General features: G+C 70.4%; 57 protein-coding genes (2 of these 57 only partly in view). 21 read left to right on the top strand and 36 right to left on the bottom strand.

Annotated elements, in window-relative coordinates; genetic code table 11:
- Positions 1-979: the 3' end of a CLIPPER-2 domain-containing protein gene (locus tag AB0N68_RS06020; RefSeq protein ID WP_280568255.1), read on the top strand. Its footprint begins 5,756 nt before the window's first position; only the last 979 of its 6,735 coding nucleotides appear in the window; its start codon lies off the left edge, out of view; it ends in the stop codon at positions 977-979.
- Positions 980-1,044: 65 nt separating this feature from the next.
- Positions 1,045-1,512, top strand: coding sequence for a YdgH/BhsA/McbA family protein (locus AB0N68_RS06015; RefSeq protein ID WP_187662810.1), 468 nt, complete (start codon positions 1,045-1,047; stop codon positions 1,510-1,512).
- 24 nt (positions 1,513-1,536) lie between these two features.
- On the opposite strand, the gene AB0N68_RS06010 is transcribed toward AB0N68_RS06015, so the two are convergent.
- Positions 1,537-2,397 carry a ribokinase gene (locus AB0N68_RS06010; protein WP_268777595.1) on the bottom strand — a complete coding sequence of 287 codons (861 nt, stop codon included), beginning with the start codon at positions 2,395-2,397 and terminating at the stop codon, positions 1,537-1,539.
- Between the two features lie 49 nt (positions 2,398-2,446).
- Here AB0N68_RS06010 and AB0N68_RS06005 point away from each other — a divergent pair, with 49 nt between their 5' ends.
- The gene (locus AB0N68_RS06005) at positions 2,447-3,379 is read left to right on the top strand and encodes a nucleoside hydrolase (RefSeq protein ID WP_259954165.1); all 933 of its coding nucleotides are present in this window, start codon (positions 2,447-2,449) and stop codon (positions 3,377-3,379) included.
- Between the two features lie 3 nt (positions 3,380-3,382).
- Here the strand turns inward: AB0N68_RS06005 and AB0N68_RS06000 are convergent, their stop codons facing one another.
- On the bottom strand, positions 3,383-4,384 hold the full coding sequence (locus tag AB0N68_RS06000; RefSeq protein WP_259954164.1) for a LacI family DNA-binding transcriptional regulator: 1,002 nt from the start codon (positions 4,382-4,384) through the stop codon (positions 3,383-3,385).
- Positions 4,385-4,515: 131 nt separating this feature from the next.
- On the opposite strand from AB0N68_RS06000, the gene uriT reads away from it, so the two are divergent.
- On the top strand, positions 4,516-5,925 hold the full coding sequence (gene uriT, locus AB0N68_RS05995; RefSeq protein ID WP_280568246.1) for a uridine transporter UriT: 1,410 nt from the start codon (positions 4,516-4,518) through the stop codon (positions 5,923-5,925).
- Between the two features lie 6 nt (positions 5,926-5,931).
- Here the strand turns inward: uriT and AB0N68_RS05990 are convergent, their stop codons facing one another.
- The 5 genes from AB0N68_RS05990 to AB0N68_RS05970 form a co-directional block, all read right to left on the bottom strand.
- Positions 5,932-7,068: a calcium:cation antiporter gene (locus AB0N68_RS05990; protein ID WP_280568243.1), complete on the bottom strand. Its 1,137-nt coding sequence runs from the start codon at positions 7,066-7,068 to the stop codon at positions 5,932-5,934.
- A gap of 120 nt (positions 7,069-7,188) precedes the next feature.
- Positions 7,189-7,992 carry an SDR family oxidoreductase gene (locus tag AB0N68_RS05985; RefSeq protein ID WP_268777591.1) on the bottom strand — a complete coding sequence of 268 codons (804 nt, stop codon included), beginning with the start codon at positions 7,990-7,992 and terminating at the stop codon, positions 7,189-7,191.
- Positions 7,989-8,462: a MarR family winged helix-turn-helix transcriptional regulator gene (locus AB0N68_RS05980; protein ID WP_280568240.1), complete on the bottom strand. Its 474-nt coding sequence runs from the start codon at positions 8,460-8,462 to the stop codon at positions 7,989-7,991. The genes AB0N68_RS05985 and AB0N68_RS05980 overlap by 4 nt, the downstream gene beginning before the upstream one ends.
- Positions 8,463-8,489: 27 nt before the next feature.
- Positions 8,490-8,804: a hypothetical protein gene (locus tag AB0N68_RS05975; protein ID WP_187662818.1), complete on the bottom strand. Its 315-nt coding sequence runs from the start codon at positions 8,802-8,804 to the stop codon at positions 8,490-8,492.
- On the bottom strand, positions 8,801-9,067 hold the full coding sequence (locus tag AB0N68_RS05970; RefSeq protein WP_187662819.1) for a hypothetical protein: 267 nt from the start codon (positions 9,065-9,067) through the stop codon (positions 8,801-8,803). The genes AB0N68_RS05975 and AB0N68_RS05970 overlap by 4 nt, the downstream gene beginning before the upstream one ends.
- A gap of 361 nt (positions 9,068-9,428) precedes the next feature.
- On the opposite strand from AB0N68_RS05970, the gene AB0N68_RS05965 reads away from it, so the two are divergent.
- On the top strand, positions 9,429-9,563 hold the full coding sequence (locus AB0N68_RS05965; RefSeq protein ID WP_255218720.1) for a hypothetical protein: 135 nt from the start codon (positions 9,429-9,431) through the stop codon (positions 9,561-9,563).
- 149 nt (positions 9,564-9,712) lie between these two features.
- Positions 9,713-10,024, top strand: a complete 312-nt coding sequence (locus AB0N68_RS05960) for a hypothetical protein (protein ID WP_187662820.1) — start codon at positions 9,713-9,715, stop codon at positions 10,022-10,024.
- Between the two features lie 8 nt (positions 10,025-10,032).
- On the opposite strand, the gene AB0N68_RS05955 is transcribed toward AB0N68_RS05960, so the two are convergent.
- From AB0N68_RS05955 to AB0N68_RS05940, 4 genes are all read right to left on the bottom strand, one after another.
- Positions 10,033-11,010, bottom strand: a complete 978-nt coding sequence (locus AB0N68_RS05955; RefSeq protein WP_280568232.1) for an SRPBCC family protein — start codon at positions 11,008-11,010, stop codon at positions 10,033-10,035.
- Positions 11,007-11,252, bottom strand: coding sequence for a hypothetical protein (locus tag AB0N68_RS05950; protein ID WP_187662822.1), 246 nt, complete (start codon positions 11,250-11,252; stop codon positions 11,007-11,009). The genes AB0N68_RS05955 and AB0N68_RS05950 overlap by 4 nt, the downstream gene beginning before the upstream one ends.
- 69 nt (positions 11,253-11,321) lie before the next feature.
- On the bottom strand, positions 11,322-12,506 hold the full coding sequence (locus tag AB0N68_RS05945; protein WP_268777599.1) for a zinc-dependent alcohol dehydrogenase: 1,185 nt from the start codon (positions 12,504-12,506) through the stop codon (positions 11,322-11,324).
- A gap of 103 nt (positions 12,507-12,609) precedes the next feature.
- Positions 12,610-13,938, bottom strand: coding sequence for a cytochrome P450 (locus tag AB0N68_RS05940; RefSeq protein WP_280568229.1), 1,329 nt, complete (start codon positions 13,936-13,938; stop codon positions 12,610-12,612).
- A gap of 149 nt (positions 13,939-14,087) precedes the next feature.
- On the opposite strand from AB0N68_RS05940, the gene AB0N68_RS05935 reads away from it, so the two are divergent.
- Positions 14,088-14,525 (top strand): SRPBCC family protein, encoded by a 438-nt coding sequence (locus AB0N68_RS05935; protein ID WP_187662824.1) that lies wholly within the window; start codon positions 14,088-14,090, stop codon positions 14,523-14,525.
- Positions 14,526-14,540: 15 nt separating this feature from the next.
- Here the strand turns inward: AB0N68_RS05935 and AB0N68_RS05930 are convergent, their stop codons facing one another.
- A complete protein-coding gene (locus AB0N68_RS05930) occupies positions 14,541-15,362 on the bottom strand; it encodes a shikimate 5-dehydrogenase (protein WP_187662825.1) in 822 nt (273 codons plus the stop codon).
- Positions 15,363-15,843: 481 nt separating this feature from the next.
- Here AB0N68_RS05930 and AB0N68_RS05925 point away from each other — a divergent pair, with 481 nt between their 5' ends.
- Entirely contained in the window at positions 15,844-16,050 is a 207-nt protein-coding gene (locus AB0N68_RS05925) for a cold-shock protein (protein WP_017203899.1), read from the top strand.
- A 91-nt stretch (positions 16,051-16,141) separates the two neighbouring features.
- Here AB0N68_RS05925 and AB0N68_RS05920 read toward each other — a convergent pair whose 3' ends face one another.
- Positions 16,142-16,807: an HAD hydrolase-like protein gene (locus tag AB0N68_RS05920; protein ID WP_280568226.1), complete on the bottom strand. Its 666-nt coding sequence runs from the start codon at positions 16,805-16,807 to the stop codon at positions 16,142-16,144.
- Positions 16,808-16,951: 144 nt separating this feature from the next.
- On the opposite strand from AB0N68_RS05920, the gene AB0N68_RS05915 reads away from it, so the two are divergent.
- Positions 16,952-17,188 (top strand): response regulator, encoded by a 237-nt coding sequence (locus AB0N68_RS05915; protein ID WP_280568225.1) that lies wholly within the window; start codon positions 16,952-16,954, stop codon positions 17,186-17,188.
- Between the two features lie 3 nt (positions 17,189-17,191).
- On the opposite strand, the gene nucS is transcribed toward AB0N68_RS05915, so the two are convergent.
- Positions 17,192-17,887: an endonuclease NucS gene (gene nucS, locus AB0N68_RS05910; RefSeq protein WP_187662827.1), complete on the bottom strand. Its 696-nt coding sequence runs from the start codon at positions 17,885-17,887 to the stop codon at positions 17,192-17,194.
- Positions 17,888-17,922: 35 nt separating this feature from the next.
- Positions 17,923-18,774 (bottom strand): GAP family protein, encoded by an 852-nt coding sequence (locus AB0N68_RS05905; protein WP_280568222.1) that lies wholly within the window; start codon positions 18,772-18,774, stop codon positions 17,923-17,925.
- Positions 18,775-18,889: 115 nt separating this feature from the next.
- Between AB0N68_RS05905 and AB0N68_RS05900 the strand changes: the two genes are divergently transcribed.
- On the top strand, positions 18,890-20,086 hold the full coding sequence (locus tag AB0N68_RS05900; RefSeq protein ID WP_259954144.1) for a sensor histidine kinase: 1,197 nt from the start codon (positions 18,890-18,892) through the stop codon (positions 20,084-20,086).
- On the top strand, positions 20,083-20,727 hold the full coding sequence (locus AB0N68_RS05895) for a response regulator (RefSeq protein ID WP_187662830.1): 645 nt from the start codon (positions 20,083-20,085) through the stop codon (positions 20,725-20,727). The genes AB0N68_RS05900 and AB0N68_RS05895 overlap by 4 nt, the downstream gene beginning before the upstream one ends.
- A gap of 2 nt (positions 20,728-20,729) precedes the next feature.
- On the opposite strand, the gene AB0N68_RS05890 is transcribed toward AB0N68_RS05895, so the two are convergent.
- The 4 genes from AB0N68_RS05890 to AB0N68_RS05875 all read right to left on the bottom strand — a co-directional run bounded on the left by AB0N68_RS05890 (position 20,730) and on the right by AB0N68_RS05875 (position 23,496).
- On the bottom strand, positions 20,730-20,858 hold the full coding sequence (locus tag AB0N68_RS05890) for a hypothetical protein (protein ID WP_269474808.1): 129 nt from the start codon (positions 20,856-20,858) through the stop codon (positions 20,730-20,732).
- A 58-nt stretch (positions 20,859-20,916) separates the two neighbouring features.
- Positions 20,917-21,276 (bottom strand): hypothetical protein, encoded by a 360-nt coding sequence (locus AB0N68_RS05885; RefSeq protein ID WP_280565835.1) that lies wholly within the window; start codon positions 21,274-21,276, stop codon positions 20,917-20,919.
- Positions 21,277-21,290: 14 nt separating this feature from the next.
- Positions 21,291-21,929: a hypothetical protein gene (locus AB0N68_RS05880; RefSeq protein ID WP_280565836.1), complete on the bottom strand. Its 639-nt coding sequence runs from the start codon at positions 21,927-21,929 to the stop codon at positions 21,291-21,293.
- A gap of 328 nt (positions 21,930-22,257) precedes the next feature.
- Positions 22,258-23,496, bottom strand: a complete 1,239-nt coding sequence (locus AB0N68_RS05875; RefSeq protein WP_259954142.1) for an MFS transporter — start codon at positions 23,494-23,496, stop codon at positions 22,258-22,260.
- A 60-nt stretch (positions 23,497-23,556) separates the two neighbouring features.
- On the opposite strand from AB0N68_RS05875, the gene AB0N68_RS05870 reads away from it, so the two are divergent.
- Positions 23,557-24,618, top strand: coding sequence for a LacI family DNA-binding transcriptional regulator (locus tag AB0N68_RS05870; RefSeq protein WP_259954141.1), 1,062 nt, complete (start codon positions 23,557-23,559; stop codon positions 24,616-24,618).
- Positions 24,619-24,631: 13 nt separating this feature from the next.
- On the opposite strand, the gene AB0N68_RS05865 is transcribed toward AB0N68_RS05870, so the two are convergent.
- Positions 24,632-26,134, bottom strand: a complete 1,503-nt coding sequence (locus AB0N68_RS05865) for a hypothetical protein (protein ID WP_292797093.1) — start codon at positions 26,132-26,134, stop codon at positions 24,632-24,634.
- Between the two features lie 120 nt (positions 26,135-26,254).
- Between AB0N68_RS05865 and AB0N68_RS05860 the strand changes: the two genes are divergently transcribed.
- From AB0N68_RS05860 to AB0N68_RS05830, 7 genes are all read left to right on the top strand, one after another.
- Complete coding sequence (locus tag AB0N68_RS05860; RefSeq protein ID WP_187662836.1) at positions 26,255-29,227, top strand: Na+/H+ antiporter subunit A; 2,973 nt, start codon at positions 26,255-26,257, stop codon at positions 29,225-29,227.
- Positions 29,227-29,817, top strand: a complete 591-nt coding sequence (locus AB0N68_RS05855) for a Na(+)/H(+) antiporter subunit C (protein WP_232089137.1) — start codon at positions 29,227-29,229, stop codon at positions 29,815-29,817. Before AB0N68_RS05860 ends, AB0N68_RS05855 begins: the two co-directional genes overlap by 1 nt.
- Positions 29,814-31,367, top strand: coding sequence for a Na+/H+ antiporter subunit D (locus AB0N68_RS05850; protein WP_259954137.1), 1,554 nt, complete (start codon positions 29,814-29,816; stop codon positions 31,365-31,367). The genes AB0N68_RS05855 and AB0N68_RS05850 overlap by 4 nt, the downstream gene beginning before the upstream one ends.
- Positions 31,364-31,957 (top strand): Na+/H+ antiporter subunit E, encoded by a 594-nt coding sequence (locus tag AB0N68_RS05845; RefSeq protein ID WP_292797088.1) that lies wholly within the window; start codon positions 31,364-31,366, stop codon positions 31,955-31,957. Before AB0N68_RS05850 ends, AB0N68_RS05845 begins: the two co-directional genes overlap by 4 nt.
- The gene (locus AB0N68_RS05840; protein ID WP_187662839.1) at positions 31,954-32,223 is read left to right on the top strand and encodes an MrpF/PhaF family protein; all 270 of its coding nucleotides are present in this window, start codon (positions 31,954-31,956) and stop codon (positions 32,221-32,223) included. The genes AB0N68_RS05845 and AB0N68_RS05840 overlap by 4 nt, the downstream gene beginning before the upstream one ends.
- Positions 32,220-32,609, top strand: a complete 390-nt coding sequence (gene mnhG / locus AB0N68_RS05835) for a monovalent cation/H(+) antiporter subunit G (RefSeq protein ID WP_071328007.1) — start codon at positions 32,220-32,222, stop codon at positions 32,607-32,609. Before AB0N68_RS05840 ends, mnhG begins: the two co-directional genes overlap by 4 nt.
- A gap of 398 nt (positions 32,610-33,007) precedes the next feature.
- Positions 33,008-33,502: a hypothetical protein gene (locus AB0N68_RS05830; protein ID WP_280565849.1), complete on the top strand. Its 495-nt coding sequence runs from the start codon at positions 33,008-33,010 to the stop codon at positions 33,500-33,502.
- A 330-nt stretch (positions 33,503-33,832) separates the two neighbouring features.
- On the opposite strand, the gene AB0N68_RS05825 is transcribed toward AB0N68_RS05830, so the two are convergent.
- From AB0N68_RS05825 to AB0N68_RS05805, 5 genes are all read right to left on the bottom strand, one after another.
- Positions 33,833-34,594: an alpha/beta fold hydrolase gene (locus tag AB0N68_RS05825; protein WP_259954130.1), complete on the bottom strand. Its 762-nt coding sequence runs from the start codon at positions 34,592-34,594 to the stop codon at positions 33,833-33,835.
- A 35-nt stretch (positions 34,595-34,629) separates the two neighbouring features.
- Positions 34,630-37,269 carry a penicillin acylase family protein gene (locus tag AB0N68_RS05820; RefSeq protein ID WP_396654791.1) on the bottom strand — a complete coding sequence of 880 codons (2,640 nt, stop codon included), beginning with the start codon at positions 37,267-37,269 and terminating at the stop codon, positions 34,630-34,632.
- A gap of 136 nt (positions 37,270-37,405) precedes the next feature.
- A complete protein-coding gene (locus AB0N68_RS05815) occupies positions 37,406-39,241 on the bottom strand; it encodes a YhgE/Pip family protein (RefSeq protein ID WP_187662843.1) in 1,836 nt (611 codons plus the stop codon).
- A complete protein-coding gene (locus AB0N68_RS05810; protein WP_280565854.1) occupies positions 39,238-40,035 on the bottom strand; it encodes a hypothetical protein in 798 nt (265 codons plus the stop codon). Before AB0N68_RS05810 ends, AB0N68_RS05815 begins: the two co-directional genes overlap by 4 nt.
- On the bottom strand, positions 40,032-40,658 hold the full coding sequence (locus AB0N68_RS05805; protein WP_187662845.1) for a TetR/AcrR family transcriptional regulator: 627 nt from the start codon (positions 40,656-40,658) through the stop codon (positions 40,032-40,034). The genes AB0N68_RS05810 and AB0N68_RS05805 overlap by 4 nt, the downstream gene beginning before the upstream one ends.
- Before the next feature lie 202 nt (positions 40,659-40,860).
- Between AB0N68_RS05805 and AB0N68_RS05800 the strand changes: the two genes are divergently transcribed.
- Positions 40,861-41,568 (top strand): GntR family transcriptional regulator, encoded by a 708-nt coding sequence (locus tag AB0N68_RS05800; RefSeq protein ID WP_280565857.1) that lies wholly within the window; start codon positions 40,861-40,863, stop codon positions 41,566-41,568.
- A 42-nt stretch (positions 41,569-41,610) separates the two neighbouring features.
- Here AB0N68_RS05800 and argG read toward each other — a convergent pair whose 3' ends face one another.
- Entirely contained in the window at positions 41,611-43,056 is a 1,446-nt protein-coding gene (argG, locus tag AB0N68_RS05795) for an argininosuccinate synthase (RefSeq protein WP_025105204.1), read from the bottom strand.
- Positions 43,057-43,171: 115 nt separating this feature from the next.
- On the opposite strand from argG, the gene AB0N68_RS05790 reads away from it, so the two are divergent.
- Positions 43,172-43,879 (top strand): ZIP family metal transporter, encoded by a 708-nt coding sequence (locus tag AB0N68_RS05790; protein ID WP_187662848.1) that lies wholly within the window; start codon positions 43,172-43,174, stop codon positions 43,877-43,879.
- Positions 43,880-43,897: 18 nt separating this feature from the next.
- On the opposite strand, the gene AB0N68_RS05785 is transcribed toward AB0N68_RS05790, so the two are convergent.
- The 10 genes from AB0N68_RS05785 to AB0N68_RS05740 all read right to left on the bottom strand — a co-directional run.
- Entirely contained in the window at positions 43,898-44,305 is a 408-nt protein-coding gene (locus tag AB0N68_RS05785) for a pyridoxamine 5'-phosphate oxidase family protein (RefSeq protein WP_187662849.1), read from the bottom strand.
- An 87-nt stretch (positions 44,306-44,392) separates the two neighbouring features.
- Positions 44,393-45,091: a phosphotransferase family protein gene (locus AB0N68_RS05780; RefSeq protein ID WP_280565860.1), complete on the bottom strand. Its 699-nt coding sequence runs from the start codon at positions 45,089-45,091 to the stop codon at positions 44,393-44,395.
- A gap of 24 nt (positions 45,092-45,115) precedes the next feature.
- On the bottom strand, positions 45,116-46,219 hold the full coding sequence (locus AB0N68_RS05775; protein ID WP_280565861.1) for a DUF4064 domain-containing protein: 1,104 nt from the start codon (positions 46,217-46,219) through the stop codon (positions 45,116-45,118).
- Positions 46,213-46,962 carry a hypothetical protein gene (locus AB0N68_RS05770; RefSeq protein ID WP_187664061.1) on the bottom strand — a complete coding sequence of 250 codons (750 nt, stop codon included), beginning with the start codon at positions 46,960-46,962 and terminating at the stop codon, positions 46,213-46,215. The genes AB0N68_RS05775 and AB0N68_RS05770 overlap by 7 nt, the downstream gene beginning before the upstream one ends.
- Before the next feature lie 131 nt (positions 46,963-47,093).
- Entirely contained in the window at positions 47,094-50,633 is a 3,540-nt protein-coding gene (locus AB0N68_RS05765; protein WP_280565862.1) for a PKD domain-containing protein, read from the bottom strand.
- Between the two features lie 216 nt (positions 50,634-50,849).
- Positions 50,850-51,902: a vWA domain-containing protein gene (locus AB0N68_RS05760; RefSeq protein WP_292797075.1), complete on the bottom strand. Its 1,053-nt coding sequence runs from the start codon at positions 51,900-51,902 to the stop codon at positions 50,850-50,852.
- Positions 51,899-52,885, bottom strand: a complete 987-nt coding sequence (locus AB0N68_RS05755; protein WP_280565864.1) for a VWA domain-containing protein — start codon at positions 52,883-52,885, stop codon at positions 51,899-51,901. The genes AB0N68_RS05760 and AB0N68_RS05755 overlap by 4 nt, the downstream gene beginning before the upstream one ends.
- Positions 52,876-53,364: a hypothetical protein gene (locus tag AB0N68_RS05750; RefSeq protein ID WP_280565866.1), complete on the bottom strand. Its 489-nt coding sequence runs from the start codon at positions 53,362-53,364 to the stop codon at positions 52,876-52,878. Before AB0N68_RS05750 ends, AB0N68_RS05755 begins: the two co-directional genes overlap by 10 nt.
- Positions 53,351-54,238: a DUF58 domain-containing protein gene (locus AB0N68_RS05745; RefSeq protein ID WP_280565867.1), complete on the bottom strand. Its 888-nt coding sequence runs from the start codon at positions 54,236-54,238 to the stop codon at positions 53,351-53,353. Before AB0N68_RS05745 ends, AB0N68_RS05750 begins: the two co-directional genes overlap by 14 nt.
- A 31-nt stretch (positions 54,239-54,269) precedes the next feature.
- Positions 54,270-54,897, bottom strand: the 3' portion of a protein-coding gene (locus AB0N68_RS05740; RefSeq protein WP_280565869.1) for an AAA family ATPase. The gene runs 452 nt beyond the window's last position; only the last 628 of its 1,080 coding nucleotides appear in the window; its start codon lies off the right edge, out of view; it ends in the stop codon at positions 54,270-54,272.

Below are 54,897 nucleotides of genomic sequence, written 5' to 3'. Positions count from 1 at the left end.
CGTCTGCACCGCGTCGTACGTGCTGACGCAGGCGGACATCGACGCCGGTCAGGTGACGAACTCCGCCACGGCGACCGGCGTCCCGCCCGGGGATCTGCAGCCTCCCGTGTCGCCGCCGTCGGAGACGCGCGTCCCGGCGCTTCCCGCCCCCGGCCTGAACATCGTGAAGTCCGCGACCCCGGCCGTGATGACCACCGTGGGGGAGACTCTGGAGTACTCCTTCGTCGTGACCAACACGGGCAACGTGACGCTGGCGGACGTGGTGGTGGACGACACGGACTTCTCCGGGCAGGGCGAGCTGTCGGCGGTCACATGCCCGGATGAAGCGGCCCGCATCATCCCGGGGCAGACGGTGACCTGCACGGCGACGTACACGACCACTCAGGCCGACGTGGACTCCGGACGGCTGACGAACACCGCGACCGCCACGGCGACACCGCCCACGGGCACGCCGCCGGTGTCACCGCCGTCGACCGTGGAGGTGCCGTTCGACGGGACCAACTCCCTCGCGATCGAGAAGCGGGCGACGACCGTCGACGTCAACGCCAACCGGATCATCGACCTCGGCGATCGCGTGGAGTGGACGATCATCGTCACCAACACCGGGGCACAGACGGTTTCCGACATCGCCGTGTCGGACCCGACGGCCGGTGCGGTCACCTGCCCGGCGACGAGCCTCGCCTCCGGGGAGCAGATGACATGCACAGTGCCCCCGCACACCATCGACGCCGCGGACGTGCGTCGCGGCGAGGTGCGAAACGTCGCGACGGTGACGGGGAACACGCCGGACGGGCCCATCGATCCGCCGACCTCGCAGACGATCACCCGAGTGGTCCCCACCCCGCCGACCGGTCTCGCGGTCACGGGCGGCACGCTGATGGCCGGAGGGCTGCTCCTCGGGGGAGTGATGGTCCTCGCCGGGCTGGGTCTCGGCCTCACCCGGGTGCGCCGGCGAGAGGAAGAGCAGGAGCAGCGCTGACCGAGAAGTGGTCCGTGGCGGGTGCGAATCACCCGCCACGGACGGTCGGGTCGAAGGAGGAGCCCATGATGTCCGCACGCCACCGCAGGATCGCCCGTCTCACGGCGCCGCTCCTGATCTCCGTGTTCCTGCTCAGCGCCTGCTCCGCGGCCGAGGAGGAGCCGACCCCTACCCCGACCGCCGCGGACGGAGCGCCGCAGATCCCCGGTGAAGAAGAAGGGGTCGTCGGAGCGACGAGCGTACCGGAGGACGTGCCGGACGCTCCGGAGGTGCGCGCCGGCACTCAGATCACGACCTGCACCACGGAGGACGACGGCGGGACGGCGGAAGGCGTGGTCGGCAATCCCACGGACGAGGATGCGACGTACGTCGTGACCGTGTTCTTCACCACCGACGCGGCCACGGTCGTCGGGTCCGGTCAGGCGACGGTGGAGGTCCCCGCCGGCGAGGAAGCCGACTGGTCTCTCACCGCGGACTTCGTGCCGCCGAGCGATCTTCGCTGCGCGCTGCGCGGGGCCGGCGCCGCGTCCTGAACCGACCGCCGTCGACGGGCGCCGCTAAGGCGCGGGGACGTAGCGCGCGAGCGGGTCGAAGGGAGGCTGCGAGGAGAGGTGCGCGACGGCGGCAGCGCCCACCGCGCAGGCCGTCTGCAGGGCCGACTGCGGCGGCAGTCCGCTCTGCAGGGCGAGCACGAGCGCGGCGCAGAAGGCGTCTCCCGCCCCCACGGTGTTGACGGCGCGGGTGGGCACGCCGTTCGCCCGTGCGATCTCCTCGCCGCCGCGGAACAGGGCAGCCCCCGCGGCGCCGTAGGTCACGGCGACGAGGGCGGCATCGGCCAGCTCCGGCATCAGCTCGCGCTCGGTCTCGTTCACGATGAACAGATCCACCCGCTGGAGCAGCGCGTCGGGAAGGGGGTGTGCGGGGGCGGCATTGACGGCGACGAACCCCTCGGCGCGGGCGACGACGCTCTCGACGACGGACATCGCGATCTCCAGTTGCAGCAGGACGGCCTCGTCCGGCCCGACGGCGACGCCCTCGAGGGAGACGAGCTCGTTCGCGCCGGGGCACACCGCGATCTGGTTCTCGGCGTCGGCACCCACGACGATGAGGGCCGTCCCGGTGGGCGCGGCGACCGTGCGCAGGTCCGCGGTGTCGACGCCGGCGTGGCCGAGCTCATCGCGCATCCAGGCGCCGTCGGCGTCGGCCCCGACGGCCCCCACCATCCGGACCCGGCCGCCCAGCTTGGCCGCCGCGACGGCCTGGTTGGCGCCCTTGCCGCCGAGATCGCGCGAGAGCCGGCCCCCGGCGACGGTCTCGCCGGCGGTCGGCAGCCGATCGACGAAGGCGGTGAGGTCGACATTGGCGCTCCCGACGACGACGAGGGAAGGGGCGAGGACAGCGTCCGGCTTGACGTTCATGAGAAAGAGTGTAAACGTTTACGCACACCCGATTGCAAAGGAGCACCCCATGCCCGTCCCCGTCCTCCTCGACTGCGACCCCGGCCACGACGACGTCTTCGCCATCTGGCTGGCGGCGGGAGACGAGCGCATCGACCTCCGCGGCGTCACGACCGTCGGCGGCAACGGCTACCTGGAACACACCACCAGGAACGCGCAGATCGCCCTCACGGTCGCGGGCGTGACCGGCGTGCCCGTGGCTGCGGGAGCCGACAAGCCGCTCCGCCGCGAGCTCACCCCCGGGGCCTGGATCCACGGGGACAACGCCCTCGGCGGACCCGTCCTCCCCGAGCCCACGGTCCCGCTCGACCCGCGGCACGCCGTCGACTTCCTCGCGGAGACCCTGAAGGCCTCCGCGGATCCGATCACGGTGATCCCCACGGGCCCGCTGACGAACATCGCCCTGCTCCTCCAGCAGCACCCGGAGGCGGCCCGCAACATCAAGGAGATCATCTGGATGGGCGGATCGACCGGACGCGGCAACGTCGGCGCCTATCCCGAGTTCAACGCCTGGGCCGACCCCGAGGCCGCGGCGGTCGTGTTCGCCTCCGGTCTGCCGCTCACCATGGTCGGCCTCAACATCTCCCACCAGGCGCTCATCACCGAAGAGGTCGTGCAGCGGATCGCGGCGGTCGGCAACCGCACGGCGGCGTTCGGCGTGGAACTGCTGCGCTTCTTCTCCGCGTCGTACGACAAGGCCGAGGGGATGCCGGAGGGACCGCTGCACGACCCCATCACCGTCGCCATCGCGATCGATCGCGCCGTCGCCACGGTGCAGCGCTGCCATGTCGACATCGAGACGGCCGGCGAGTTCACGGCAGGGGCGACGTGTGTCGACCTCCACGACATGCTCGGCAAGGAGCCGAACGCCGACGTCGCGCTGACCCTCGACGTGCCGGCCTTCTGGAACCTGGTGACGGATGCCGTCGCAGCACTCGCCTGAGGGTCACGCGCCCGGCGCGGGAGACGTCGACTCGGCCACGCGCAGGGTCGGGGCCACGCGGCGCAGGGCGTACGGGGCGTCTGGATCCTCCCTCCGCTGCACGAGAGCCTCCACCGCCTCCGCGGCGAGCTCGTCGAACGGCTGGACCACGGTCGTGAGCCGCGGCTCGCACACGTCCGCCAGCATGGTGCCGTCGAATCCCGTGATGAGGATGTCGTCGGGGACGCGCAGGCCGGCGCGCTTCAGCGCGGCGACGGCACCGGCGGCGACGAGGTCGTCGCCCGCGACGATGGCGTCCGGGAGCGGACCGCGCGCTCGCAGCTCCGTGACGGCGGACTCGCCGAAGGCGAGCAGGTATTCGCCGAACACGTTCTCCTCGACCGGCAGCGACCGCGCGCGGACGATCGCCTCGAACGCGGCGCGGCGCTCGCGGCCGACCGACGTGACGTCGTTGCCCGACACGAGGACGATGCGAGAGGCGCCGCGGGAGACCAGATGGTCGACGGCGAGCCCGATGCCATGATCGTTGTCCACCCCCACGAAGTCGGCATCCAGGTCCAGCACCCTCCGGTCCACCTGGACCAGGGGAAGGCGCTGAGCGGTATCGGCGACGGCGTCGAACGACAGCTCCGCATCGGACGGGACCACGAAGACCCCCTCGACGCGGCGCTCGACGAGCATGCGCAGACGGGCGCGCTCCCGGTCGACCTCGCCGTGCGAGTCCGCGATGACGAGGTCGAATCCCCGCCGCTGCAGATGGTCCTCGAGGCGATGGACGAGCTCACCGTAGAACGGGTTGCTGATCACCGGGACGACCACGCCGATGGTCGCGCCGGTGCCTTCGCGCAGACCGCGGCCGATGAGGTTGACCCGATAGCCGAGCTGCTCGGCCACCCGGGCCACATGCTCGGCGGTGGCTCCGGAGACGCGCTCCTTGCCGTTCAGCGCGCGGGACACCGTGGCGATCGACACCCCGGCCGCGGCTGCCACATCATGCAGCGTCACCGACGGCTTCCTCATCCGCACCTCGACTCCCGTCGGGCGCCGACACCGGCGCCTCGACTCCCAAGATAAGCCGCGCGTAAAGGATTACGCATTCCGGCGCCCCCGCACCGACACGAAGAAGTGAGAACGATATGCACACCACCGCCCTCCGGCCCCGGACGGCCGTCGCCCCCCTGATGGTCGCCCTCCTCGCGGCGTGCCTCGCGTTCCAGCTGAACGCGAGCATGCTCAGCCCGGCCCTGGTCACGATGGAGCGCGAGCTCGACGCGACGGCATCGGAGATCGCGGCGACCCAGACGGTGTTCTTCACCGCCGCCGCCCTCTTCACCCTGTTCCTCCCGCGGCTGGGCGACCTCATCGGACGGCGCCGGGTGCTCGTCGGCATGCTCGTGGTGATGGCCGTCGGCTGCGTGGTCGCGGCGCTCGCGACGAACGTCCCGATGCTCTTCGTCGGCCGCCTCATCCAGGGCGTCTCCGGTCCCGTCGTACCGCTGTGCCTGATCATGCTGCGCGCGGCCGTCGCGGACCCGAAGATGTACGGCACGCTGCTCGGCGTCGTCACGGCCGTCAACGGCGGGATCGCGGGCGGCGACGCGCTGCTCGGCGGCTACCTCGCCACGAATCACGGTTTCGCCTCGATCTTCTGGACCATGGCCGGTGTCGCGGTGGCTGCGGCGCTCGTCGTGCGCCTGCTCGCCCCGGAGACGATGGCGGAGGACCGTCCGCGCATGGACTGGTGGGGGTCCCTGCTCCTGGTCGTCTCCGTCGGGTCGATGCTCGTCGCCCTGAACGAGCTCGGGAAGCTCGCCGAGGCGGACGTGCTCCTGGTGATCGTGCTGGCTGTCGTGGCCGTGGTGTCGTTCCTCGCCTTCTGGAAGCTGGAGGGCGCGCTGCGGGACCCGCTGGTCTCGCCCGCTCAGCTGAAGCAGCGCTCCACCTGGGCGCTCTCCGCGACCTCGTTGCTGACGCTCTCCGGCATCTTCGCGGTGATGAACGGCGTGGTCCCCGCTCTGGCGCAGGACACCGGCATGGGTCTGTCCATGAGCGCCGAGGAGGTGTCGTTCTGGATCCTGATGCCGTACGCGCTCGCCGGCCTGCTGATGGGACCGCTGACCGGACGGCTCGCGGCGACCGTGGGCTACCGCGCGATGCTCCGGGTGGGACTGATCGGCACGATCGTCGTGCTCGTGCTGATGGTGGCCAACGTCGGGACGTCCTCCCGGGTCACCCTGCTGCTGCTCTCGGTCGCGGCCGGCGTCACGTACGCCGGCATCGGCAACATCATGCTGAACGGCCTCGGCGTCGTGCTGTCGCCGAAGGAGCGGCCGGGATCGCTCCCCGGGTTGAACACCGGCGCGATCAACCTCGGGGCGGGACTGAGCTTCGTCGTGATCTACGCGGCCCAGGCCTCGTTCGGCGGCAGCGGGGATGCGGCGGGCGGCTACGTCGCCGCGCTCCTCACCGGCGCCGTCGTGCTCGCAGGCGCGCTGACCTTCTCCCTCTTCATCCCGAAGCCCGTCCACGCCGAGCTGACCCGCTGAGGCGGCTCAGCTGAAGAGGATGAGCACGTAGACGGCGAAGGTCGCCAGGTGCGCGGCCCCGTGCATCGCGGTGACCCGCTTCGCCGCGAACGTCGTCACCGACAGCAGCAGGGTGACGGCGAGCATGAGGAGGTTGGCCGGCGACTCGGCGAGCACCACCTGCTGCCCGGTGAGCATGCCGATCAGGAGGACCGCCGGAATGGTCAGGCCGACCGTCGACACGAGCGCCCCGTGGCAGAGGTTGTTCACGCGCTGGGCCTCGCCGTTCAGGGCCGCGCGGATCGAGGTGATCGACTCCGGGAGGAACACGATGCCGGCGATCAGCAGCCCCGCCAGGGCGACGGGAGCGCCGAGCCGGCCGAGACCGTCGTCGAGCAGGGCCGCCATGTCGTGCGAGAGCAGCACGATGGGGACGACGGTGATGACGAGGAGGACGAGGCGGGTCAGCACCTCGACGCGGTGGGCCGCGAGCACCGCGCGGATGGGGGTCCGCGGTGCCGCGTTCGCCGCCGTGTGGGCTGGCCGCAGCCTCTCGTCCACCTCGGTGAAGTCATCGGCCTGCGCACCCATCTGCCGGAACAGGAAGAATGCGTACAGGACGAGTGTGAGCACGATGATCGGGATCTCCTGGCCGACCGTGTACGCACCGCCGTCGCCGATGAGCCCCGGAAGTCCGAACGCCAGAGCGACGAGGACCACGAGCATCGACAGGTACGCGGATGTGCCGGTGCGGTTGTGCGCCATGCCCCGATGGCGGAGTCCACCGAGGAGGAGGGCCAGGCCGATGACGAGGTTGAGGATGATCATGGAGACGGCCATGACCGAGTCGCGCGCGATGGTGGCGTGCTCGCCCGGCCCGAGCATGACCGCCGAGATGAGGATCACCTCGATGAGCACGATCGACAGGGTCAGCACCAGGGATCCGTAGGGATCGCCCAGCCGGTGGGCGAGGGCCTCGGCCTGCTTCACGACGCCGAACGCGCACACGAGGATCACGGCGACGATCGCGAGGAGGGCGACGACCAGGAGCGGTCCCGGCACGGGAGGCGCGAGCAACGGGTGCAGGGCGAGCAGGGCGACGACCGCGCCCCAGCCCAGGGCCACACGCAGCAGGTCGGTGCGGGTGATGAACGACCGGATCATGACGGACTCCTTCATGAGTCAGTCGTCGTGTGCGGGTACTGCTCCCTCGTCCGCTGCTCCGGGTGCCGGAGACACCCTCAGGATACCCGCGCTCCCGGAACAGCGGCTGAGCAGTGCAGGTCAGCTCTGGGGGGCGTCGTTCCAGGACCAGATGTCGTCGCCGCGCAGGACGGCGTCGGCTCCGCCGTCGCAGTAGATCGTCTGACCCGCCATGTGGGTGTTGACCGGGCTGGTGAGCCAGACGAGGAGCTCGGCGATGGAGGACGCCGGCTGGTGGTAGTTCAGGGGCATCGGCACGGCGGCGTCCACCATGGCCAGACCCTCGGGCGAGTCGAGCAGGCCCGCGGTCATCGCCGTGATGACGGTGCCGGGGGCGACGGCGTTCAGCGGGATGCCCGCTCCCGCCCACGCCGGGGTGATGCTCTCGCGACGGACCCAGCGCGACAGGGCGCGCTTGCTGGACGAGTAGTTGAGGAACCCGGCCTCGGGTGTCGCGGCCAGACGGTCGCCGATCTCGATCGCGCGCGCCTCGTCGCCGGCGAGGGCCGCGTCGACGAGCTCGGGCGACACCGGCTGCAGCGAGGCCATCGACGACACCACGGCGGCGCGCGGCGCATCGGCCAGGCTCAGCGTGGGCTGCAGCGCGGTCAGGAACTCGGTCACGCCGAAGAAGTTGATGGACATCGTCTTCGAGATCGGAGCCGAGATGCCGGCGCAGGCGATGACGGCGTCGATCCCGTCGTCGGCCGCCTCGACCACGGCGCTCGCCGCGGCCAGACGCCCCTCGTGGGTGGACAGATCTCCGTCGACCTCGACGCCGGCGAGGTCGACGCCGATGACGGTGTGGCCCTGAGAGCGGAGCAGCTCGGCGGTGGCGGCGCCGATGCCGGATGCGGATCCGGTGACGACATAGGTGCGGGTCATGGGGTTTCCTCCTTGATGGACACGACCGGCGGCGTGCCGGACAGTGCGGTGACGAAGCGGCCGAGCTGGCGGCGGAATCCGTCGATCTCGTCCGGCGACCAGCCTGCGACCGCATCGCCGACCATGCGATGGCCGGCCTCGACCAGGCGCGCATAGGCCGTCCGGCCCGCGTCCGTCAGGCGCACCTCGACCGTGCGTCCCGAGCGCACGGGGTCGACGACGCCCTGCGTCGCCATGCGGGCGACGAGCTTCGACGTGGTCGGCCGCGACAGTGTCGCGTGTGCGGCCAGGTCGCCGAAGCCCATCGTGCCTCCGTTCATCCCGAGCAGGTAGAGCGCGCGGATGGCGGACGGATCGAGGGCGACGTCGACGGCTTCCGCGACCTGACGTTGCAGATCGCTCTCACTCCATTCCGACACCACGCGGACGAGGGCCAGGTGGATGCCGGCGACGTCTTCGCCGGTGGTCATGTGTCCAGAGTACGCCTCAAAGTTGCCTCAGGCAACAGTTGTGATGTATCCCGCGCTCGCGGTGTCCTCCGCGAGGGTGAAGAAATGCCGATCGCCTGCCCGCCGCGCACGCCGCCACCGGCGCTGCTGCCCGTCGGCATAATCGAGCACGATCCACGCGGGTGGAGGTGTGCCCTGCGGACCGAGGACGAATGAGCACGCCCCGAGGCCGGGGGAGGCGAGTTCGGCGACGAAGCGGTCGTCGCCGGGTGCGAAGGGTGCGGTCTCGTGGAGCTCTGCCGGCTGCAGGCGGAGGACGGTGTCGGAGTGCTCCCGGACGTCGGAGCGGAGTCGACGCCTCATGCGACACCGCCTCGGCGTGCCGCCCACTCGCGGGTGTCGCGGACGCCCTGCGCATCGAGGTAGGCGCGGATCACGTCCTGGGTCAGGCGGATCTGCGCCTCCGTGCCCATCGCCGCCTGCATGACGCCGATCGCGGGCGCGGGCTTCCCGTCCACCCGCTCGAGCGCCTCCCAGACGATGTCCTCGCGGCCGCCGCGACCCAAGGAATGCGGCATCGAGGTGAACCCCGTGCGGCGATGGTCGGTGGGTCGTGTCTCTGGCATGGGGATTCCTCTCTCGGGGCGGATGGGCAGGCTCGCGCCGAGGGACGTGTGTCCCTCGCGCTGCGCACGTCGGACCGCGGGGGGTGCTCTCCCCGACTCCGGCGCACGGGCTGCGGCGGCGCGCCTCCGCAGGCGGCCCTCTGAGTGGCGTGCGGAGCGGTCTGCCTGACCGGTTGCTGTCCTCCGACCGTACCACGTTATTTTGAGTCATTCAAAAGAAGTGAGAGACGATCACGGTTCCGTACAGGGTTGCAGAGCGATTCGCTCAGGCGTTTTTCTCCCGTTCAGCGGGAAATTTGACTTCCCTGTGCTTCCGGGTATGGTCGGGGGTTACGCCAGCCAGTCACAAAGGGGAAGCGCCATGTCAGGAAAGTCCACACCGGGTCGCGCCGGAAAGAAGGCGCCGCAGCTCTCTCTCAAGGAGAAGCGGGCGGCGAAGCGCGCGAAGAACGCCCCGGACGAGTTCCTCAAGCCTCGCAAGGGCGCGAAGAGCTGAGGACTCCGGCCCGGCGGGTGCGGCGCTCGATCGTGGCACCCGCCGGTACCCGGGCGATGGGTTACCGGGGTGCCGCCGCTGTGTCAACGGGCCTGTCCTGAGCGCCGATCCGACGCACGCTGGAGTCTCCGTCACGAGAGGAGCGCGTCATGTCGAACCCGGAAGCCTTCATGTACCCGGATGAGCCGCTGCAGCCGGAGGAGCCTCTGCGACCCGAGGAGGAGGACGTCGTCGAGTCCGATGAGGAGCCTTCGCGAGAAGGCATCGCGGCACACCTCGCCGAGCGCGGAGGCGACGATCCGGACGCTCTTCAGGACGTGCCGGCCGGCGGGGCCGGAGCCGACGCCGGCGCGGGGAACGCGGCCCGCGTGGACCCTGCGTCGAAGAATCCACCGGAGCCCGCCTACGAGTCGACCCACAGCAAGGAGCCCGGCGTCGGTCCGCGGCATGAAGAGGGCTGAGCGACCGATCAGCGGAAGACCCGACTGATTCCGCTCTCGACCTGCACGAGGTGGATGAACACGAGCCCGCGCAGGAGGGGCGCGAAGGGTGACCGTAGCGCTCGCCGGATCGGCCCGCGTGGCCTGGTCTCCCATGTCAGCGTCGCCCGGAGCTGTGTGCCGCCCGCCGCCGGTTCGAGCGCGAGGGTGAGGAGGCGCGGGTTCGCGCTCGGGGCGTGGGGATGCTCGAATCGCCAGGCCACGTGTGTGGGATCCTCCGGCGCCGAACGGGTCACCCGGAGGCGATGGAATGCCGGCTTGCGCCGGAGTGGTCGTCCGTCGGGGGCCGTCGTGGGGGCGAACGCCTCCCAGGGACCGTCCTCGGGTCCCGGGAGGATGGTGGCGACGCTCTGATCCCAATCCGGGAGACGGTCGGCGGTCGAGAGCAGTGTCCAGACATCCGTCATGGCCGCCGGGATGAACATCGAGCGTGACCCGGAGATCCCGGAGATCTCCCGCCGTCGCTGCAGCGGGCGGGCTGCGGCTTCGACCTCATCCAGTTGCACCGTGATGTCGTCCGCCGTCACGGCGAGCCGGTCGAGGATGGCGGTGATCAGGCCGCTGGGCTCCTCGAGAAGGGCGCGGAGCACGGCGGCCGAGTCGCCCTGTCGGCCGCCCCCTGTGGCGGCGCGGAGCACCGCGAGGGCGCGGTCCGTCCAGTCGTAGCCCTCGGTCTCGTGGAAGACGATGCGACCGGGGCCGATCGAAGGAGCGTCCACGCCCACGGCCTGGAGCTGTCCGGCGTGCTGCGCCTCGACCGCCGTCCGGGTGGCGTCGAGATCGACGCGCGCACGCCGCAGGACCTGTCCGCCGGTGTCGGCATCGAGCGTGAGCGCGAGCAGCAGGTGCTCGATGTCGGCATCGCGGACACCCAGGCGTGACGCCTCCTCCATCGCCGCGAGCGAGAGGGTGTGCATGGTCGCAGCGGCCTGCGTGAACCGGCTCATGCGTTCCGCCGCGGAACCGGGATCGTCGGATCGATGCGACGACTGTGCTTCTTGTGCACGGCCTGCCGCGTGACCCCGAGGGCGTCGGCGACGGCCTGCCAGCTCATCCCGGCGCGGAGCGCGGCCTCCACCTGGCGCAGTTCGAGAGCGTCGGCGAGCGTCCGCAACGAGGCCACTGCGCGAAGCCCGGCACGGGGATCGGTCGTGTCCGCGGCGGCGCGGGCGATGTCGAGGGACTCCATGATGTCAACCTAGGTTGCTGGCAGCGATGCTGTCAACCCGGGTTGCTTCTAGAGCCCCTCGACGATCCGTCAGGCGGCGGAGGGGTGCAGCACGACCTTGATGCAGCCGTCCTTCTTCTCCTGGAACGTCCGGTACAGGTCCGGGGCGTCTTCCAGGGCCGCGTGGTGCGTCGTCAGATCCATCACGCCGAGCGGGTCGGACGGGTCCTCCACGAGCGGGAGGATGTCGTCGATCCAGTTCTTCACGTTGCACTGTCCCATGCGCATGCTGATCTGCTTGTCGAACAGGGTCTTCATCGGCAGGATGTCGGCGTCGCCCGCGTACACACCGCTCAGCGAGACCGTGCCCCCACGACGGACGGCGTCGATCGAGGCGTACACGGCGGCGAGACGATCGATCCCGGCCTTGTCGAGCATCTGCCGTGCCGCGGGATCGGGCAGCAGTCCGACCGCCTTCTGCAGGAACTCCACGCCGCTGTTGCCGTGTGCCTCCAGGCCCACCGCGTCCACGACCGCGTCGGCACCACGACCCTCGGTGGCATCGCGGATCTCCTCGACGGCCGTGTCCGTGAGGTCGAGCGTCTCGATGCCGTGCCGCTCCGCCATCGCGCGCCGCTCCGCCACCGGCTCGACCGCGATGACGCGGTGGCCGCGGTGCCGGGCGATCCGGCTGACGAACTGCCCGACGGGGCCGAGTCCCATCACCGCGAGCGTCCCGCCTTCGGGAAGCTGCGCGTACTCCACGCCCTGCCATGCGGTCGGCAGGATGTCGCTGAGGAAGAGGTAGCGCTCATCCGGCAGGTCCGGCCCGACCGGGATGTGGTTGTAGTCGGCCAGCGGCACGCGGAGGTACTCGGCCTGCCCGCCGGGGACCTGGCCGTAGAGCTTGGTGTAGCCGAAGAGTGCCGCGCCGCTGCCGTACTTGCGCACCTGGGTCGTCTCGCACTGCGACTGCAGCCCGCGGAGGCAGAAGAAGCACACCCCGCAGGAGATGTTGAACGGGATCACGACGCGGTCGCCGGGCTTCAGCTTCGTGACGTTCGCGCCGACCTCCACCACGACGCCCATGGGCTCGTGCCCGAGGATGTCCCCGCGGTCGAGGAACGGGCCCAGCAGTTCGTAGAGGTGCAGGTCGGATCCGCAGATGGCCGACGAGGTGATCCGGACGATGGCGTCCGCCGGCTGCTGGATGACCGGGTCGGCGACCTCCTCCACCGTCACGTTCCGCTTGCCCTGCCAGGTGAGTGCCTTCATCATGTCCTCCACGTCTCGATGTCCGTCGTCCCTCCACGCTCTCGGGCGAGCGGCAGCATGGCCACCCGGTTGACAGGTCGTGGACGACGTGCGATCCCAGGACTCAGTGGAACGGGCAGCCGCGCCCGGAACCGGCGGCACGCACCCGCCCACCCGAGGAGGGCCTGGTGGGAAGGCGGCGACGGTTCACGTCGAGTCCCTCGTCGAGCACCGTCAGCTCCGGGTCGCTCAGCACCGCGACGGCGGCGGAGAGGCCGGCGATGACGAGCTTCTCCCCGGGGCAGCGGTGTCCGGTGGCGACGTCGCCCCCGCCCTGCGGGACGAAGGTCACGAGGTCCTCGTAGTCGTCCACGTCGGTGAAGCGCTCGGGGGCGAAGCGCTCCGGGTGGGACCACGACCGCCCATCCGTGTTCGTGCCGAGGATGTCGAGCACGACCCGGCCACCCTCCGGGACGGTCACCCCCTCGATCTCGACCTCGGTGGTGGTGCGACCAGGCAGCATCGGCACGAACAGCCCCGTCCGCCGCACCTCCTGCGCGAACATCGTCGCCAGGGTCCCCCCGACCAGGGCCCCGCGCTCGGAGGTCTCGGCGGCGATCCGAGTGCGCCATTCGGGGTGATCGTGCAACTGCTTCGCGGCGAAAGCCACGAACCGCGCGGCGGCGATCATCGGGCGGATGCTGTTCTGCAGCTCCACGCCGGCGACCTGGGTGGGCAGGAGCGCCCCGGTCTCGTCGCGGTGCGCGGCCCACAGGGCGAGTGCCGTGCCCTCGGGGGCCGACAGATCGCCGGCGCGGACGGCTTCGATGAGGCGTCGCGCATGGCGGTCGGAGAAGATGCGGTTCGCGAAGGCCTCGACATAGGCGGGGGAGTAGGGAGCACCGAATCCGTCGACGATCTGCGCGAGTCGGGCTGCCCATCGGGTGTGCGCCGCGGCCGTGCCGGGCAATCCCGCCCACCGCATCATGGCGCGACCGAACGCACCGACGGCGGCGTCGTACGCGGTCCGGGTGCCGCCGGCGCGCCAGTCCTCGAGCTCCGCTGCCCACTCCCGTTCGAGGAAGGGCGTGAGCCGCTCGACCTGGGCATCCTCGTACGCGGCCTCCACGAAGGTGGCTTTGCGGTGGCGGTGCGCCGCGCCGTCGAGCGCGTGCACCGAGCCGTGCCCGAAGAGCGGTTCGCGGATGACCCCCGGCATGGCGCCGGCGCGGGCGATGCGGCTCTCGTCGTAGAACAGCTCCACCCCCTCGGCTCCGCGGACGAAGGCGGCGGGGTGCCCGAGGAGGCGCATCGGGGCGGAGCGGGCGCCGGGGCGGGCTCGGCGCCAGATGCGCTCGCCGAAGTCGTAGCCCCGGGTGAGCAGCGACGGCGAGTCCTCCTGCAGGACCGCGTCGAGGCCGTCGGACAGTCGGGAAGTCAGTCGCTGAAGCATGATCCGACCCTGTCACGTGGCCGCGAGGGGGCCCAAGGGGGAGGCGACTTCGGATCGATTGTGCTAGCCGGGCTGTCGGGTGCCGCCGATGTCAAGCACCTGTCCGACCGACGCTCGAAGCACCCAGGATGGGAGGGAACGGAGGAACCATGGCCACCAACACCCGCGACCTGACGTGCACCACTCATGACGTGTTCCGCGTGCTGGCGAACGGCTGGCTCTACCCCGCGTGGGTGGTCGGCGCGTCCCGCATGCGTGACGTGGACGACTCCTGGCCGGCGGCCGGGGCCCAGCTGCACCATTCGGTCGGCACGTGGCCCGCGCTCCTCGACGACACGACGGAGCTGGTCGAGTGGCACCCTCCGCACCGCGCCGTGATGCGGGCACGCGGCTGGCCGGTCGGCGAGGCGCAGGTGACGATCCGCGCGCGGTCGACTCCGACCGGATGCCAGGTGCGCATCGATGAGGAGCCGGTGAAGGGCCCGGCGACGATGGTGCCCCGGTTCCTGACGACGCCGATGCTCCGCTGGCGGAACGCCGAGACGCTGCACCGCCTCGGCTACCTGGCCGAGGGTCGCGCGTCCTGACCCGGGCTCATCGCCTCACGCTCCCGCCCGCATGAACTCCTCGGCGGCGCGCACCTGCTCTGCGGACGGACGGATCCCGGTGTAGAGGACGAACTGCTCGAGCGCCTGTCGCGTCGCGACCTCGGCGCCCGTGATCACCGTCTTGCCCGCGGCCCGACCGGCGGCGATGAGCGGGGTCTCGGCGGGCAGGGCGACGACGTCGAACACGACTCCAGCGGCGTCCACCGTGGACTCGGGGAAGGCGAGTGCGTCCGCCTCCGCACCCCCGGCCATGCCGATCGGGGTGACGTTCACGATCACGTCGGCGGTGGTGTCTCCGGCCTCCGCGCGCCAGGCGAAGCCGTACAGCTCGGCGAGGGCACGGCCCGCGGATGCGTTCCGGGCGACGATGGTCACGTCCGTGAAGCCGGCATCGCGGAACGCGGCCGCCGTCGCCTTCGCCATGCCGCCCGAGCCGAGGAGGAGGACCGAGGACGCGGGGTCGAGGTCGTTCTCCGCGATCAGCTGCGCGATCGCCGAGTAGTCGGTGTTGTGGGCCGTGAGCACGCCGTCATCGTTCACGATCGTGTTGACGGAATCGATGGCCTGCGCTGAGGGGTCCATGCGGTCGACGAGGGCGATGACGTCCTCTTTGTAGGGCATCGAGATGGCGCACCCGCGGATGCCGAGGCCGCGCACCCCCTCGATCGCCTGCCTCAGATCGGTCGGAGCGAAGGCCTTGTAGATCCAGTTCAGACCGAGGGCTTCGTACAGATGGTTGTGGAAGCGCGTGCCGTTGTTGCTCGGCCGTGCCGACAGCGAGATGCAGAGCGTCATGTCCTTGTTCAGCATGGTCACCGATTCAGGCTACCCCTGCGTCTGTCAAGGTCCATGGCGGGAGATCGCGTCCTCCCCTAGGGTGAAAGTGCATGCAAGGGGATCGATCGTCTACGCCTCTCCCCAGGAGGCGGAGGCCCTCCCCACGGGCCGGACGATCCGTGCATGCGATTGGGCCCTCTCGAGTAGTTCAGTCCCCAATGAACTCCTCGAGAGGGCCGCTCTCCGGCCGGTCGCCACGAAGATTTTTCAGATTTGTCCCCCAAAAGGGGGACAAGAAGCGCGTGGAGGGGTTAGGCTGTTTCTGACGCACCCTCCGGTCGTCTTCGGCCCTCATCGCTCCCCCCGCGGTGAGTGCCACACCATTTTCCGGGCGCGTCCGCTCATGCAACATTTGGATTACCTTCTCGCAACGACTATTCCGCTGGGGGTCCCCTCCACTAGCGTTAGCGATGTCGGTGCACCCCTGCGTCGGCTTCTACATCAGCAGAACAGGCAGTACATGAGCACCCAGGGCACGGTCAAGTGGTTCAACTCGGAGAAGGGCTTCGGCTTCATCTCCCCCGACGACGGAGGCGCTGACGTCTTCGCGCACTACTCCGCCATCCAGTCATCCGGCTACCGCTCTCTCGAAGAGAACCAGCGGGTCGAGTTCGATGTGGCGCAGGGCCCCAAGGGCCTGCAGGCAGAGAACATCCGCCCCGTCTGAGGCGGAAGCAACACCGGGAACTCCCCGTCGGAATCACGCGCAGGCGCTGACCCGGCGGGGAGTTTCGTCTTCCCTGGCGGCCTCGGGCCGGTCAGGGCAGGAGGAGTGCGCGCAGCTCGTCGACGGTCGCGACGCGGAACGCCGCGTCGTCGCCCTCGTGCGGGTCGCTGAATCCCCAGCCCACGAAGATCACGGGCACGCCGTTGGCGAGACCGCCCTCGACGTCATGATGCCGGTCGCCGACGAGGACCGGGCGGGAGGTGTCGGCGCCGAGTTCGCGCAGCCGTCGCAGCGCCTCGGCGACGATGTCGGTCTTGGAGGCGAGCGTGGCCTCGTCCGGCGTGGCGCCCACGGTCGTGAGGAACGACGGCCGGAGTCCGAAGTGATCGACCAGGGCGTCGACCTGGTTCTCGGGCTTCGAGCTCGCCGTCGCCTGGGGGACACCCGCCGCGTGCAGGTCGTGGATCAGCTCGGCGACCCCCGGATACGTCCGCACGTCGGTCGTGTACCCGTCGGCCTTGCCGAGGGTGCGGTAGAACGCCACGGCCTCGGTCGACTGCTCCGGCGTCATCCCCGCCTGATCCTGGAAGGACTGGAACATGGGAGGGCCGATCCAGTGCACGAGCTCGTCCCGCGTCGGCGCCGGGTGGCCGAAGTGCGTCAGGGCGATGTTCAGGCGACGCAGGATCCCGACCGAGGCGTCGACGATGGTCCCGTCGACGTCCCAGAGCACACACGAGTAAGGCGAAGAGGGCATGCCTCCAGCCTAGGGTCCCGCGAACGGGTGCCCGCCCGTCCTGCACAGGTGTGCACGAAACGGCTTTATCCACCGAACACGTAAACACCCTTCACGTCGACCTAGAGTCGTGACAGCGGCGGGATCACGGGTGAGAATGGGGGCATGTACGTGTCGGTGGAAGTCATCACGATGCTGGCGACGGCCGCGACGACTCTCGTCGCGATCATCAGCGGGTTCGGCTGGATGTTCGGTCGGATGGACACGCGGTTCGCCGCGATTGTCGCGAGGTTCGCGATCCAGGACGCGAAGTTCGACCGGATCGAGCACGAGCTCACCGAGGTGAAGATCGCGATCGCGCGGCTCGAGGGTCCGCAGCCGCGTCTGGTCTCGACGCGCTGAGGATCAGAAGAGGCGGGGGATGCCCGACTCGATGCCCTTCATGTCGTCGTAGTCGAGCACGAGGCAGCGGATTCCGCGATCCTCGGCGAGGACGCGGGCCTGCGGCTTGATCTCCTGGGCGGCGAACACGCCCTGCACCGGAGCGAGGTGGGGGTCGCGACCCAGGAGCTCGAGGTAGCGGGTGAGCTGCTCGACGCCGTCGATGTCGCCGCGGCGCTTGACCTCGACCGCGATCGCTACGCCGTCGGCGTCGCGCACCAGCAGGTCGACCGGGCCGATGGCCGTGGGGTACTCGCGACGCACCAGGGTGGCACCCTCGGCGACGCGGTCCACCTGCTCCGCGAGCAGGCGCTGCAGGTCCGCCTCGACGCCGTCCTTCTGCAGCCCGGGGTCGATCCCGAGCTCGTGGCTGGAGTCGTGGATGACCTCGTAGATCTGCACGCGGAGGGCATCGCCGGTCTTCTTGTGGGTCACGCGCCACACTTCGACGACGCCGGCGCCGGCTTCTTCCTCGCCCGGGTCCTCGGTGGCGAGCACGCACGGCGGGCTCATCCAGTTCAACGGCTTGTAGCTGCCGCCGTCGGAGTGCACGAGCAGACTCCCGTCACCCTTGTGCACGAGCAGGCGGGTGGCGAGCGGAAGATGGGCGTTGAGCCGACCGGTGTAGTCGACCGAGCAGCGGGCGATGACGAGACGCACCCGACGAGCCTACTTCGTCGTCGCCGTGGTCGCGGTCAGAAGATCGCGCCGAAGAGCCCGAGCTCGGTGGCGGCCGACCGGGCGATGAGGAAGCCGATGATGCCGATGATCCAGGCGGTGTTCTCCGCGCCCGTCCGCTCCATCCAGGCGGCGAAGCGCTCCAGCGGCCGCTGCACGAGCGGGGCCGCCACCAGTCGCAGCACGAGGAGCACGACGGCCGGGGCGATCATGAGCGCACAGTATCCGGCCAGGGACAGGATCCGCAGCGAGGTGTCGACGCCGGCGTCCGCCAGCATCGTCATCGCCACGATGTAGGGCAGCATCGTCGCGACCTCCACGAGGCCGGCGGCGATGGCGACGGCCATGACCGCGAACCCGCGCGTCTTCGGGTCGAGCAGTCGTTCCCGCCAGCGGGTGATCCGTCCGGGCCGGGGCGCGGCCGTCGCGGCGGCGGCGGACGGAGCGGGAGGTTGCATCTGCGCGCCCGATGCCGACACGGGGTCTCTGCCCGGCATGCCGGGATCCGGCGTCGCGACGGTGGCCGTGGGCTCCCCGCCCGGCGCTGCTTCGGCGGGCTTCGTCGGCATCACGAACGCCGTGACGAGGAGGGCGGCGCCGACGACGAGGCGGGTGATCATTCCCGCCGGGGAGCCCAGGAAGTCGGAGGCGACGTCGACGAGGTTCACCAGCCCCCACAGGAAGAGGAGTCCGACCACGAGATAGAACACGGCGATCGTCGCGAGATAGACGAGGATCCGCCCGGCGCGCACACGCCCGGGGTGCAGCAGCAGGAAGACCGGGATGAGCAGTGTCCCGACGCTCAGACCGTCGATGAGCGCGAGCACGGCGAGGGAGAGGGGCAGCGGCAGCCCACCGAAGAGTTCCATGCCTTTACGATCCCGACCCCTGGGCGAACGCGGATCGGGCGAAAGTCGGGGTCGTTCAGACCCCCTCATCCTTTGGTCGGATGCGACGGAGTGCGGGCCGTGGTTGCATGAGGGCATGCACGATCCGGCCGACGGAGGGCCCGCCGCCTGGTACCGGCGGCACCGATGGTGGGTGGACCCCGTCGGCATGGCCGTCCTCGCGACGATCATGGCTGCTCTCGGGTTCCACGGGATCTGGGGCCCCTTCTCGCTGCTGCCCGAGGACGTCTCGCCGTGGTGGGCGCTGGTGCTCGCCATCCCGGCCTGCGCTCTGGCCCTCGGCAAGCGTCGGCACCCGTGGACCGTGCTGGCCCTCGTCACCGTGCTCTTCGTCGCCGACCTTGTCACCGTCGGCGGCGTCGGGACGCTGGTGGTGCTGCTGGACGTGCTGTGGACGGCGGCCTTCCTCGCCGGCCCGCGTGGGCGCCGCGTGCTGCTGGTGCTGCTGGGCACGGCGACCATCGCGCTCTTCCTCGCCGCCCTGCTCTTCTCGGGGGCAGAACCACCGGTCGCGCTGCTGTTCGGCGTGCAGTTCGGAGCGATCTTCGGCACCGACTACTGGTGGGCGGTGGCGGTGTCGCAGGCGCACGAGCTGGCCGAGCTGCACCGTCAGCGGGCGGAAGACGCCGCGGCGACCGCCGCCAAAGACCGGGTGCAGGCGGTGCAGCGCGAGCGGGAGACCATGGCCAGGGAGTTGCACGACGTGGTGGCGGGGCACGTGATGGCGATGGCCATCCGGGCCGAGGCGGCGCTCGCTGCTCCGCCGGACCGGTCCGACCACCGTGCCGCGCTGCAGGCCGTGCGGGATGCCGGGCTGGACGCGCACGGAGCCCTGCGCACGATGATCGGGGTGCTGCGCCGCGGCGACGGCGCGCTCGCTCCGACGCCGGGGTGGGCCGACCTCGACCGCCTCGCCGCCGAGGCCCGGCGCTCGGGGCTGGACGTGCGGCTCGCCGTCGACGATCCGGGCGCGCTCGGCGGGGGCGGGGAGCAGGCGGTGGTGCGGGTGGTGCGCGAGGCGCTGGGAAACTGCGTCCGCCATGCCAACGGGGCGGTGGTCGAGGTCACGATCGGCCCGGCCGACGGGGCGGCCAGCGTCGCGGTGCGGTCGCGAGGCGGGGCGCCGACTGCGACCGCCGGGCAGGGCGGCGACGGGTGGGGGCTGCAGATGCTGCGGGAGCGCATCACCGCCCTGGGCGGGACGTTCCGGGCCGGACCGGAGCCCGACGGCTGGCTGGTCGAGGCACGACTGCCGGTGGAGGTGCGGGCATGACCGCGCCGACCGTGCTGCTCGCCGACGACCACGGCGCGATCAGGGCGGGCCTGCGCATCATGCTGGAGACGCACGACATCGCCGTGGTGGGCGAGGCGGCCGACGGGGAGGTCGCGGTCCGCAACGCGGCGGCGCTCCGGCCGGACGTGGTCCTCATGGACCTGCGCATGCCGGGACGTGACGGGGTCTCGGCCACCCGCGAGATCGTGGAGCGCGGACTGGGAGATGTCCTCGTGCTGACGAGCTTCGACGAGGATGAGCTCGTGCTCGCGGCGATCCGCGCCGGGGCCGTCGGCTTCCTTCTGAAGACCGTCGACGCGCCGACCCTCGTCCAGGCCGTGCGTGCTGTCGCTGCCGGAGAGGGGGCGCTGGACCCGCGGGTCACCCGGCGTGCGCTCGCCGCGGTGGCGGCGTCCGCCTCGGAGCCGCCGCCGATGACGACGTTCGTGCTCCCGGAACTGACGCCGCGGGAGCGGGACGTCCTCGACGGGATCCTGCAGGGGTGGTCGAACGCCCAGCTCGCCGCGCGCCTGAAGATCTCGGTGCCGACCGTGAAGACCCACGTGTCGAACGTGCTCACCAAGCTCGGGGCGCGTAGCCGGTCACACGCGGCCGCGTTGGTGCGCGGTGTCGAGGACTGAGGTCAGCGCTCGGTGGTCGGAACCGCTGGAGCCTTCTCCTCCGTGCGGAGCGGCCGGGCGGCGCCGGAGAACAGGCCGGAGAGCACCACGAGCGCGACGAGGATGAAGAGCAGCGAGGCGCCGATGCCCACAGGGCGGCACCCACGGGGTCTATCGCGTGGAAGCAACGTGGCGCTGAGCTATGACCACCTAAATCTGAGCGTTGGAACGGTCAGGTTCTCCCGCAGCGGCGCTCGGCTCGCTCTTGTAGCCCCTACTCACAAGGAGGACACGCCGCCAGTACGACTGGGCGAGGAACACGGGGTCGTCTCGCCGTAGGGAAGCCCCTACCATCACGTTCGTAACGAACAGCGCGAGCACGAAGATGGGCCCGATCCACACAGCCCGCGCGCCGATGATGAAGCCAGCGATGACGACAACGCTCAGGACCAGGAGCCCCGCCACCCGACCCAGCCAGCGAAACGGTCCCACCGCGGTCGACGCGAAACTGATACCCACGCTCGCTCCGAGAAGAACGGTGAGGAGATAGATGATCGGTTCGTTCACCATCAGCGGTTCTCCGTTCAACACTTGACCCTCCAGATTACGCCGGGGATCGGGGCAGCAGTGAAGAACAGACAAGTCTTGGGATTCTCCCCCTGCGCAAGATTCGCCTGCGCCACAGGAAAGACCACCTGAAACAGCTCGTCCCCGCGGACCTCGTACCGAGTGGGGACGGCACGCCCGTCCGCATCAGTAGCCCAAGGAGCCGCCACCGGGACCGCGTCATTCTGACCGTCGATGAAGATCACTTCCCCGGTATCGGATTGATAGGGCTGATACCCGTCCATCCGGTAGCCGAACTCGCGAGCACTATCCGCGCTTCCGATCACCGTTTGAACACGTGTAGACCCGTCTTCGAGCGTCTGAACGGTGACAGCATCATTCGAGCCGTCATCGGCGGCATATACGACGGTCCCGTCGGCAGCAACAACACCAGCATCAACCGGAAGCTCGTCAGGAAGCGCGATACTCGCCGCCTGCTCTCCGTCCGCGGTTGCCCTTGTCACGATGACCTCATCTTCTGATGACAGCGGCACGGAAGACTCAACATCACCAACAGTCGTCACAAGCTGACCAGCAACAACCTCGCCCGGGCTGGACAACTCCGTCGATGGCGCAGCGGCTTCGATCGTCGCAGCCACCACTTCAGCGTCATCCACTGAGTCACCCGCCCCATAGGCCGGTGAGACCATCGGCACCGCAAGCGCAGCAACCGCCGTGAGAGCGCCAACAATCCCCAGCTTCCTTCGCAACATCGCATTCCTTTCTGGCGCCAACGCGAAGGCTGGCGCGGAGCCACGGTAAGCAGCCCCCAAGGGCACTGTCTGTCCACCATTCGGGGGACAGCCTCTTGAGCCCCTGAAAGGACGCGCTTCGTCACCAATATGAAGCAGATACAGAACTGGAATACGGCCCCAACGCGGACAAGCTCGGGGCGCGTAGCCGGTCACACGCGGCCGCGTTGGTGCGCGGTGTCGGGGACTGAGGTCAGCGCTCGGTGGTCGGAACCGCCGGAGCCTTCTCCTCCGTGCGGAGCGGCCGGGCGGCGCCGGAGAACAGGCCGGAGAGCACCACGAGCGCGACGAGGATGAAGAGCGTGTTGAGCAGCCCGATGTGCTCGCTGATGACGCCGAGCACGGGAGGGCCGCCGAGGAACGCCACGTAGCCGATCGTCGCCGCCGCACTCACCCGTGCGGCGGCCTTGGCCGGGTCGTCCGCCGCCGCCGACATGCCGAGGGGGAAGCCGAGCGACGCGCCGATGCCCCACAGGGCTGCGCCGACGAGGACCAGCGGCAGTGTGGGCGCGAGGATGAACAGCAGGATTCCGGTGGCGGCCGTCGCGGCCAGGATGCGCAGCACCAGCACCCGGCCGAACCGGTCGACCAGCGGTCCACCGAAGAGGCGCACCACCGTCATCCCGACGGAGAACACCGCCAGGGCGACGGCCCCCGTTCCCTCCGCGAACCCGTGCCCCTGCTCGGTGCCCAGGGCGATCCAGTCGTTGGCCCCGCCCTCCGCGAAGGACATGCCGAGCATGACGGTTCCCAGCAGGTAGGTGCGCGGTTCGCGCCAGGCCTCGAGGGCGGTGTGCATCCGCTGACGGAACGGGGGCTTCTCGTGGTCCTCGGGGTCGAGCGCGGCCTCGCGCACCGGCACCTGGAAGAAGCAGACGACGGCGATCGCGGCGATGAGGACGCCCATCGAGACGGCGTGCGTGCCGACGTCGACCTTGAGGGCCGCGGCGAGGGCGCCGATGCCGGCGCCGAGCACGGTGCCGAAGCTGAAGAACGCGTGGAAGACCGGCAGGATGGTGCGGCCCATCTGCTGTTCGATGGCGGTGGCCTCGACGTTCATCATCACGTCGACGCAGCCGTTGCCGAAACCGAAGAGCACCATGCCGATGAGCACGACAGGCACCGACCCGAAGACGGTGGCGCCGAGGCCGACGAGCGCGATGCCGGTCGCGAACGTGAGCATCGCCAGGAGCATGCCGCGTCGCGCGCCGGTCCGCGCCATCACCGCGGGGCTGGTGGAGATGCCGAGGATGGACGCGACGCCCATGCCGAGCAGGATGAGGCCGACCTGCGCGTTGTCGAGGTCGAGCGCCTCCTTGATCCCCGGCACGCGGGAGGCCCAGGTCGCGATCGAGAGGCCGCTGGCGAGGAAGATGGCGAAGATCGCGGTGCGCCAGCGCACGAACTGCGAGCGGGTGAGGGCGGTGTCCATGGCGGACAGCCTATCGAATCGATTCGACCTTCGATGACGGAACCGGGCTATCCTCGGAGTATGACCAGGGAGACGCCGCGACGGCCCACGATCGCCGATGTGGCTCGCGAGGCGGGGGTCGCCACCTCGACCGCGTCCGTCGTCTTCAGCGGCAAGGCCAAGGTCGCACCCGCCACCCGGGACCGGGTGCTCGCCGCCGCGACCGACCTCGGCTACACCGGCCCCGATCCCCGCGCCGCCTCCCTCCGGCGGGGGCGCAGCGGCATCGTGGCGGTGGTCCTGGAGGGACATCTGCGCGCGGCGTTCCTCGATCCGGTCACGACCGCGATGATGGACGGCCTCACCGACGGCCTGGCCGACCTCAGCGCCGGGATCCTCCTCATGCGCGACGAGCCGGGCGAGGACGGCTCTGCCATAGCGAGCGCTCCCGTCGACGCCGTGGTGCTCATCGGATGCTCCGGGCGCACCCGCGCGTCCCTGGAGATCGTGCTCGGACGCGGTCTCCCGGTCGTCGTCATCGAGGGCGATGCGGGGCTCGATGTGCCGCGCATCACGCTGGACAACGTCGCCGCCTCCGCGGACATCGCCCGTCACGTGCGCGACCTCGGTCATCAGGACGTCGCGCTCGTCACCCTCTCGCTGGACGCGGAGCGCGAGCGCACCCTCATCACTCCGGAGCGGTTGGCGAACGCGACCGTCGACGTGACGGTCGACCGTCTCGCCGGGATGCGTGAGATCTTCCCCGACGCCCCGGCGATCTCGGCCTCCGGAAGCCTCATCGACGAGGGCATCCTCGTCGGGCGGATGCTGCTGGCCGATCCCGCCACCCGGCCGACCGCCGTGCTCGCGCAGAGCGACCTGCTCGCCGTCGGTGTGATCCGCGCCGCGGAGGAGCTCGGACTCCGTGTCCCCGAAGACCTCTCGGTCGCCGGGTTCGACGGGATCCCGCTCGACGGCCTCGGCGATCTCACCCTCACCACGAGCGTGCAGCCCGCGGTGGAGAAGGGCAGGGCCGCCGGGGAGCAGGTCGCCCGGATGCTGCGCGGGGAGCCGGGCGTGACCCAGGACCTGCACTGCGTGTTCCGCGCCGGCACGACGACCGCACCGCCCCCCTCGCGCTGACAGCGCGCACCGGTCACGAACGCGCGGGCCCGAGGGGAAGCGTCGCCGGCGCGTAGTCGAGGATGCGGTACCGCCCGCACTCGACGAGGGCGGTGGGCTCCGCGGTGGTCCGCAGGTTCCACGGCACGGTCTGCGTGTCCTCGACGAGGAACGACACCGCACCCACGGCGAAGTCCCGACGATCGACGAGCCAGGCGTAGCCGTGCAGCTCGTGGTCGACCTGCACGAGCCGGGCGGGATCCGACGCGTGCAGCTTGGGCAGTCGGATCGTCCAGAACTGTCCCGCACCGGTGCGCCCCGACGCGTCCACCCAGTCGGTCACGCAGGCGAGATCGCGGTCGGGCGCGCTCGCCGCCTGCACGATGCGCGGCACGGCCGCCGCGCTGCCGACGAGGAGGGCGATGGCGACGACGGTGGGGACGACGCGAGTCACCGCGGCTCGCGGCATCCGGACGCGCGGGAGTGCGACGAGGGCGAGGATCGGGGCGAACACGAGCGGCTGCAGGTACCGGGCCGCGTGGGTTCCCGCCGCGATGCCGCCGACGATCACGAAGAGCGGGAGGACCCAGGCTGCCATCGCCACGAGGCGGATGCCGCTGTCCGACGCGTGCGCCGTCCGCACGACCGCGAGCACCGTCAGCGTCAGGATGACGACCGCGGCCAGCACGCCGCCGGGGGTGGACAGGCGCTCGATCGCGAGTCCCGCGTAGTACTCGACGGCGTGGGCCCACTCCGAGGGCTGCACGTAGCCCGCGCCGGAGTTCGCGATCCATGCCGAGAACGGAATGCGACCGAGGAAGCCCAGAGCGCTGCCCCCGACCAGGGCCCCGATCAGGGCCGGCGCGTGACGCCGGACTGGGGGCGCAGCGAGGGAGACAGCGCCGAGGATCAGGGAGAGCGGCACCGTGGCCCATGCGGCGAACAGCGGATTGCTCATGGTCGCGACCGCCGCGACCGCACCGAGGGCGATCGCCGGCGTCACGCCTCCAGAGGTGTCGTCGACGACGCGCCGACACAGAGCCACGGCGAGGAGCACGCCCACGACCGTGGCCGAGTAGTACGTGGTCGTCAGCATCAGCGACGCGAGCTCGAGCGCGTCGCGCGACGTCGACGACTCGGTGAGGATGAGGAGACAGAACGTCGCGAGGGCCGCGACCGACCAGGCGACCGGTGCCCGACCCTCGACGCGCCGACCGGCGGCGAGGCGGATCGCCCCGTAGAGCGCGAGCACGTTCACCACCGCGTTGGCCGCCAGCACGCCGTCCACGTCGAAGGGCAGCACGGCGTCGAGGGCCGTGAACACCGCGATCTCAGGAAGGAAGAGCACACTGGACATCGCCCAGTCGCCCCCGCCGCCGTCCAGGATCGATCGGGCGACCAGAGCCACGATCAGCGAGTCCCCGTCGTCGAACATCAGCGTCGACCGGGGTGACGACGCCAGGTATCCGACGACGATCAGCGCGAGTCCCAGCGCGGCCGCCCACCCCGCCAGCTCCCGCCCCCGGACCCGCCGCATACGACCACTCTGACACGCGATCTCGAAGCTCGCGGAGCCGACAGGCGCCTCGGCCCGGTAAACTGGACGGACACCGCCCGCCTGAGCCGTACGGCCGACGAGCCCCGAGGAGCCGCGTATATGCTGATGCTCCTCGCAGTGTTCCTTCTCGGGTCGCTCTTGATGCCCGTTCTGGTGCGCTGGTTGGGAGCTCAGGCTTTCGCCGTCGCCGCCCTCGTCCCGGCCGCCGCGTTCGTGCATGCCCTCGTGCTCACGCCGCAGGTGCTCGACGGCCCGGTCCCGTTCGTCTCGGTGCCGTGGATCCCGCAGCTCGGGCTGAACCTGTCCATGAACATGGACGTCCTCGGGTGGGTGCTCACGCTCATCGTCACCGGCGTCGGCGCGCTCGTGCTGCTCTACTGCCGCTGGTACTTCCACGACGAGGCGGCCGGCATCGGGCAGTTCGCGGGCGTGCTCCTCGCCTTCGCCGGCGCGATGTACGGTCTCGTCCTCACCGACGACCTCGTGATGCTCGTGATGTTCTGGGAGGCCACGAGCATCCTCTCCTACCTCCTCATCGGCCACTACCGACGCCGCGCCGCCAGCCGACGTGCCGCGCTCCAGGCGCTCCTGGTGACCACGCTCGGCGGACTCGTCATGTTCGTCGGCGTCGTGCTCCTCGTCGTCGACGCGGGGACATCGAGCATCCGGGAGATCCTCGCGATCGCGCCGACCGGTCCGATCGTCGATGCGGCGATCGTCATGCTCCTGATCGGCGCCATCAGCAAATCGGCGCTCTTCCCCTTCCACTTCTGGCTCCCGGGCGCCATGGCGGCCCCGACGCCGGTCAGCGCCTACCTGCACGCCGCGGCCATGGTGAAGGCCGGCATCTACCTCATCGCCCGCTTCGCACCCATCTTCGCGTTCAGCCCGACGTGGCGGCCGATCGTGCTCACACTCGGCATCCTCACGATGCTCCTCGGGGGCATCCAGGCGCTGCGGGAGACCGACCTCAAGCGTGTGCTCGCGTTCGGCACGGTGAGCCAGCTCGGTTTCTTCGCGGTCGTCGTCGGCTACGGCACGCAGGCGGCCGCCCTCGCCGGCATCGCGCTGGTGATCGGGCACGCGCTGTTCAAGTCGGCGCTGTTCCTCATCGTCGGCGTCATCGACCGCCAGCTCTCCACCCGTGACGTGACCGAACTCTCCGGCGTCGGCCGGCAGGCGCCGGTCATGGCCACGGCCGCGTTCATCGCCGTGGCCTCGATGGCCGGGGTGGCTCCCACCATCGGATTCGTGGCGAAGGAGTCGACGCTCACGGCGCTGCTGGATGATGCGCTGGGCGGCTCCGTGTGGGGCCTGGTCGCCCTGATCGGCGTCGCGCTCGGATCCATGCTCACCGCGGCATATGGTGTCCGCTTCCTCTGGGGCGCGTTCTGGACCAAGCGCGACGCCGACGGACAGCGGCAGCCCGACACGGTCTGGCCCGATCCGCCGGTCGGCTTCCTCTCGGCACCGATCATCCTCGCCGGGGTGACGCTCGCCGCGGGCATCGGCGCCCCCGCGCTCGACGTCGCCCTGCAGCCCTATGCGCTGACCGCCACCCCCGGACTCGACCACGAGGGCGCGGCCGTCGAGGGTCCGGGACACCTCGCGCTCTGGCACGGCCTCGAACCCGCTCTCGGCATCTCGATCCTGTCGATCCTGCTCGGCATCGGCCTCTTCCTCCTCACCCGCCGGACCGGGTGGGACCGTCGCCCGCGACTGCTGCCGTTCACGGCCGCCGACGCCTACTACGTGGTGATGCGCGGCATCGACCGGCTCTCGGTGCTGAGCACCACGCTCACCCAGCGGGGTTCGCTGCCCGTCTACGTGGGGACGATCTTCGTCGTCTTCGTCGCCGCCGAGGTCACCGCGCTGGTGGCGAGCGACATCGACCGCTATCAGCTCTCGCTCTGGCACACGCCGGCTCAGCTCGCCGTGGCCCCGATCATGGCCGTCGCCGGCGTCGTGGCCGTGCGTGCCCGCAAGCGCTACACCGGCGTCGTGCTCGCCTCCGTCACGGGCCTGGGCATGGTCGTCCTCTTCGCGACCAGCGGAGCACCGGACCTCGCGCTCACCCAGATCCTCGTCGAGACGGTGACGATGGTGACCTTCGCCCTGGTGCTGCGCCGCCTTCCTGCGCGGATGGGCGAGCACAACGCCTCCGTCAGCCGCATCCCGCGCGCCCTGCTCGGGATCGGCGTCGGCCTGACCATGGCGTTCGTCGCCGTCGTCGCGACCCAGTCCCGCGTGGCCGACCCCATCTCGGCGATCTTCCCGGAGATCGCGTACGAGATCGGCCACGGCAAGAACGTCGTGAACGTGGCGCTGGTCGACCTCCGCGGTTGGGACACGATGGGCGAGCTGTCCGTGCTCGTGCTCGCCGCGACCGGTGTCGCCTCTCTCGTGTTCGTGACCCACCGCGCCGACCTGCTCGCCGCCACGAAGACCCTGCCCCGCTCGGTGCGGAAGTCGGCACGGAGCCGGCCGCTCGTGGAGACCACGGACGGCGTGCGCTTCCAGACCGCGGAGAACCGCTCGGCACCGCGCGCCTGGCTCGTCGGCGGCCAGAAGATGAAGCCGGAGAACCGGTCGATCCTGCTCGAGGTGATCGTCCGGATCCTGTTCCACACGATCATCGTGGTGTCGATCTTCCTGCTCTTCGCCGGGCACAACCTCCCCGGCGGCGGCTTCGCGGGCGGGCTCGTCGCGGGCATGGCCCTCGTGATGCGCTACATCGCGGGAGGCCGCTGGGAGCTGGGTGCCGCCGCGCCGACCGATGCCGGAAGACTCCTCGGCGCGGGCCTCATCCTCGCCGTGGGCACCGCCGTCGTGCCGCTGTTCTTCGGCATGGCGCCGCTCACCAGCACCTTCTGGGAGTGGGAGATCCCCGGTATCGGACACATGGAGTTCGTCACCTCGACCATCTTCGACATCGGCGTCTACCTCGTCGTGATCGGACTCGTCCTCGACGTGCTCCGCAGCCTCGGCGCCGAGGTCGACCGGCAGGCGGCGCTCCGCCCCGGTGAGAGCACCGCCGTCGACTTCTCCTCGAGGACCGGGGGGAACGGCTGATGGACGTCTCGCTCGCCCTCATCGCGATCATGGCCGTGCTCTTCGCCTGCGGCGTCTACGCGATGCTGGAGCGCAGCCTCACCCGCGTCCTCATCGGCTTCCTCCTGCTCGGGAACGCCACGAACCTGCTCCTGCTCATCGTCATGGGCGTACCGGGGAACGCACCGTTCTTCGGCACGGAGGGCGACCTGAGCGACCCGCTGCCCCAGGCGCTGACGCTCACCGCGATCGTCATCACGTTCGCCGTCTCGGCCTTCCTGCTGGCGCTCATCTACCGCTCCTGGCAGCTCGGTCAGGCGGACACGGTCGAGGACGACGAGGCCGACATCGCGCTGCGGGAGCGCACCGACGAAGACGAAGACCTCATGGACGACGAGTCCGAGACGGACGACGACGACGCCACGACCGACTTCGTGGGCGTGCAGACCGCGCCCATCACCGTCCTGCACATGCGCGACAACCCGGCGATCCACGATGACGCGCCGTACGACGCGCCGTACGTGCCCGAGCCGGAGCCGGAACCCGACGGCGCGGACGAGGCCGACGCGGACCGGGACGACGACACGACAGACGGGGAGGGCAGGCCATGACCACGCTCGTCCCCCTCCTCGTCGCCCTGCCGCTCCTCGGTGCCGCGATCACCCTCGTCTTCGGTCGCAACGCGCGCCTGCAGGTGTTCGTCACGGTCGCCACGCTCGCGGTCGTGTCCGTCATCGCGGCCGTGCTGCTCGTCGTCGTCGACGCAGGCTCCCCGCTCGCGGTCTCCGTGGGCGGGTGGCCGGTGCCCTTCGGCATCGTCCTCTACGTCGACCGCCTCGCCGCCCTGCTGGTGCTCGTCTCCAGCATCGTGCTGCTCGCGGTCCTCCTCTTCTCCATCGGCCAGGGTGTGGCCGACGGGGCGGACGAGACCCCGATCTCGATCTTCAACCCCTCGTACCTGATCCTCGCCGCCGGCATCTTCAACGCCTTCATCGCCGGCGACCTGTTCAACCTGTACGTCGGGTTCGAGATCCTCCTGGTCGCCTCGTACGTGCTCATCACCCTGGGGGGCACCGAGTCCCGCATCCGCACCGGGGCGGTCTACATCGTCGTCTCGCTCGTGTCGTCGATCCTGTTCCTCGCGTCGATCGCGATGATCTACGGTGCCCTCGGCACGGTGAACATGGCCCAGATCGCCGAGCGCATGTCGGAGCTCCCACAGGACACGCAGCTCGTCCTGCACCTCATGCTCGTGGTCGCCTTCGGGATCAAGGCCGCGATCTTCCCCGTGTCGTTCTGGCTGCCCGACTCCTACCCGACGGCCCCCGCGCCGGTCACCGCCGTGTTCGCCGGCCTGCTGACCAAGGTCGGCGTGTACGCGCTGATCCGGACCGAGACGCAGCTGTTCGCCTCGAACAGCATCGACACCCTGCTGCTCATCATCGCGCTGGCGACCATGGTCGTCGGTGTCCTCGGCGCCGTCGCGCAGGCCGAGCTCAAGCGGATCCTGTCGTTCACGCTCGTCAGCCACGTCGGCTACATGATCTTCGGTCTGGCGATCGCGACCCCGGCAGCCATCGGCGCGACCGTGTACTACATCGTCCACCACATCGTCGTGCAGACCACCCTGTTCCTCGCGGTGGGACTCATCGAACGTCGGGCGGGCAGCACGTCGATCCTGCGGGTCAAGGGCCTGCTGAAGATCGCCCCCGTCATCGCGCTGCTGTACTTCATCCCCGCCATCAACCTGGGCGGTCTACCCCCGTTCTCCGGGTTCATCGGCAAGTTCGCCCTGTTCGAGGCCGCGGCCTCCGTGGGCACGCCGCTGATGATCGTGCTCATCTTCGGCGGCATCATCACCTCGCTGCTCACCCTGTATGCGCTCATGCGCGCCTGGAACCTCGCCTTCTGGCGCGAGGAGGAGGACTCGACCGAGACCGAGGGCCGCATCTCCTACCTCACCGGAGCCCCCGCCGCGGATGAGCAGCAGGAGCGCCGGCACATCCCGAGGATCATGACCATGGCCACCGCCGGCATGGTCACCGTCACACTGGCCCTGACGATCTTCGCCGGACCGCTGTACGCTCTGTGCGACCGTATCGGGGCGGGCCTGCTGCAGCCGGTCAACCTCGTACAGCTGGAAGACGAGGTGGAGGGATGAGGCCCGAGACCAAGCGCGTCTGGCGGGACATCGGCATGCAGCTGCCGTTCCTCGCCTGGCTGATCGTGCTGTGGATGCTGCTGTGGGCCCAGTTCACGGTGCTGTCCTTCCTCACGGGACTCGTGGTGGCGATCTTCGTGACGCGGGTGTTCCGCCTCCCCACGGTCGAGCTCTCGGGGCGCGTCAACCTCTGGTACGGGGCCCTGTTCGTCGTGCAGTTCCTGTTCGCGATCCTCCGCGGCGCGCTCTCCGTGACGGCGCAGGTGTTCGACTTCCGCCGCCAGCCGGGTACCGCCATCGTCGCGGTACCCCTCCGCTACGCCGACGACCTCGTCATGACCCACGTCGCCGTCGTGTCGTCGCTCATCCCGGGCTCCCTCGTCGTCGAGGCCGACCGCGACCGCGGGATCCTCTATCTGCACGTGATCGGCGTGCGCAGCAAGGAGGACGTCGAGACGCAGCGGCAGGGCGTCCTCGGCTGGGAGAAGCGCATCGTCCGGGCGCTCGGCAACCCGACCCAGTACCGTGCGCTCAAGGCCGACGAGCGCGCCGGCCGCATCGACCCCGCGACGATCGGCGGTGCCCGATGAACACCCTGCTCCTCATCATCCTCGCCGTGTTCGCCGTGGCTGCGATCCTCGCCGTGATCCGCATCGTCCGCGGCCCCTCGATCCTCGACCGCGCCGTCGCTGCCGACGTGCTGCTGACCGAGGTCATGTGCGTGCTCGGCGCCGAGATGGCCATCAACGGCCACACCCGCAACATCCCCGTGCTCCTCATCATCGCGGCGGTCGGCGTGTTCGGGTCGATCGCGGTCGCCCGGTTCGTCGCGAGAAGGGACAACACGACACCATGAACGTGTTCGGTCTGATGATCCCGGATGCCGTCGTCGATGTGGCGGTGCTCGTCCTCATCCTGCTCGGGGCGATCCTCTGCCTCTCCGCCTCCGTGGGGCTCCTGCACTTCCGCGATGTGCCGACGCGACTGCACGCCGCAACGAAGCCCCAGGTGCTCGGGCTGCTGCTGATCTGCGTCGCGATCGCTCTGTCGCAGCGGTCGATCGGCGGCGTGCTGTTCGGTCTCGTGCTCGTGGCGCCCGTGGTACTCATGCAGTTCGCGACCGCCCCCCTGTCCGCGCACATGGTCGGTCGCCAGGCCTACCGCAACGGCACCATCGAGCAGCGGGGGCTCGTCGTCGACGAGCTCGCCGAGTCGAAGCAGACCCCTCCCGCCGCCGGCTGACCGCCTCGCCGCCGACGTAGCCGGTTCCGCCCGTTGTCGGTTCACAACTCAGGAGATCCGCGGCGTCATCGGGCCGCGCGTGCGCTCAGGTCGGATGGGGGACGGATTCTCCTGAATTGTGAACGCCGTGCGCGGCCCCCACTTCTCCTCCACCGCCTCGCGATCCGGAGCGGCCACTCCACATCCGGCCTCATTCCCCGTCCCGCCGTGTCGCGCCGGGCATCCTCCGGGATGTGATCGCCCACTCCGGACCCCAGCGCGCAACAGAGGTCTTCGACTCCACGGTCTTCACTCGAGCGAATCTTCGCTCCGCCGGGCTGAGGGGGCGCGAGCTGACCGCCCTGGTGCGGAGCGGGCGGCTTCTGCGACTGCGCCGGGACCGATACGCCCGCCCGGATGTGGATCCTGTCGTCGCGGAGGCCGTGCGCATCGGAGGTCGCGTCACCTGCGTCTCCCTTCTTCAGCTGCTCGGGGTGTTCGTGCTCGCGGCCCACGGTGTGCACGTGCAGGTCGAGCCCCATCGCTCGCGGTTGGGGCGTCGAGACGCGGAGGCTCACAGGGTGCACTGGGCAGAGGACGGCGCAGCGAGTGCGCTGCACGTCACGTCCCTGGATGCGGCCGTACGGCATGCCGTCCGATGCCAGTCGCCTCGGGCGTCGGTGGCCACCCTGGACAGCCTCCTTCATCAGCGCCTCATCACGATGGACGAACTGCGCGCGATCTTCGCTCGGCTGCCGCCGCGGTTCGGCGCGGTGCTCGCCCTGGCCGACGCGTCATCCGAGTCGGGGCCGGAGACCTTCGTGCGGCTCCTCCTCCGGTCGCTCGGTGCCTCATTCGAGACACAGGTCCACATCCCCGGCGTGGGTCGAGTCGACGTCGTCGTCGATGGATGACTGATCGTCGAGTGCGACAGCCGCGCCTTTCACGAGGGATGGGCGAAGCAGCAGCGGGATCGTGCGCGGGACATGGCGGCCGCTCGTCTCGGCTATGTCACGATCCGGCCGCTCGCCGCTGACATCCTCTCCGACCCCGCAGGCACGCGAGAGGCGCTGCGGGAGGTTATCGCGGCGCTCGGGCCCCGGCTCGTCGGCGCGCGCCGTTCACAACTCAGGAGAAAGGGCAGCCGCAGCCTGCCTCGGCCGCCGAACCGCCCCAACGCGCCGCGATCTCCTGAGTTATGAACGGTCGACGGACCCGAGGGGCGCGGGCAGCGATTCGAAGGGTCAGGTGCGGGCGGCGAAGGCCTCGATCAGGCGGGCGGCGGGCTCCGAGTCGCTGATGAGGGTGCCGTGGCCGTGGTCGGGGATGACGGCGAGCTCCGCGCCGGGGATCGCGTCGAGGATGACCTGGCACCAGCTCATCGGCGCCAGCGGGTCGTCTTCCCCGCGCAGCACCAGCACCGGGCGCTGGATGCGCACGAAGGCCTTCTCGGGCTTGTGCACGATGGTCGCGCGCATCTTGCGGATCAGATGCGGGCCGCCGCGAAGGTACTCCCGGGCACCGCGCCAGATGACGAGCGGTCGTTCGCCCACGAGGTCCTGCAGCAGGTATCGCGCCTGGGCGCCCACGTTCCGGGCGGCCTTGTCGACGGTCGGACCCGCCAGCACGACTCCGGCGACGAGGGTGGGATGCCGGGCGGCGAGCTCCGCGGCGATCTGACTCCCCATCGAGTGCCCGATCACCACCACCGGGTCCGCGTCGACGTGCCGGAGGTAGGCGGCCACCAGGTCGGCGTGCCGCTGCATGGTCAGGGTGCGTGTGGGCTCAGGCGCCTCGCCGAAGCCGGGGAGGTCGAGCGCGATCACCCGCCCCTGCAGTCGCTGGGTGAGGTCGAGGTAGACGCTGCGCCCCATGCCGATGCCGTGCAGCAGGAGGTAGGTGGGCGGTCCGTCGCCGAAGGTCTCGGCGATCAGGGTCGCTCCTCCGTGCTCGAACTCCAGGAGGGTGGCCGGCGTCCCCTTCGGGGCGAGGTAGCTGGTGGGCACCTGTCCACGCTAGCCGAGCACCCTCCACGCTCCTCTCAGCCGGCGGGCGTGAGCGTCAGGGTGTCGACCGCTGCCGCCTTGACGGCCTTCGGTGTGAACGCCCACGACCGCTGCACCCCCGTCGACCAGTCCGTGGTCTGATCGACGTAGTGCTCGTGGAAGGCGTGCCCTGAGGCTCCGGTGAGGTGGATCCACGTCGAGTCGTCGAAGTCGGCGAGATCGACGACCATCCGCATGGAGGGCACGGTGGTTGTGGCGTACGAGACGCCGAGCTGCCACCCGGTCGCATCTACCACGGAGGCGCCGCCGCCGACCGGATACGGACCACGGTTGAAGAGGGCCTCGATCGGGCCGATGCCTGACGAGCCGAACGTGTCGCTCGTGAGGGTGAGGGCATGCAGATCGCCCCAGTTCCACCGCGCGACGTCCGTGCCCTGAAGCGCGGACAGCTCGTCGTACGCCTCTTCGGCCGACAATGCGAGCATCTCGTCCCGGCCCTCGACATCGAGCTGGGGGTTGCTCCACAGCGGGTCCGCCGGGTTCTCCAGCATCGCTCCGACGACGGTGAACAGCCGGCCCTGACCGTCGATCGGCAGCGGCTGCTCGCGCTCGGCGAAGATGTTCTGCACGAGGTTCGACCAGAGCACGTTCGCGTACGCGGCGCCCGCCGACGAGGCGCTGTTCTGCGCGTCCCAGCCGCGGAGCAGCTCGACGGCCTGCTGCGGACCCGCTCCCTCGACCTCGATGTCCTTCATCGCGGCGACGAGCTGCGTGCCGATCCACATCTCGCCGTCCATCTGGATGTCCCGCATGTCGTCGGCCGTCAGGGGCCCGGCCGCGGCCCGGCGCTCGATGAGGTGGGCGATGCGGGCGGCGCGGTATCCCTGGTCCCAGTCTCGGGAGAGGAAGTGCTCGTAGTCGTCGGTCACGATGGCGTTGTTGGCCGTGACGATGTATCCGGAGCTGGGGTTGTACGACACCGGCAGCTCCTCGAACGGGATGTACCCGGTCCAGTCGTAGCTGCTGTCCCACCCGGGCTGCGGCATCCAGCCGTCGCCGGCACCGCGGATCGGGAGCCGGCCGGGGGTCTGGTAGCCGATGTTGCCGTCGACGTCGGCGTAGATGAGGTTCTGCGCCGGGACGTCGAACAGGGAGGCCGCGCGGCGGAAGTCCTCGAAGTCCTGGGCGGTCGACAGCGCGAAGATCGCCGTCGCGGTGGTGCCGGGGTCGAGCGCAGTCCACCGCAGGCTCACCGCGTACTCGGCGGCATCCGAGCCGGGAGCGGCCGGAACGGCGCCCTCCGCGGTGAGCCCTGGCGTCGGGTCGTCCGCGATGCCGGTGAAGTCATCCGTGAGGCCGGAGATGATCGGTCCGTGCACGGTGGAGCGGATGGTGAGCTCGATGTCGTCCCCGCCGGCGACCTCGATGGTCTCCGTGCTCTCCTCCAGCGGCACGAGCTCGCCGTCGCGCCAGTAGGAGTCGCCCTCGATGCGCTCGACGTACAGGTCGGTGACGTCGGTGGTGAGGTTCGTGAAGCCCCACGCCACGCGCTGGTTGTGTCCGATGACGATGCCCGGAAGCCCCGAGAAGGAGAACCCGCCGACGTCGAACGGGCAGTCCTCGTCCACCGTCGAGCACTTCAGCTGCACCTGGTACCAGACCGACGGGAGCGAGGCGCCGAGGTGCGGGTCGTTGGCCAGCAGCGGCATCCCGGATGCGGTGAGGTCGCCGGAGACGACCCAGGAGTTGGAGCCGATCCCCTCGCCGACGTCGCCGACGAGCACGCTCGCCGCCTCGATGACGGACGAGGTCTCCTCCCACTCCACGGTCGTGAGCGCCTGCTGTGCCTCGCCGTCGCCCTCGGGCACGGTGAAGGCGGCGGGCTCGGCGCCGGTCTCCAGCGGCGGGACCGTGGAGATGGTGGGCACGATCACGGGGTTCCGGTCGAACGGGTAGTCCGGATAGAGCGTGCCGAGCAGAGCCTCCACATCGACCTCCGGGTCCTCGGCGAGCTGCCCCGCGAGGAGTGCCCGCTCGGTCTCGTCCTCGACGTTGGTGCGGAGATCCCAGGCCATCGCCTTCAGCCACGCCACCGAGTCCGCGGGTTCCCACGGCTCCGGCTCGTAGTCGGGGTTCTGCAGCCCGAGGACCGCGTACTCGAGGGAGAGCTCCGCGCCCGAGCGGGAGGACAGGTAGGCGTTGACGCCGTCCGCGTAGGCCTCGTAGTAGCCGCGGGTGACGTCGTCCATCGCCTCGACCTCGGCCTCGGCGGTCGTGCGCCAGCCCAGCGTGCGCAGGAACGCGTCGGTGCCGGCCTGGGAGGCGCCGAACAGCTCGGCGACTCGGCCGGAGGTGACGTGACGGCGGAAGTCCATCTCGAAGAACCGGTCCTGCGCGTGCACGAAGCCTTCGGCGAAGAAGAGGTCGTCCGAGGAGTCGGCGGTGATCGTGGGCACCCCGCTGGCGTCGCGCTGCACGGTGACCTCCGCTTTCAGCCCCTCGAGCGTCGTCGAGCCGGAGGTCTGCGGGAAGGAGCGCTGGATCGTCCAGGTCACGAAGAACGCGCCCGCGACGGCCACCACCACGAGGGCGGCGACCACGAGGAACGCGATGCGTCCGATGCGAGCGCCGAGGGAGGGGCGCGGGGAAACGGCGGACGCCGTCGAATCGGTCATCATCGTCGAGAACTCTTTCGGGTAGCCAGGTGAGACTCAGTCCCACCGAGCCCCAGTGCGCGTTTCACGGGTACGCGCTCTCGCATCATAGCCGCCCCGCGCTCGCCGCGGGATGGTCCGCGGCGAGCGGGGGGGGTCAGCCGATGAGGCTGGGCTGCAGATCGCGCAGCGTGCGGCGGTGCGTCATGCGGGTGACACCGATCATCGCCAGCAGCAGGGCCCCGACGAGCCAGGCGCCCAGCACAGCCAGGTCCCAGCCAGCTCTCGCGTAGTCCCCGCCGTACATGAGCTGGCGCATGGCATCGACGACGTAGCCGAGGGGCAGCACGTGGTGCAGCGCGGCGAGGGGAGCGGGCAGTGTCTGCCAGGGGAACGTCCCGCCCGCTGTGACGAGCTGGAGCACCATGAGCACGAGGCCGAGGAACTGCCCCACGGACCCGAGCCAGACGTTGAGGGCGAGGATGATCGCGGCGAACGTGGCCGAGGCGAACATCATCACCCCGAGCGTGCCGAGCGGATGATCGAACGTGAAGCCGAGCGTGAGTGCCAGGATCCCCATGAGCCCGAGCATCTGCACCGCGCCGAGCATCGCCGGCGTCAGCCAGCCCGCGAGCGTGATCCGGATCGGGGAGTGCAGCGCCGTGACGGCCCGGCGGGAGATCGGCTTCACGATGAGGAACAGCGCGTAGATGCCGATCCACGCGGAGAGGGCGGCGAAGAACGGGGCGAGGCCGGCGCCGTAGTCCTCCGCGGAGGCGACCTTGTCGCTGGAGACCTTCACCGGGTCCGCGATCGTGTCGGCCTGCAGGGAGCGCAGGTCGGGGGTGGAGGCGGGGATCGCCTGCACACCGTCGGCGAGCCCGTCCCGCAGCTCCGCGGTCCCGGAGGACAGTGTCTTCAGGCCATCGCGGAGCTGGGCCGCGCCCGAGTTCGCCGCGGCTGCGCCCGTCGCGAGGGTGCCGGCGCCGCCGGCGAGCTCGCTCGCCCCCGATGCCAGTGAGGCGGAACCGGCGGCGAGCTGGTCGACCTTGCCGACGGCGTCCTGCACCTGCGCGTTGCCCTCCTCGATCCGGGTTCCGAGCGGATCCAGGCGGGCGAGCACCTCGTCGATCTCCTCGGGCGCGAGTCCCTGCTCCGTCAGGAGGTCGGCGATGTCCGAGCGCACCTGCGGCAGCGCGTCCGTCGCCTCCTGCACCGCGGCTCCGGCCCGGTCGGCGACGTCGGCGAGCTGGCGGTTGCCCGCGCTCACCTGCTGCGCGCCGTCGGCGAGCGTCCGGGCCCCGGAGGCGAGCTGCGCGGAGCCGTCGGCGAGCTTCGCCGTCCCGTCGGCGAGCGTCGTACTCCCGGAGGCGGCGCTGCGCGCGCCGTCGACGAGCTGCGTGGCGCCGTCGGTCGCGGAGACCAGGTTGTCGCGCACGTCGCTGAGGCCGGTCAGCAGTCGCTCCGCGGCCTCGCTGCCGACCATCTCGGCGACGGAGCTGCGGATCTTCTCGACTGCCTGCGATCCCATCGACGACGCGAGGTAGTTGTTCGCGTCGTTGGTCTCCAGCTCGATCCTGGCCTGGTGCGGGTCGTCGCCCGCCGCGGAGGTGAGGGCGGTGGAGAAGTCGGCCGGGATCGTCACGGTGAAGTCGACCGCGCCGTGGCGCAGGGCGTCGGCGGCTTCGTCCTCGGTCATGCGCTGCCAGTCGAACGCGTTCCCCTCGATCAGGTTCTCCGCCACGTCCTCCCCGTAGTTGACCGTCTCGTCGCTCGCCGGTTCGGTGCCGGTCGTGGGGGCGGGAGCACCCTCGTCGTCGACCACCAGGGCCACGGGGACCTCGGAGAACTTCGCGTACGGATCCTGGTTCGCCCAGAGGTAGAGGCCGCCGTAGAGGATCGGCACGCAGATGAGGGCCACGAGGGCGAGGATGCCCATCCGGCTCGCGGTCAGGCGGCGGAGTTCGGCGGCGATCATGGCGGGGACCTTCATCGCGCTTCTCCTTCCTCGTCGGACGGGGCGTCGTCCTCGGACGGTACTTCGTCCTCGGACGGTACTTCGTCTTCGGTCAGCGGTTCGTCTTCGGTCAGCGGTTCGTCGTCGGTCACGGCCTCGTCGTCGGTCACGGCCTCGTCGTCGGGACGCTCGAGGACCAGCGGCTCGACGGGACCGGACGCGTTGATCGCGTCGAACTCGTGCATGCGCTCGAGGGCGACGGCGGCGGAACCGCCGACGATCACGAGCATCGCGTACCCGCGGTCCGCGAACTCGGCCGCGATGCGCCACCATCCGTCCGGGCTGCCGCCGTGGCGATCCGGGGCGACGAGGACGATGCCCTCGACGCCCTCGCGGAGCACGGCGAGCTCGCACAGGATGCGCACGCGGGCGGCCGGGTCGACCGAGCCGATGGGGACGGAGGCGAGCTCCTGGTATCCCACCCGGCCGAGCCAGCGTCGGGCGTGGAGCGGGGTCGCACCGCGCCCGGCGAACATCAGCTCCTCACCGACCACCCCGGCGAGGGTGATGTCCGGATGCGGGTCGCTGACGTCCGGCGCGTCCACGAGCGCGACCCGGCGACGCAGTTCCTTCGGGCTCGCCGCCGCATCGATGGTGACGCGGCCCGTGTCCGGGCGCATCCGCCCGCTCGCGATGAGGCCGAGCACGGTCGGCCGCTGCTCGGTCTCCGCGAGCGCGTAGCGGACCGCGCCCGAGTGGAACTCGAGGCTCATGGAGGGAAGAGCCTGTCCGGCGCGACCCTTGCTGACATCGTGCAGTGTGATCCTCATGCGCGGACCTCCTGGTCGTCGGCGGTGATGTCCGGGTGAGAGGAGAGCAGCTCGTCCGCCTCGCGCCAGGAGAGTCCCGCGATGCTGAGCACGGCCCGGACGGCGACGTCTCCGGCGCCACTGCTCTGCGCGTCGGTGCGGGAGACGACCGTGCGCGCCATCTCCTCGATCAGTCGGGCGAGCGTGGGGGCGGCGAGATCCGTGCGGAAGCTGCCGTCCTCCTGTCCCCTCCGCACGAGGGCGGCGACGCTCCGGCGCAACGGCGCGAGGGCAGCGGCGGTGTGCTCGACGTGCGCCTCGTCGAGGGCGAGCGCGGCGGCGACCTGGATGTGCGCCGCCTCCTCCCAGAGCCGGGCGGCCAGTCGGGCGAGGGCGAGGCGGGCGTCGGGGTCGTCGATGGAGGCGGCGATGGCATTGAAGCGCTGGGCGCCGGTGGAGACGAGTTCGCGGATCAGGGTGTCCCGATCCTCGAAGTGTCCGTAGAGGGTGCGGCGCGACAGGCCGGCGGTCCGGGCGATCGCGTCGAGGGAGGCGTGCGGGTCGGAGGCAAGGGCGCTGCGAGCCGCGGACAGGATGCCGGCGCGGTTCTCTGCAGCGTCGCGACGGAGGGCGCGAGTGGTCATCCCTCCATGGTAATAACATGCACAGCACTGTGCAAGATAACTCAGCAACCTCGCAGCGTACCGACCGCGAGGCAGGGCGCCGAGGCTCCTCCGGGGAAGGTCGTGTTATGTTACGCGTCGCGCTTCGGCGCATTCTCAGTGGAGAGACCGGTCCGGACCGGGGCTCCGGCGGGATCGGTCCATGCAACGGCGGGGGGACGCCATGATCGAGAAGAAGGATGATGCACGCGCGGTGAGCGGGACATCGGCGGGAGGGGATCGGCACGGCGGCCTGCAGGGCAGGCTGACGGATGCGATCGTCTCGGGGGCGCTCGCGCCGGGCACGCGGGTGGACGAGCGGGGGCTCGCAGCCGCCCTCGGTGCCGCGCCGGCGGATGTCCTCCGTGCCCTGGACGGCCTCGCCGCTGTCGGACTCATCGCGGTGCGCCGCGACGGCACCCGGTGGGTGACCGCCTTCGACGGCGACCGCGCGCGCGACGTGGTGGCCCTGTTCGGCGACGTCTGGATCGGCTCCGTCCGACGCACGATGGCAGTGCTCCACGCGGACGACCTCGACTACCTGGACGAGCTCGTCGAGGACGTGGCACTGGCGGTGCGGTGGCGGGACGGCTCCGCGTTCGGCGACGGCCTGCGCGCTCTCGCGGTCGCCTTCGCGTGGATCGAGGGCAACGCGGAGCGGGCCGAGCTCGTCGGGAGCCTGGGGACGCTTCTCGCGTGCGTCGCCCGTCGCGCGGGGAGTGTCTTCGACTGGTCGGACGTGCGCGCCGCGGTCGTACGGATCGCCGTCGTGCTGCCGGGACGCGACGCGGCGGCGATGCGCACCGCCCTCATCGCGCTGTTCGACGACGTGCTGCCGGGGATCGTCGACCGCGCCGTGGCGCCGGCGCATCCGCTCGCCGCGGCGTCCTGATCACGGGGGCGGGTGCACGGTCGCCCGCGGCGCCCCGTGCTCTCAGTCGGTGCCGGAGTCGAAGGCCGCGCGCTCGGAGGCCGTGTCGACAGCGTCGGCGAGGTTCTCGTCAGCCTCCGAGATCGAGCCGTGCACGGACTCGGTGATCTCGGCGGACTCGCCGGCGGTCACGCGGCCGACGAGCTCGCCGGTCGCGCCGCCGACGAGGCCGAGGCCCGCGTACTGCTCCAGGCGCGCGCGGGAGTCGGCGATGTCGAGGTTGCGCATCGTGAGCTGGCCGATCCGGTCCACCGGCCCGAACGCGGCGTCGCCGACGCGCTCCATCGACAGCTTCTCCGGCCCGTACGACAGGTTCGGGGAGACCGTGTCGAGGATCGTCCAGTCGTCGCCGCGGCGCAGGCGGATCGTCACGGTGCCCGAGATCGTCGAGCCGACCCAGCGCTGGATGGACTCGCGGAGCATGAGCGACTGCGGCTCGAGCCAGCGTCCCTCGTACATGAGGCGACCGAGGCGCCGGCCCTGCTCGTGGTAGGTCGCGAGGGTGTCCTCGTTGAGGATGCCGTTGACGAGGCGCTCGTACGCGATGAAGAGCAGCGCCATGGCCGGGGCCTCGTAGATGCCGCGGGACTTCGCCTCGATGATGCGGTTCTCGATCTGGTCGCTCATGCCGAGGCCGTGGCGACCGCCGATCGCGTTCGCCTCCTGCACCAGGGCCACCGGGTCGCTGAACTCGACGCCGTTGATCGCGACCGGACGGCCGCCCTCGAACGTCACCGAGACGTCCTCTGTCTCGATGGCGACGGACGGGTCCCAGAACTTCACGCCCATGATCGGGTCGACGGTCTCCAGCGAGACGTCGAGGTGCTCGAGCGTCTTCGCCTCGTGGGTCGCGCCCCAGATGTTGGCGTCCGTCGAGTACGCCTTCTCGGCCGAGTCGCGGTACGGGAAGCCGTGCGCGACGAGCCACTCGCTCATCTCCTGGCGACCGCCGAGCTCGGTGACGAAGTCCGCGTCGAGCCAGGGCTTGTAGATGCGCAGGCGGGGGTTGGCGAGCAGGCCGTAGCGGTAGAAGCGCTCGATGTCGTTGCCCTTGTAGGTCGAGCCGTCGCCCCAGATGTCGACGCCGTCCTCGCGCATCGCACGCACGAGCAGCGTGCCGGTGACCGCGCGGCCGAGGGGAGTGGTGTTGAAGTAGGTCTTGCCGCCGGAGCGGATGTGGAAGGCGCCGCAGGAGAGCGCGACGAAGCCCTCTTCGACGAGCGCCGTCTTGCAGTCGATGAGACGAGAGGCCTCGGCGCCGTACTCCAGCGCGCGGCCGGGGATGGAGGCGATGTCGTCCTCGTCGTACTGGCCGAGGTCGCCCGTGTAGGTGAACGGCACGGCGCCCTTGTCGCGCATCCACGCGACGGCGACGGAGGTGTCGAGTCCTCCGGAGAAGGCGATGCCGACGCGCTCGCCGACGGGCAGGGACTGGAGGACCTTGGACATGGCTCCCAGTCTATCGGCGCGCGACCCACCCCCATTCGTGTGTTCCGGCCCCTTTCGGACGCACGCAGAGGGGTGGCTCGCGCAGAAAGGGGTGGGTCGGCGGGAAGATGGGCGCATGGGTGGAGCGATTCTGTGGGGAGCCGTCGCGGCGGCTCCGCTGTTCGTCGGCGCGGTGCTCGCGATGCTGCGCACGTGGCCGCCGCGGTGGCTGGGCATCGTGCTGGGCTTCGGCGCCGGAGCCCTGATGGCCTCCATCGCATTCGAGCTCTGGGAGGAGGGGCTCGACCGCGGTGGTCCGATCCCCCTCGTCACCGGCGTCGCGCTCGGAGCCCTCAGCTACTACATCGCCGCCCGCATCCTCGACGCCAGAGCCGCCAGGAAGAAGGGCGAGGCCGGGGGAGGCCAGCTCGCAGTGGGGGCGCTCCTCGACGGGATCCCGGAGCAGCTCGTGCTCGGCATCGGTCTCGCCTCGGGGGAGCCGGTGAGCATCGCGCTCGTCGTCGCCATCCTCGTCTCGAACCTCCCGGAGTCCATCGGCTCCGCCGCCGACCTGCTCGACGGCGGCATGCGGCGGAGCAGGGTGCTGCTGCTGTGGGCCGGGGTCGCCGTGGTGTGCGCGGCGGCCACCGTCGCCGGGTTCGCCCTGGCGAGCGTGACCGGCGAGGTCTTCCGCTCCGGGGCGAGCGGATTCGCCGCGGGCGCGCTGCTCGTCATGCTGGTGGATTCGATGGTCCCGGAGGCGCAGTCGAAGGCGAAGGAGTCCACGGGGCTGGCGACCGTCCTCGGATTCGCGCTCGCCGCGGGTCTCGCCTTCGCCTCCTGAACGGGACGGCGGGCGCGTTCAGACCCCGCTGGTGCGGGGGTCGCGGCGGACGCTGCGTCCGGTGATGCGCTCGATGCGGAACGACAGCGGGAGATCACGGTCGTCTCCGGCCCACGGGTGCACCCGCGCCGCCGCCCCGGCCGCCTGATCCTCCGGAACCGGCGACAGGACCCCGTGCATCAGCACACTCCACCCCAGGCCGCCGATCGGATCGTGGTAGTCGACCTCGAAGGAGACCGTGGCCGCCTCGCGGGACAGCGCCGCCAGGTGGCCGTCCGGTGAGGTGCGCAGGAGCAGCTCGTGCCCCGAGACGACGAAGTTCACCGGATGGATCTGCACCAGGCCGTCGTCGACGAATCCGATCCGGCCCACCGTGGTGGTCGCCAGCAACTCGTAGGACTGCTGCTCATCGAGTTCGTTGATCATGCGGACACTCCCTCCCCCTGTGCGGCCAGTGTAGCCACGCCGCTGCCGATCATCGAGGGGATGGACCGGGAATCACCGGGTGAGGTGTCAGGCCGACCACCTCTCCAGGTCCGCGGTGAGCGCGGCGAGGTACTCCGGAGGGCCGGCTTCCGCGAACCACAGCCACAACTCGGCGGCGTGCACGGGGTACCACGCACGGACGCGCGCGGGATCCGCACCGTACCCGTCGATGAGCGCCCGCTCCGAGCGCGGATCCTTCCGCGCGGCTCCCCACGCGGCTCGCGCCAGCTCCCGCAGCGGATCGCCGCGGTGTGCGGCCTCCCAGTCCACGATCCCGGAGATGCGTCCGTGCTGCGCGAGCAGGTTGCCGTCCGTCCAGTCGCCGTGACAGAAGACGCTTCCGGACGAGGGTGGGATGAGCAGGGGGAGGCGTGGCGCCTCGGCGGCGCGATACCGCTCGATGATGGCCGCGTCGTCCGGCGCGGGAAGCAGATCGTCCGGCGGGTCGAGCCGGTGCAGGGCGCGGAGCAGGGGTGCCGACGCCCGGAGATCCGCGATCCGGACGTCGGCGTCGGCGTCGTCGAGACGGCCACCGGGGAGTGCGGTCATGAGGATCACGCCCTGCCGCTCCTCGACCACCTCGGGCACCGGGAGCCCGGAGCCGACGAGCCCGCGAAGGGCCCGCACTTCGTTGAGGTGCCGCGCCGGATCGGAGAGGCGCTTCTCGACCAGCCGCCGCCCGCCGTGCGAGACGAGCCGCACCGTGCCGACCGCTCCCTGCCTCATCCCGTCATCCTCGCACCGGGCCGGTCACTCGAAGCCGGGGTAGTCCTGCAGCCGCTCCTCGAACTCCGCGCGGTCGTCCTCGCTCAGCACCTTGCCGGCGATCACGACGAGCTGGAGCCCCTCGATCGGTTCGCCGGTGCGCGCGCTCTGCGCCTCCCGCGAGCTGCGGAAGCCGCCGTCGGCATCGTTCGACAAATCGTAGATGTTCGCGTAGAAGCGCAGCGGGTCGGGGTAGTTCTCCGTGTAGTACTCCCACGTCGTCTGCGTGCGAGGGTCATCGCTGCCGTAGAGCTTGGCGATCATGGACGGGTCGATGCCGGAGTTCGTCGGATCGTTGAACGAGTACAGGTTCCACAGTCCGTGGGACGCCACGACCTCATCGATCGCCGCCATCACGTCGAGCTTGCGCGCGTAGCCCTGCACGGGCTGCTCGGTCGCCCAGGCCGCCGACGTGTACTCCGACAGCATCGACTCGCCGCCGTAGCCGTTCCGCTCCGGCCGGACATCCTCGTCGCCGACCTGGACCCACGTGAACCCGAAGTCCGCGGTGAGCCGTTCACGGATGTCGGTGAAGAGGGAATCAGCCTCCGCGCGCACCTCCTCCATGGACTGCTGGGTGAGCGCCTCCTGCGGGGAGGTACCCTTGATCCCGGGGTAGGCCTCCGCGTGCCGCTGTTCCGCGGTCTTCACGCCTTCGTAGTTCCCGGATGCCGAGGTGCGCAGAGCGCTGAGTGCCCCCACGGTCGCGACGTTGAACAGGACGGTGAGGACGAGCGCGATGACACCGAGCCGTCGTCCGCCGGGGGTGAAGAGCGCGGCCACGATCACTCCGAGCACCACGAGCTGCAGCGTGATCATCGTCACTCCGTACAGCAGGTCGGTGCCGCCGACCACGAGCGTGCCGAACAGGATCAGCGTGAAGAGGATCGCGGCGACCAGAGCGATCCAGCCGAGCGCAGTCGTGGAGGTCTTCTTCTCCCCCGTGGGCAGCTGTGGATCGACCGGTGGCGTGAGGTCGATCGGCTGCTGCCGCCGGGCACCGCGGTAGCCCCCGGGCGGCGGGACGGGCGGGGCGCCCTCGGTACCGCCGACGTAGCGGGCGCGCTGCCTCTCGTGATCACTCACCATGGCCTGTCCGTCCCGGTGCCGCCGGGGTCGTCCCCCTGTTGCTGGTCGCGCTCCTGCGTCCCCTGCTCGAGCTTGTCCTGGAGGTCCTGCAGCTTGTCCTCGGACGGCTGCGGTTCCTCCTGATCCTCTTGCGGCTCCTGCGGCTGCTGTTCCTGCTCCTGCTCCTGCTGCTTCTGCTTGAGGCGGTCCTCGGTGTTGTCCAGGGTGTCCGACATGTCGCGCTCGGGGTCGGGGGACTGCTGCTGCGCCTCGTCGCTGCGGCACTCCTCCGGGGTCTCGACCGTGACGGTCAGCGCCTCGCCGTAGAGGGCGGTCGCCCCGGCGCCGTCGCCGTCGGCCCTGGCGGCGTCGCCCATCCGCTCGATGACGAGAGCGAGGTTGATCCGGACCGGGCAGACCTCCAGGCCGGTCGCGAGGTCGAGGGAGCGCTCCAGCTCCGCACGGGAGGCGGGGAGCTCGTCGGCACCGGCCAGTGCGGTGCCGATGTTGTAGGGGGCCTTATACGGCTCGAACCAGTTCAGGACGTCCTGTCCACGCGCCGAGGCTTCGGAACCCGCGAAGTCGTCGACGACGTAGGCGGTGATGGCCTGGTGGGCGAACGCGTACATGCTCAGCAGTTTGCCCACGAAGAGCAGGGCGGCGAGGGTGAGCGGGATCGTCCCGATCGCGACCCACCGGCGGATGAGCCGGCGACGGCGGTTCGAGCGGAGGAGGGCTGCGGCGGGGTCGTCCTGCGCAGGCATCACGACCCACCTCCTCCCCTGTCGTCGGCGTCTGAACATCCTATCCGCGACGATCAGGCGCGACGGATACGGCGATGCGACGGACGCCGACCCCGGCTGATCGAGGTCGGCGTCCGTCGCGTGCGGTCCGATTACTCCGCTGCCCTGACGCGGAACGTGTCGAAGGACACGCCGAGCGGCGCGGTCGCGCTCGCGGAGCGGCTGCCGCTCAGGCCCACACCACCCGCCGGCAGCGGGGTGGGGTCGCTCGCCCGCAGCTGCCAATCGGCGGGCTCCGCGGCGTCTGTGACCCAGAGCTTCGCGACGAGCGACGTCTTGTCCGTTCCGGTCACGGACGCCTTCAGTGTGTACGTGGTGCCAGGGGTGACCGTGACGCCGTTCAGTGCCCGGGTCGCGAGGACGGTGCCGTCGCGGTGCGCCACGAGCCAGACCGTGCCGTCAGGGCGAAGCCAGGCGCGGACGAGATACCGACCAGCGGACGAGTCGCGGGCGATGACCCCGATGTAGGAGCCTCCTGTGCTCGACGGCTGATCGATGCGGAAGGTCGTCTCCAATGCCGGATCCGGAACCGACGGCGCGTTCAGCGTCCCGTGGCGGGTATCGCCCGCGGCCAGCTTCAGCACGCCGGAGCCGTCGGCGACGCCGGCTGCGGCGGCCGATCCTCCCGTGATCTTCCAGGCGCCGCCCGTGAGGGCTTCGCCCCACCCGGGGCCGGCGGTCCGGTCGAACTCGTCGCTCGCGAGCGGCGCGGGCTCCGCCACCACGGCCTCCCGCGTGGTGGTCGCCGTGCCCCCGACGTCGTCCGTCACCGTGAGGGTGACCGTCCGCGTCCCGGCCGTCGGGTACGTGTGCGTCGCCGTCGCGCCTTCACCCGTCGTGCCGTCACCCCAGTCCCAGCGGTAGCTGCGGATGCTGCCGTCGGCATCGGTCGATGCCGACGCGTCCGCCGACACCGTCAACCCCGAGGCGGAGAGGGTGAACGAGGCCGTGGGCGGCGTGTCGGCGCCCTGGACGACGACCGATTTCGTGACCGAGCCCACGAGATTCTGGCTGTCGGTGACCCTGAGCTTGACCGCGTACGTGCCGGGCTTCGCGTAGGCATGCGACGGCGTCTTGCCCGTACCGGTCGTACCGTCCCCGAAGTCCCAGCGATAGTCCGAGATCGTGGTCGTCCCCGGCGGCACGGAGGTGCTCGCGTCGAAGGCCGCGGTGAGGCCGCTTGCCGTGGCCGTATAAGCGGCGACGGGGGCTGTGGAGCCATTCCCCACGCTGTAGTGGGTCTTGATCTGTCCCGCGGTCAGGCCATACGGGTAGACCGCGAACTCATCGACAGTGCCGACGAGGTGGGCATCGCCGGCAAGGTTGACAGGGGCGGCAAGAGTCTTGGTCGGCTCATTTGCCCAACCCTTCAGCCTGCCACCGCCAATCTTCCAGAACCCGTTGAAGTCCTGCGCTGTGGTGACGTTAGGGAGCTGGCCGTCGAGCTTTCCGTCGATGAAGAGCTTCATTCCCTCGGGGCTCACCGACGCGACGACATGATGCCAGCGGTTGTCGTTGTATGCCGTCGCGGTCGTGAGCACTTTGGTGCCGTCGTTGTATACCCCGAAGTTCAGGCGGCCGTTGTCTGACATGTAGACGGTTCGGTCGTAGTTCTTCGAGAAGAAGCCAGCGGCCGAACTCTCGAAGTCGAACAACACGCCGCCCGCGGTCGTCGAGGTCTGGAACCACATCTCGGCCGAGAACGATGACGGCGCCGCGGCCTTCGTGGTCGTGTCGACTCGTCCGGTCTCTGTCCCGTCGAGGGCTGTCGCCCCGGCCACGCCCTTCGGCACGCCTGATGACCGAGGCGTCGCTCCTGAGCGGATGAGCGGGCTGTTCGTACCTGCCACGTCCTGCGCGACGGTTCCCAACGGGTAGTACAACTGGGGGCCGTCAGCGAGCACGGCGTTGGAGTACGCAGGTGTGGACGCGGCCGCCGTGGCGGTCGTCGTCTTGCTCGAAACCGTGTGGCCGTCGCTGTCCGTGGCCGTGAAGGTGTACTGCTGCTGTGCGCCGACCGGAGCCGTCGTGTCCTCGAAGCTGACTGCGGGCAGGTTCCACCACGTGGAGTCCACCTTCGTGGTGAACAAAGGGGTGGTCGAGTCGGCGCGGCGCAACTCGTATGTGAGCGTGAGATCGTCACGGTCCCAGTTGGCGGGAATGGTGACCTTCACGCGCCCGGGGGTGAGCGAAGTCGCGGTCGGCACCCACTTGTCGCCGGAGAGGCGGGGGCCGTCCTTCGGGCCCTCTGGAGGGGTGGTCGAGAAGCGGACGAGTCCTTCGAACCGTCCGTTGTTGACGGAGCGGAACTCGCCGCCGATGGAGATCATGGTGCCGGTGCCGGTGATCGACAACCCGGCCTGACCGAGTCCTGTGGTGGTCCCGACCGCCCAATCGGGTGACCACGCGTACGGCGACGGGGCGGGCGTGCCGCCCCAGTCCTTGCGACCGGGCGCGGTCGGCGCGGATGCCAGCGTTCCGCGAGCATCCGCCGTGTATGCCTCGGAATAGCGGTGTACGCGCGGAGCCTGCTCCGGGTGGAGTCCCAGAGTTTCGCATGAATGCGTGTGACTGGTGGTGTAGACGACCTTGCCGGTCGAGTACACGCCGTAGTGGTCGCCGAGGCAATCCGCGATCCAGCGCACCTTGCCTGTGCCGGCCTCGGCGGCGAAGGTGCCTTCGAGGCTGCCGGTCGCGGCGTCGGCGAAGCCCCAGCCGGTGCCGTAGACACCCGTCGCGTCGGTGGCGAGACCGAACGTCCCGGCCTTGCCGGCGTAGATGCCGGATCCGGCGCCGTTCTTGACGGTCTTGGCCAGCCCCCAGTCCGTGTTCAGTGCTCCGGTGGTCTTGTCCACGGAGGCGCTGCCGCGCATCTCGGTGTTGCCGTTGACCTGGGAGAAGCGTCCGCCGACGATCGTGTCCGCGCCGGCCGGGTCCATGACCATGGCATCGACCTGGAGGTCGGTCTGCGGAGCCCACGGTCGGAGGGCACCGTTGGTGGTGTCGAAGGCGGCCAGGTTCTTCCGCGGCGTGCCGTTGGCCTGGGTGAAGAGGCCGCCGGCGTAGACGGTCGTCCCCGACGTCGCCAGCGCGTAGACGCCGGATCCGCCGATGGAAGGCACGAATCCGGGGACGAGCTCGCCGCTCTTGGCGTCGATCGCGGCGATGTTCCAGCGGTCCTTGCCGTTGACCTTGTTGAACGAGCCGCCGATGTAGATCCGGGTGCCGTCGGGCGAGGCGGCGACGGCCTTGATCACGCCGTTGACCTTCGGCGCGAACGGCAGGAGCGCGCCCGTGTCGATGTTGTAGGCGAGCACGTTGGAGCGCGCCGTCAGCGCCGTCCCCGGAGCGGCCTTCGGCTCGCGCGCGTTGTCGAACTTGCCGACCGCGTACACGATCGAGCCGATCGTCGTCTGCGCCCAGACATACCCGTTGTCGATCTGCACGGTCGGGATCGGATCGGACGTGACCACGTTCTGATCCCGCTGCAACAGCGGAGGCAGGCCGCCCGGGGCTTCGGCGGCCATGGCAGCACCCCCACCGAGGGCGACCAGCCCCGCGGCGACCATCACCCCCGCGAGCGCTCCGGCCACGCCCGTGCGCGCGCGCTTCCAGACAGCACTGTTCCCCATGTGTGTTCCCCAGTCTTCTGATGGCCGACCCCACGTCGGCACGACATCGCCGGACGACCGGCCGCGAGAGCTTCCCCCAGAGATGCTCGTATCGCAGTCGTCCGCCTCGGCGAACCCCCGTCGAAGGCATAAGAGCCTGCGACAGGTAACACAATACCATCGAAAGGCACGGCACACACGCCGTATCTGCAGGGAAGCCCGGGGCCTCGGGCGCCGTCAGGGGGTGTGGGGTGGAACCGACCGTCCGGCGCGAGGGACGCGGAGGCCGCGCAGCCGGGCGACCAGGATCGTCGCGCGGGTGAGCTCCACCGCGAGCGCGGCGAGGATGACCAGTGCGGCGACCCAGTACAGCTCGATCACGTTCCCCACCTCGCCGGCGTCGGCATAGGCGGTGGTACTCGACGGTGCGGCGGGGAGCGACGGGGCGACGCCCGCCTCCCGGTGCTCGTACTCGACGCCGAGCTGTCCGGCGATCGTCTCGAGGTTCCCCTCGTCGATGACGGAGAGTGCATCGGCACCCTGGTACTGGATGTACTCGGAGCCGTTCTGATCGAGGCCGCCCGTCGTCACGCGCATCGGACCGCCCTCGGCCGTCCCGTACCCGAAGACGGCTCCGGCGTCGATGTAGCGTGCGCTGTCGGCGAAGGACTCCGGCGCGGAACCCGTCGTCTGCTCGCCGTCGCCGAAGTAGAAGACCATGCGCGAACGGTCCGGCGACGACTCCGCCGCGGCGGCGAGGGTCTCGCTCAACAGCGGTGCGGCCACGCCGATCGAGCTGCCGCGCGACTGGCTCGTGACCTCGGGGCGCAGCACGTCCAGCGACCCGAGGAGGGCGGTGGTGTCGGTGGTCAGCGGAATCCGCAGCTCGGCCGCCGCATCCGAGGTGACCAGGGCGAAACGGGCTCCGGGGTACTCCTCCACGAGGGCCCGCACGTCCGCGCGGACGCCATCGAGCCGGGGAGAGCCGTCGTCCCAGTCCTCGGCGACGATGCTCGCGGTGGTGTCAACGACCAGCACGATGTCGGTGTCGGTCGCCAGCGTCTGCGTGGATCCTCCGGGGAGCCCCGGCCGCAGCAGCATCACGGCGCAGGCGAGGACCATCACGAGCCGCAGGGCCCACAGCGACCGGTGCACGGCGAGAGCGCGTCGATCGGTCACGACCTCGCCGCCGACCCGCGGGGCGCGGACGAGCATCCAGACGCCCACCGCGGCGACGCCGGCGCACAGCAGCAGGATGAGGAACACGGGGAGGACGGGCTGGAAGATCACAGGCGCACCCTCCACACCAGGACGACGAAGCCGAGCGCGAGGACCGAGAGAACGGCGATCCACAGGTTCGGGGTGTCCGTCCAGACCACCTGCGCCTCGCCGCGCAGCGCCGTGGCCTCCTGCTTCTGCACCTCGTCGATGATGTCGCCGACCGTGGTCGTGTCACGGAGTCCGTACGCGGCGCCTCCCGTGGCCTCGGCGGCGGCCGCGAGCTCGGCGCTGACGTCGGCGTCCTTGCCCTCGACCGGGTTGATCGCGAACACCCGCACGTCCTGGGAGGCCGCATACGCCGCGGCCTCGTCGAGCGTCACGATCGAGGCGCCGTTGATCTCGTTGTCCGTCGCGAAGATCACGGACCGCGACCGGTCGTCGTCCGGGTGGTCGAAGCCCATGGTGCACGCCGCGAGCCCGTCGCCGATGAGGGAGGCGCCGTCGCCGTTGAGGGTGCCGAGCCAGTGCTCCGGGATCTCGTCCACGTAGTCGAAGCTCGACATCATGCTCGCGAGGTGCTCGCGGATGAAGTCGTAGTCGTCGGTGAGGGGGAAGATCTGCACGGGCGAGCTGTTGAAGATCGTCAGGCCGATGCGCTCCCCCTCGAAGCCGTCGAGCAGCTCGTCGAACACGGAGAGCACCTCGACGTCGACCTCGGACATCGAGCCCGACACGTCCAGACACAGCATGATGTCTCGGCTGGTGTCGACGGGCTGCACCGTCTGGGCGGACATCGGCCGTGCGGCCACGACGCCGGCGGCCAGTGCCGCTCCCGCGCCGAGAGCGAGCAGGCCGGTCAGGGCGACGGCGCGACGGGACAGCGCCTGACGGAAGGACGGGAGCGCCCGCAGCCGCTCCGCCCTGGCCACGCGGGCCGTGTCCGCCGCACGCCGGTCCCGATGGCGGCGCAGCCCCACCACGAGACCGATCACCACCGCGGCGACGACGACAGCGGCGGCGAGGACCAGCATCCAGACGTTCGCTAGTGCCATGCGCGCACCACCGTCCTGGCGGCTTCGGCTCCGGCGACCGGGTCGATCGCGGGCCCCTGCCGGAAGATGCTCGGATAGTAGTGACGACCCATCGCGTCGATGAGCGCCGGGTGGACGCCGCGGGACACGAGGTCGTCGAGGGCGAGCACCGGTGCCTCCAGACCGCTGTACTCGTTGACGAACGTGCGTACGACGCGGCTCAGCTCCAGGTTCGCCTGCCGTGCGGAGAGTCGGCGGTCCCGGTAGTCGTGCTCGACGCGGTCGATGCGGTCGAGGTACTCCGAGCGCAGAGCGGACAGCACATCGAGCGTGGACGGCTGCCCGGCATCCGCGGACCCTCCGGAGGCGGCGGTGCGGGGGCGGGTGAGCCGGAACAGCAGCCAGGCGCCCACGATCAGCAGCGCCAGGACGCCGAGAGCGAGCAGCATCCATCCCCACCCGTACTGCGCCGGGGGGTAGAGCTCGTCAGAACCGGGCATCGGACCTCCGGTTCAACAGGTGCAGCAGCTGCGGAACGGCGTGGTCCTGACCGTCGAGCGCGGCGTGGCTGATCTCCATCCGTGTGAGCAGGTCGGCGAGCCGGGCGGCATCCGCCGCCCGCTGCGCGCTGAGCTCGTTCACGATCGTGCGGTCGCCCTGGATGAAATCGGGAACCTGCCAGAGGCTGTCGACGTCGGCGCGCAGCCGCGCGGACCGGTGATCGAGCACCGGTTCGGCGTCGCGCAGGGTGATCCAGAGCACGTCGTGCTGCACGCGCAGTCGGCGCAGCAGCCGCTCGGTCTCCGTCGTCACCGGGGCCTCGTCGGTGACGACGACGACGATCATGCGCCGCGCGATCGTCCGCGTGACGAAGGAGAGCAGGGCGTCGCGATCGCTGGGGGCGGCCGCGTCGTCGACCGCGCGGTCGATCGTCCGCAGCGCGTGTTCCAGGGCGCCTTCGCTGCGCCCCGGCGCCAGGCGACGGACGCGGGAGGAATCGCCGTAGACGACGGTGAAGTCGTCGCCGTGCCGGAGCGTCAGCACGCCGAGCGCTCCGGTCGCCAGGATCGCCAGGTCCTTCTTCGAGCGCTCGTCCGCGGCGAGAGCGGTCATGGAGCGCCCCGTGTCGACGACGAACATCACGGTGTGCATGCGCGTGGCCCGTGACCGCTTGACCAACGGCGTGCCGAGGCGGGCGGTCGCGCGCCAGTCGATGTCACGCACCTGATCGCCGTACTCGTACTTGCGCAGGTCCTCGAAGTCGAGGCTCCGCCCGTGCAGCAGCGACGCATAGGCGCCGTCGAGCGCGTGCAGCGACTTGCGGTTCGAGTGGATGAAGAGCTTGCTCTTCACCTGCGTGATGAGGCTGGGCATCTGGCGCGGGGTCCCTGAACGTGTCGACGGGTCAGGGCGTGGGCACGGCGGCGAAGATCTGGTCGATGATCTCCTCGCTGCGGATGCCCTCGGCGTCGGCCTCGAACGTCAGCAGTACGCGGTGGCGCAGCACGAGGTGGCGCAGGGCGCGGATGTCCTCGGGAAGGACGTGGGTCCGGCCGCTGAGGAGGGCGAGGGCGCGGGAGGCCTGGAGGAACGCGATGCTCGCCCGCGGGCTCGCGCCGTACTTGATGAAGCGCGCACGCTCCTCCCCGATGTACGGCGCGGGATTCCGGGTCACGTACGCGATCGACACGATGTAGTTGCGGATCGCGGGGTCGACGTAGACGCGGCTCGCGACGTCCTGCAGCAGGTGCACGTCGTCCAGCGTGACGGCGCTGTGCACGTGCCGGTCGGGGTCGAGCACGCCCGAGTCGATGCGGCTGAGGATCTCGAACTCCTCCGCCGGGCTCGGGTACTCCACGATCTCCTTGAGGAGGAACCGGTCCATCTGCGCTTCGGGCAGCTCGTACGTGCCCTCCTGCTCGATGGGGTTCTGCGTCGCGATCACGAGGAACGGCTTCGGCAGCGGGTGGATCTCGCCGCCGATGGTGGTCTGGTGCTCCTGCATCGCCTCGAGCATGGCGCTCTGGGTCTTG

Origin of the sequence: Microbacterium meiriae, assembly GCF_040685015.1 — a bacterium.
Lineage (GTDB): Bacteria > Actinomycetota > Actinomycetes > Actinomycetales > Microbacteriaceae > Microbacterium > Microbacterium meiriae.
The sequence above is the reverse complement of the archived record's forward strand: the minus strand, read 5'-3'. Positions and strand labels throughout refer to the sequence as shown.

Coding starts and splice junctions, on each gene's coding strand:
- AB0N68_RS05810 (WP_280565854.1), bottom strand. CDS start 40,035: ATGAGGATCACACTGCACGATGTCAGCAAGGGTCGCGCCGGACAGGCT.
- AB0N68_RS05970 (WP_187662819.1), bottom strand. CDS start 9,067: ATGCCAGAGACACGACCCACCGACCATCGCCGCACGGGGTTCACCTCG.
- AB0N68_RS05915 (WP_280568225.1), top strand. CDS start 16,952: ATGTACGTGTCGGTGGAAGTCATCACGATGCTGGCGACGGCCGCGACG.
- AB0N68_RS05895 (WP_187662830.1), top strand. CDS start 20,083: ATGACCGCGCCGACCGTGCTGCTCGCCGACGACCACGGCGCGATCAGG.
- AB0N68_RS05765 (WP_280565862.1), bottom strand. CDS start 50,633: ATGGGGAACAGTGCTGTCTGGAAGCGCGCGCGCACGGGCGTGGCCGGA.
- AB0N68_RS05745 (WP_280565867.1), bottom strand. CDS start 54,238: ATGCCCAGCCTCATCACGCAGGTGAAGAGCAAGCTCTTCATCCACTCG.
- AB0N68_RS05775 (WP_280565861.1), bottom strand. CDS start 46,219: ATGGTGAGTGATCACGAGAGGCAGCGCGCCCGCTACGTCGGCGGTACC.
- AB0N68_RS05925 (WP_017203899.1), top strand. CDS start 15,844: ATGAGCACCCAGGGCACGGTCAAGTGGTTCAACTCGGAGAAGGGCTTC.
- AB0N68_RS05965 (WP_255218720.1), top strand. CDS start 9,429: ATGTCAGGAAAGTCCACACCGGGTCGCGCCGGAAAGAAGGCGCCGCAG.
- AB0N68_RS06010 (WP_268777595.1), bottom strand. CDS start 2,397: ATGAACGTCAAGCCGGACGCTGTCCTCGCCCCTTCCCTCGTCGTCGTC.
- AB0N68_RS05945 (WP_268777599.1), bottom strand. CDS start 12,506: ATGAAGGCACTCACCTGGCAGGGCAAGCGGAACGTGACGGTGGAGGAG.
- AB0N68_RS05885 (WP_280565835.1), bottom strand. CDS start 21,276: ATGGTGAACGAACCGATCATCTATCTCCTCACCGTTCTTCTCGGAGCG.
- AB0N68_RS06015 (WP_187662810.1), top strand. CDS start 1,045: ATGATGTCCGCACGCCACCGCAGGATCGCCCGTCTCACGGCGCCGCTC.
- AB0N68_RS05980 (WP_280568240.1), bottom strand. CDS start 8,462: ATGACCACCGGCGAAGACGTCGCCGGCATCCACCTGGCCCTCGTCCGC.
- AB0N68_RS05840 (WP_187662839.1), top strand. CDS start 31,954: ATGAACACCCTGCTCCTCATCATCCTCGCCGTGTTCGCCGTGGCTGCG.
- AB0N68_RS06005 (WP_259954165.1), top strand. CDS start 2,447: ATGCCCGTCCCCGTCCTCCTCGACTGCGACCCCGGCCACGACGACGTC.
- AB0N68_RS05900 (WP_259954144.1), top strand. CDS start 18,890: ATGCACGATCCGGCCGACGGAGGGCCCGCCGCCTGGTACCGGCGGCAC.
- AB0N68_RS05820 (WP_396654791.1), bottom strand. CDS start 37,269: ATGACCGATTCGACGGCGTCCGCCGTTTCCCCGCGCCCCTCCCTCGGC.
- AB0N68_RS05785 (WP_187662849.1), bottom strand. CDS start 44,305: ATGATCAACGAACTCGATGAGCAGCAGTCCTACGAGTTGCTGGCGACC.
- AB0N68_RS05845 (WP_292797088.1), top strand. CDS start 31,364: ATGAGGCCCGAGACCAAGCGCGTCTGGCGGGACATCGGCATGCAGCTG.
- AB0N68_RS05770 (WP_187664061.1), bottom strand. CDS start 46,962: ATGCCTGCGCAGGACGACCCCGCCGCAGCCCTCCTCCGCTCGAACCGC.
- AB0N68_RS05870 (WP_259954141.1), top strand. CDS start 23,557: ATGACCAGGGAGACGCCGCGACGGCCCACGATCGCCGATGTGGCTCGC.
- argG (WP_025105204.1), bottom strand. CDS start 43,056: ATGTCCAAGGTCCTCCAGTCCCTGCCCGTCGGCGAGCGCGTCGGCATC.
- AB0N68_RS05780 (WP_280565860.1), bottom strand. CDS start 45,091: ATGAGGCAGGGAGCGGTCGGCACGGTGCGGCTCGTCTCGCACGGCGGG.
- AB0N68_RS05855 (WP_232089137.1), top strand. CDS start 29,227: ATGGACGTCTCGCTCGCCCTCATCGCGATCATGGCCGTGCTCTTCGCC.
- uriT (WP_280568246.1), top strand. CDS start 4,516: ATGCACACCACCGCCCTCCGGCCCCGGACGGCCGTCGCCCCCCTGATG.
- AB0N68_RS05790 (WP_187662848.1), top strand. CDS start 43,172: ATGGGTGGAGCGATTCTGTGGGGAGCCGTCGCGGCGGCTCCGCTGTTC.
- AB0N68_RS05955 (WP_280568232.1), bottom strand. CDS start 11,010: ATGAGCCGGTTCACGCAGGCCGCTGCGACCATGCACACCCTCTCGCTC.
- AB0N68_RS05755 (WP_280565864.1), bottom strand. CDS start 52,885: ATGGCACTAGCGAACGTCTGGATGCTGGTCCTCGCCGCCGCTGTCGTC.
- AB0N68_RS05850 (WP_259954137.1), top strand. CDS start 29,814: ATGACCACGCTCGTCCCCCTCCTCGTCGCCCTGCCGCTCCTCGGTGCC.
- AB0N68_RS05940 (WP_280568229.1), bottom strand. CDS start 13,938: ATGCTTCAGCGACTGACTTCCCGACTGTCCGACGGCCTCGACGCGGTC.
- AB0N68_RS05800 (WP_280565857.1), top strand. CDS start 40,861: ATGATCGAGAAGAAGGATGATGCACGCGCGGTGAGCGGGACATCGGCG.
- AB0N68_RS05815 (WP_187662843.1), bottom strand. CDS start 39,241: ATGAAGGTCCCCGCCATGATCGCCGCCGAACTCCGCCGCCTGACCGCG.
- AB0N68_RS05860 (WP_187662836.1), top strand. CDS start 26,255: ATGCTGATGCTCCTCGCAGTGTTCCTTCTCGGGTCGCTCTTGATGCCC.
- AB0N68_RS05985 (WP_268777591.1), bottom strand. CDS start 7,992: ATGACCCGCACCTATGTCGTCACCGGATCCGCATCCGGCATCGGCGCC.
- AB0N68_RS05975 (WP_187662818.1), bottom strand. CDS start 8,804: ATGAGGCGTCGACTCCGCTCCGACGTCCGGGAGCACTCCGACACCGTC.
- AB0N68_RS05950 (WP_187662822.1), bottom strand. CDS start 11,252: ATGGAGTCCCTCGACATCGCCCGCGCCGCCGCGGACACGACCGATCCC.
- AB0N68_RS05805 (WP_187662845.1), bottom strand. CDS start 40,658: ATGACCACTCGCGCCCTCCGTCGCGACGCTGCAGAGAACCGCGCCGGC.
- AB0N68_RS05920 (WP_280568226.1), bottom strand. CDS start 16,807: ATGCCCTCTTCGCCTTACTCGTGTGTGCTCTGGGACGTCGACGGGACC.
- AB0N68_RS05905 (WP_280568222.1), bottom strand. CDS start 18,774: ATGGAACTCTTCGGTGGGCTGCCGCTGCCCCTCTCCCTCGCCGTGCTC.
- AB0N68_RS05990 (WP_280568243.1), bottom strand. CDS start 7,068: ATGATCCGGTCGTTCATCACCCGCACCGACCTGCTGCGTGTGGCCCTG.
- AB0N68_RS05935 (WP_187662824.1), top strand. CDS start 14,088: ATGGCCACCAACACCCGCGACCTGACGTGCACCACTCATGACGTGTTC.
- AB0N68_RS05960 (WP_187662820.1), top strand. CDS start 9,713: ATGTCGAACCCGGAAGCCTTCATGTACCCGGATGAGCCGCTGCAGCCG.
- AB0N68_RS05865 (WP_292797093.1), bottom strand. CDS start 26,134: ATGCGGCGGGTCCGGGGGCGGGAGCTGGCGGGGTGGGCGGCCGCGCTG.
- mnhG (WP_071328007.1), top strand. CDS start 32,220: ATGAACGTGTTCGGTCTGATGATCCCGGATGCCGTCGTCGATGTGGCG.
- AB0N68_RS05750 (WP_280565866.1), bottom strand. CDS start 53,364: ATGCCCGGTTCTGACGAGCTCTACCCCCCGGCGCAGTACGGGTGGGGA.
- AB0N68_RS05875 (WP_259954142.1), bottom strand. CDS start 23,496: ATGGACACCGCCCTCACCCGCTCGCAGTTCGTGCGCTGGCGCACCGCG.